This is a genomic window from Pseudomonas sp. Ant30-3 (assembly GCF_000690905.1).
Classification (GTDB): Bacteria; Pseudomonadota; Gammaproteobacteria; order Pseudomonadales; family Pseudomonadaceae; genus Aquipseudomonas.
In genome coordinates this window covers 1-57,671 of record NZ_JMCL01000094.1, presented here as the reverse complement: position 1 = coordinate 57,671, position 57,671 = coordinate 1, and the positions used below count along the sequence as shown (strand labels likewise).

The window sequence follows — 57,671 nt, the reverse complement described above, 5'->3', positions numbered from 1 at the left end:
GACTTTTCCGAAGGCTTGAGGATGAACGAGTTGCCGGCCGCGAGGGCCGGAGCAAACTTCCAGCTGGCCATGATCAACGGGAAATTCCACGGCACGATCGCGGCGACGACACCGGCCGGTTCGCGGGTGATCAGGCCCAGTTGATCGTGCGGCGTGGCGGCGACTTCGTCGTAGATTTTGTCGATGGCTTCGGCGCTCCAGCGGATCGCATTGGCGGTCGCTGGAATGTCGATGTTCATCGAATCGCTGATCGGTTTGCCCATGTCGAGGGTTTCGAGCAGGGCGAGTTCTTCGCGGTTGGCGAGGATCAGGTCAGCGAAGCGGATCAGGATGCGCTTGCGTTCGGCCGGGGCCAGGTGTGCCCAGATTCCGGACTCGAAGGTGCGGCGGGCGACGGTTACGGCTTCGTGGGCATCGGCTTCGTCAGTGCTGGCCACATTGGCCAGGAACCGGCCATCGACCGGGCTGATGCATTCGAAGGAATCGCCGCTGAGTGCCGGCCGGTATTGGCCGTCGATAAACGCGCGGCCTTCGATGGATAAGGACTGGAAGCGTTGCTCCCAGTCGCTGCGAGTGTTTGTCATTGTGGTGACTCGACGCGGAGGAATAAGTGATCGTCAGTTAAAACTTGAAACGCAATCCCTTGTAGGAGCTGGCTTGCCAGCGATGGCGGTGTGTCAGGCGACATCAATGTTGACCGTGCTGCCGCCTTCGCGAGCAGGCTCGCTCCCACAGTTGATCAGCGGTGTTCGCAGAGCTTGTGTACAACGCCAATCCCCTTGTAGGAGCTGGCTTGCCAGCGATGGCGGTGTATCAGGCGACATCAATGTTGACTGTGCTGCCGTCTTCGCGAGCAAGCCCGCTCCCACAGTTGATCAGCTGTGTTCGCAGAGCTTGTGTACACCGCCAATCCCCTTGTAGGAGCTGGCTTGCCAGCGATGGCGGTGTGTGGGGCGACATCAATGTTGACCGTGCTGCCGCCTTCGCGAGCAGGCTCGCTCCCACAGTTGATCAGCGGTGTTCGCAGAGCTTGTGTACAACGCCAATCCCCTTGTAGGAGCTGGCTTGCCAGCGATGGCGGTGTGTCAGGCGACATCTATGTTGACCGTGCTGCCGCCTTCGCGAGCAGGCTCGCTCCCACAGTTGATCAGCGGTGTTCGCAGAGCTTGTGTACACCGCCAATCCCCTTGTAGGAGCTGGCTTGCCAGCGATGGCGGTGTGTCCGGCGACATCAATGTCGACTGTGCTGCCGCCTTCGCGAGCAGGCTCGCTCCCACAGTTGATCAGCGGTGTTGCGTCAGACGGTATGCAAATACCAGTTGTACTCAAGGTCCGAGATGGAGTTCTCGAACTCGGCCAGCTCGCTTTCCTTGCAGGCCACGAACACGTCGATGTACAGCGGGTCGATGTAGCGCGACATGACTTCGCTGTCCGCCAGTTCGCGCAGGGCATCGCGCAGGTTGTTCGGCAGGCTCTGCTCGTTTTGCTCGTAGCTGTTGCCTTCCACCGGTGCGCCCGGCTCGATCTTGTTGATCAAGCCGTGGTGAATACCGGCCAGCACCGACGCCATCAGCAGGTAAGGGTTGGCATCCGCACCGGCAACGCGATGCTCGATGCGTACCGAATCCGCCGAACCGGTCGGCACTCGCACCGCAACGGTACGGTTGTCGATGCCCCAGCTCGGCGAGTTCGGCACGTAGAACTGCGCACCGAAGCGGCGGTACGAGTTGACGTTCGGGCAGAGGAAAGCCATCTGTGCCGGCAGGGTCTCGAGCACACCGCCGATCGCGTGACGCAGCGCGGCGTTCTGCTCGGGATCCTCGCTGGTGAAGATGTTGTTGCATTCTTTATCGAGAATCGAAATGTGCACGTGCAAACCATTGCCCGCCTGACCCGGATACGGCTTGGCCATAAACGTGGTGTCCATCTCGTGGTCGTAGGCGATGTTTTTCACCAGACGCTTGAGCAACACCGCGTAGTCGCAGGCCTTGATCGGGTCATTGACGTGATGCAGGTTGACTTCGAATTGCGCCGGGGCGCTTTCCTTGACGATGGCGTCGGCAGGGATGCCCTGCTCTTTCGCGCCTTCGAGGATGTCTTGCAGGCAATCGACGTATTCGTCGAGGTCGTCGATCAGGTACACCTGAGTCGACACCGGACGTTTGCCGGACACAGGCGAGCGTGGCGATTGCGGACGTCCGTTAATGTTGTCCTGATCAATCAGATAAAACTCGAGTTCGAACGCGGCGCAAATGGTCAGACCCATATCGTCGAACTTGCTCACGACCTGACGCAGCACTTCACGCGGATCGGCAAAGAACGGCTGGCCTTCGAGTTCGTGCATGGTCATTAACAGTTGCGCGGTCGGGCGCTTCTGCCATGGCTCGATGCTAAGGGTGTCGGGGATAGGGAAACAGATGCGGTCAGAGTCGCCGATGTCCAGACCCAGGCCGGTGCTTTCCACCGTAGAACCGTTGATGTCCAGGGCAAACAATGACGCGGGAAGGTTGATGCCTTTTTCGTAAACCTTATGAAGACTGGTGCGTTCGATGCGCTTGCCGCGCACCACACCGTTCATATCCGCAATCAGAAGGTCGACGTACAAAACCTCAGGATATTTCTTAAGGAATGCGTTTGCTTCGTTGAGTTGAACGGTACGCAGAGGGACCGACATGATGCACCTATAGGCTGTTAATTATTATGTTCACTGCTGTTTCGCGAGCTCAGTCAACCCGAACGGCAAAGTGAAGTCAATAGCGAACACCCAGCGCCTCACTCTTTATTTTAAGGCCTTTTTAGGGCACGACAGGGCCAGATATAGTGCCAGCACTGCAGAAATCATAAAGATCAGACGTATGGCGTTTAGAATTTTTTACATGAGAGTTGTTAATTAAAATTAACAAGGCTAAGCTCCGGAAAAGCTCGTTCAAGTGTGAACTTCGAGGTGATAAAAATGGCATTCAAGCCATTGATCGGCGTTACTGCATGCGTCAAACAGATTGGCCTGCACCCCTACCACGTCAGCGGCGACAAGTACCTGCGTGCTGTCAGCGTCGCGGCTCTGGGGCTGCCCGTGGTCATTCCTTCCCTGGGCGATCTGACTGAAATCGACGACCTGCTCGCGCAGCTCGACGGTTTACTGCTGACCGGTTCGCCGTCGAATGTGGAGCCTTTCCACTATCAAGGCCCGGCCAGCGCTCCCGGCACGGATCACGATCCGGCGCGGGACGCCACTACCCTCCCCTTATTGCGTGCAGCCATCGCTGCGGGCGTTCCGGTGCTCGGCATTTGCCGGGGCTTCCAGGAGATGAACGTGGCGTTCGGCGGCAGCCTGCATCAGAAGGTGCACGAGCTGCCGGGCATGCTTGATCACCGCGAAGCGGACAGCCCGCAACTGGCGGTGCAATACGCTCCCGCGCATGCTGTCATCGTGCAAACGGGCGGCATGTTTCAGGCGCTGGATTTGCCGGAGCAGTTTCAGGTGAATTCGATTCACAGCCAGGGGATTGATCGACTCGCAACAGGGCTGCGCTGCGAAGCGATTGCGCCAGACGGCTTGATCGAGGCGATCTCCGTAAAGGACAGCGAAGCCTTCGCCGTCGGCGTGCAATGGCACCCGGAATGGCAGGTTCTTTCCAATCCTTCTTATCTGAGAGTTTTCCAGGCGTTTGGCGATGCCTGCAGGCAAAGGGCTGCGCTGCGTAAAGCCCGCTGATTCAAAACATTTATTGACTGCCCCCGCAAGACTGGCGGACGTGCTTTGGCGCGTCCGAATTTGCGAAACGACACACTGCAATAACAACAAGTACGACCCAGGCAGCCAGGACGGCGGCGCCGAATAAGCCCGGACGGCTCGGCAGCGTAATTCCCTGTAGCAGCTGGCGAAGCCTGCGATCTTTTGATCTTGCTTTTGAACATTTAAAAGATCGCAGGCTTCGCCAGCTCCTACAAGGGACCCGCCCCGGGCTTGCAATCCACTCTTAAGTCAGGCCGCGTTGGCCCGACGACTGAAACCTGTTGGGAGTTTCACATGGCAAACGCCTCCAGCATTCACAGGAAGGCTCTTGAAGGTCAGCAAGCCGCGAAAAAGGTCTTGTTGAAAGTCGATCGCGTCACCAAGAAGTTTGACGAAACCTGCGCAGTCGACGACGTCTCGCTTGAGATCCATCAAGGGGAAATCTTCGCCCTGCTCGGCGGTTCCGGTTCGGGCAAATCAACCTTGCTGCGCATGCTCGCAGGCTTCGAACGCCCCACCGACGGGCGAATTTTCCTCGACGGTGTCGACATCACCGACATGCCGCCGTACGAACGCCCGATCAACATGATGTTTCAGTCCTACGCCCTGTTCCCGCACATGACGGTCGCCCAAAACATCGCTTTCGGCCTCAAGCAGGACCGTCTGCCGGCCAGCGAAATCGACGCCCGCGTCGAAGAGATGCTGCGCCTTGTGCACATGACCCAATACGCCAAACGCAAACCGCATCAACTCTCCGGTGGTCAGCGTCAGCGCGTCGCCCTCGCCCGTTCGCTGGCCAAACGTCCGAAGCTGTTGTTGCTGGACGAACCGATGGGCGCGCTGGATAAAAAGCTGCGCTCGCAGATGCAACTGGAGCTGGTGGAGATCATCGAGCGCGTCGGCGTGACCTGCGTGATGGTGACGCACGACCAGGAAGAAGCCATGACCATGGCTCAGCGCATCGCGATCATGCACCTGGGCTGGATCGCGCAGATCGGCAGCCCGGTCGATATTTACGAAGCGCCGGTCAGCCGCATGGTCTGCGAATTCATCGGCAACGTGAACGCGTTCGATGGCACCGTGGTGGAAGACCTCGAAGGCCACGCGATCATTCACAGCCCCGATCTGGAACAGAAGATTTACGTCGGTCATGGCGTCAGCACCTCGGTACAGGACAAGTCGATCACCTACGCCATCCGCCCGGAAAAAATGCTCGTCAGCACCACTCAGCCCGAGTTCCGCTACAACTGGTCGCAAGGCAAGGTGCACGACATCGCCTACCTTGGCGGCCACTCGGTGTTCTACGTGAAGCTGCCGAGCGGCAAAATCGTCCAGTCGTTCATGGCCAACGCCGAACGCCGTGGCGCACGTCCGACCTGGGACGACAACGTCTACGTGTGGTGGGAAGACGACAGCGGCGTGGTACTGCGCTCATGAAAACACTCAATCAGCAGTTCCTGCGGCTGATGCCGAGTGGTCGCAAGCTCGTCATCGGAATCCCTTTCCTGTGGCTGTTCCTGTTTTTCATGTTGCCGTTTTTTCTGGTGATGAAAATCAGCTTCTCGGAAGCGGCGCTGGCGATCCCGCCGTACTCCGAGATCTACACCTTCGCCGAGCAGAAATTTCAGCTTCTGTTGAACGTCGGCAACTACTTGTTGCTGACTGAAGACGAGCTGTACATCTCGGCGTATTTCGGTTCGCTGAAAGTGGCTTTCTTCAGCACGCTGATGTGCCTGGGGATCGGCTTTCCGATGGCCTACGCCATCACCAAAGCAAAGAAGGAAACGCAAAACGTTTTGCTGCTGCTGATTATGATGCCGACCTGGACCGCCATCCTGATCCGCGTGTATGCGTGGATGGGCATCCTCAGCAACAACGGTTTGCTCAACGGCTTTTTGATGTGGACCGGGTTGACCGACCACCCCATTGAAATCCTCAACACCAATATTGCGGTGTATATCGGCGTGGTGTACGCGTACCTGCCATTCATGGTGTTGCCGCTGTACGCCAACCTCGTCAAGCACGACGGCAGCCTGCTGGAAGCCGCATCTGACCTGGGTTCGAGCAACTTCAACAACTTCTGGAAAATCACCGTGCCGCTGGCCAAGAACGGCATCATCGCCGGCTGCATGCTGGTGTTCATTCCAGTGGTGGGCGAGTTCGTGATTCCGGAACTGTTGGGCGGCCCCGAGACCTTGATGATCGGTCGCGTGCTGTGGCAGGAATTCTTCAACAACCGCGACTGGCCGGTGGCCTCCGCGCTGGCTGTGGTGATGCTGTTGATCCTGATTGTGCCGATCCTGTTGTTCAACCGTAGCCAGGCCAAAGAGATGGAGGGTCGGGGATGAAACGCTTCGGATTTTCAAAGTTCATGCTGATTTTCGGCCTGTCGTTCATCTACCTGCCGATGTTGATTCTGGTGATCTACTCGTTCAACGCCTCGAAACTGGTCACGGTGTGGGGCGGCTGGTCGCTGAAGTGGTACGTCGGTCTGCTCGACAACACGCAACTGATGGGCTCGGTGCTGCGCTCGCTGGAAATTGCCTGCTACACCGCCATCGCGGCGGTGGCGCTGGGCACGCTGGCCGCGTTCGTGCTAACCCGCGTGACGCGCTTCAAGGGCCGCACGCTGTTTGGCGGTCTGGTCACGGCGCCGCTGGTGATGCCGGAGGTGATTACCGGTCTGTCGCTGTTGCTGTTGTTTGTGGCGATGGCGCAACTGATCGGCTGGCCGATGGAGCGAGGCATTGTGACCATCTGGATTGCGCACACGACGTTTTGCGCGGCCTATGTGGCGGTGGTTGTTTCTGCGCGTCTGCGTGAACTGGACCTGTCCATCGAAGAAGCGGCCATGGACCTCGGAGCGAAGCCGTTCAAGGTGTTTTTCCTGATCACCATTCCGATGATCGCGCCGTCTCTGGCGGCCGGCGGCATGATGTCGTTTGCGCTGTCGCTGGATGACCTGGTGCTGGCGAGTTTCGTCTCGGGACCGGGCTCGACGACCTTGCCGATGGAGGTGTTCTCGGCGGTGCGTCTGGGGGTGAAGCCTGAGATCAATGCTGTGGCGAGTCTGATTCTGTTGGCGGTGTCGCTGGTGACTTTCCTGGTCTGGTATTTCAGCCGCCGCGCCGAAGCCAATCGCAAGCGAGCGATCCAGGAAGCGATGGACCAGACCGCCAGTGAATCGTGGCAGCCGCAACCAGCCGCCACTGCCTGACCCTGTAGGAGCTGCGGCACGCTGCGATCTTTTGACTTTGCTTTTCAAGATCAAAAGATCGCAGCCTCGTTTCACTCGACAGCTCCTACAAAAGTGGGGTGAGTCGATCAGATGTGTTTTGTGATTTGAATAAGAATTGGAGTTGTACCGATGAAAATGTTTGGCAGAACTCTGCTGACACTGTCCTTACTGGGCGCGATAGCCACCGGCGCCCAGGCCAATGACAAGGTTCTGCGCGTCTACAACTGGTCGGATTACATCGCCCCGGACACCGTCAAAAAGTTTGAAGACGAAACCGGCATTCGCGTGACCTACGATGTATTCGACAGTAACGAAACCCTTGAAGCGCGCCTGCTGGCGGGCAAATCCGGCTACGACATCGTGGTTCCATCGAACAGTTTCCTCGCCAAACAGATCAAGGCTGGCGTGTATCAGGAACTGGACAAATCGAAACTGTCGAACTGGAAAAACCTCAACCCGGTGCTGCTTAAAAACGCTGCGGCCAGCGACCCGGATAACGCGCACGCGTTCCCGTACATGTGGGGGTCGATTGGCATCGGTTTTAATCCGCAGAAGGTCAAGGAAGTGCTCGGCGCCAACGCACCGGTCAATTCCTGGGACCTGCTGTTTAAACCGGAAAATGCGGAAAAACTGAAGGCCTGCGGGATCAGTTTTCTCGATTCGCCAACCGAGATGCTGCCGGCCGCCCTGCACTATCTGGGTTACCCGGTTAACTCCAAGGACAAGACGCAGATCGCCGAAGCGGAAGCGTTGTTCATGAAGATTCGGCCGTCGGTGGCTTATTTCCATTCGTCGAAATACATCTCCGATCTGGCCAACGGCAACATCTGTGTGGCGGTCGGTTATTCCGGTGATGTCCTGCAAGCCAAGGCCCGCGCCCAGGAAGCCGGCGGCAAGGTGCAGATCGATTACAGCATTCCGAAAGAAGGCGCCGGCAGTTTCTACGACATGGTGGCGATCCCCAAGGATGCGGCGAATGTCGACAATGCCTACCTGTTCATGAATTTCCTGATGCGTCCGGAGATCATCGCCGAGATCACCAACAACATCGGCTACAGCAACGCCAACGCGGCGGCGACACCGTTGGTGGATGACGCGATTCGCAATGATCCGGGCTCATATCCGACGCAAGCGGTGATAGCGACCTTGTATGCGATTCCCGACATGCCGATCGGTGTGCAGCGGGTGATGACGCGCGGCTGGACTCGGGTGAAGCTCGGGAAGTAGGCGCTTAATCCGACGCTTCGTTGGAACACCGCCCGGGGCAATCCTCGCTCCCATAGTGATTGTGTTGAAACGCAGAACTGTGGGCGACCCCAATACCTGTGGGAGCCGAGCTTGCTCGCGATGGCGGTATTCCAGCGAAGAACCCATCACTGGCCACCCACCATTCAACCGTTTCCGTTCACGCAGCGCCTTACCACCGCTGCACCTCTCTATAGAACGGCCTCACCTGGCTTCCTCGGTTCAGGTGAATTCGGCGCCCTCCTCGGGCGCCTTTTTTTATGGCGCAACCAACGGCCATTCGGCCAACGCCCGGTAGCGGCCCTTGTGCGATTCGAAAAGCGCAAAGCGATCAGCACGCAGGAAAAACTCCGGCGGCGTGGCGGACTCCGGCACCGGTGCGCGGAATTCGCGCATCAGCGTCAGGTGCGGTCGGAATTCCTTCACCGTTTCTTCCAGCCCAAACGGTAACATCGCCTGTTCCAGCGCATACACCAGCCGCAGCAACTCCAGCGGCGCCTGTTCCGGCGCCAGCACCAGCACCCCTGCCCCGCGCCAGACATCCAGACGATCCAGCGCCACCCGCAACGCCACCCCTGGCACACGAACCTTGCCTGCTGCCGTGCAAATCTCAGCAATCTGCGCCGCACCTACGGCGCCGAGAAACAGCAACGTCAGATGAAAATTTTCCGTCGGCACCGGGCGCCCGATCCGCAGCTCCAGCGCGTTACGCCACTGCGCAATGGCCCGGCGTTGCTCGGCCGGGCAGCTCAGGGCAAAAAACAGCCGTTTGACCGGCTCATGGGCTTCGTCGCTCACGCCTGGCAGCTCCTTGTAGGCACGTTATAGTTGACCCAACCGATTCAACGGGAGGACGCCATGCGACAGATCATCAGCAAAGAACCCTGGTGGGCCGCGCCGCCACAGGCTGGTCAGGCTGAGTCCGAGCTGGAATGGGGCTGGCTGGTTCACTATAGCGAAGGTGAGCCGCGTTTCGAGTTTATCCGGGAGCGGCCGTCAGACCGGGAAATCCAGCAGCGCAAAAGTTGCCGGATCACCCCGGTGTCGGAGTGATCCGGTACGAGTCAGGCTTCGACGATCACCTCGAAACCGCCAAAGATCATGCGCTGACCGTCGAACGGCATCGCATTCATGTCGGCCTGCAGCCGCGGATCCTTCATGACTTTATCCATGCCGGCGTCGCGCGTGGCTTTGTCGGGCCAGATGATCCAGGAAAACACCACGGTTTCATCGTCCTTGAGCTTCACCGCCATTGGGAACGACGTCACTTTGCCATCCGGGACGTCATCGCCCCAGCACTCGGCGACGCTGAGCGCACCGCACTCGATGAACACCGGCGCGGCGGTGGCGGCGTGCTGGCGGAATTGCTCGCGGCTGGCGGTGGGCACGGCAAGCACAAAACCGTCGACGTATGACATGGTCATTCTCCTGCGTGAGTTAGGGGCCAATCTGCGGGTTAGTCGATTGCCCAGGGCTCCATTCGACCGTGCCGGCTTCGAGACCGACCGACGGTTGCAGACTGCTGGCCAGATTGCCCTCGATTTGCGCCGCCAGGTACAGCGTCCCCGCCATCACGCCGGTGGTCGGATTCTGCACCAGTTTGATCCACGCCTTGTCGAAGGTGTTGCCCAGGCTGCTGCGAATCAGCGCCTCACTGTCGGGCCGGTCATTGGCCTGAATCACCGCCCTGACGCCCGCCACGCCTACAGAAATCAGCGCCCCAGCCAATTTCCCGGCCACGGCGGCCACGGCACTGGCCGCCCCACGCGGGGCCATCTCGGCTTCGATCCGCTTGCTGGCGCGCTTGGCGACTGGTGCCATGGCGGTGTCGGTCGAATCCACGCCCCTGTCACCGCCGGCCTTGTGAATCTTGTCGATCAACGCCGCGTAAGCCGGCAACGTATTCAGCGGCTGCGTGCGCACCACCTGGTACAGCGAAGCGTTGCGTGCTGCAGGCGGTCCCAGGGCAATGGCCGGAATCTTCTGGATGCGGCCGTTGAGCTGGGCCATCGGCACGCCGTGACGCTGGGAGATGCGCTGCAATTCTTCCTGGAGAATGTCGACGTAAAACGCTGTGGCCAGGCCAAGAATCTGATCGGGATCGATTTCCAGTGCGACCGGTGCCAGCACTCGCCGCTGGTATTGCTCCAGCAGATATGCGGCCAGCCGTTTCTCTGAATGATTCTGCTCGTCCGAGCCGCTGATGGCGTACCAACTAACTTTCATCGACAGCCATTCCTGGGTCCAGTAGCTGCTGAACCAGGGGATGAAATTTTCTTCGGTCAGTTGATAGACCCGCGTGCGCCAGTAGTCCATGGCCCCGCGCGCGTAGATCTTGCTTTGTTCGGTGGCCGAGCGCGACGCGGCAACTATCTCGCGGTCGACTTGCTGCCATGTGCTGCGGGACACCACTACCGGCGGCGCGGATACCGGCGCGCGCTCAGGCGTGGCGCACCCGGCCAATATCAGCAGCACAGCAACGATCAGCGAACGCAGGTTCAAGATCGTGATTTCCTGCAGGTTCCCCGGGGAACGGGATGTTCGGGGGGTTAAGGCTTGATTTGAGTATAGGTGGCGGACTTGGGTTTGATGATGCTCTTGCAAGCCCCCTCGCCATCAAAGCCCGACCATCACTGCCGTCGATATTCACCATCGCGACGAATGCCTTCCGCCCAATAACCGTCAGCGTAGGATCACTCTCAACCCAACGCAAAACCCCGCATCGGAGGGGCGAATCATGATTATCCACCTACTCACTTGCCTGGCCCTGACAGCCTTTACCCTCAGCGTATTTTCCTGGTACGTGCTGACCGAGGAGTGCCCATCATGATTGTCGCCGTGACCCTTGCCGTGAGTTTTCCGGTGTTTGGCCGCAACTACTACGCGCAGACGCACGTCTCGCGCAAGACTTTCGAACTGCTGTTCGACGAGGCGTTCGATGATGTGCTGATGCCCGCCGCCGCCAATCATTTTAGCAATGAAGTGGTAGGGCTAAACGATCAGTTCCGTTTTTTGAACGACGTGCTCGAAGATCACCTCGCCCGTGCCACGTGGTTCTCATAATCCGCGCACACCTCTCGCAAGCAACCGCGTAACCAGCGGTGTACCGGATCGGCGTCCATGCGCGGATGCCACAGCATCGCGACCGTGAACGTCGGCAGCGTCACCGGACATTCAAAGCTGAACAGTCCCTCTCGCAGGTTAGTTGTATGGCGCTCGGGAACAGTGGCGATCAGATCGGTACTGCGCGCGAGGGCCAGCGCAGTGGAGAAACCACCGACAAACGTGGCGATCTGCCGTTGCAACCCAACCGCCGCCAGCGCTGCATCGATCGGCCCGCTGTCGAGCCCGCGCCGCGACACGCTGACATGTTTACCGGACGCATATCGTGCGGCGCAAATGTCGCCTTCGCACAGCGGATGGCCGACGCGCACCACACCCACAAAGCGATCCCCAAACAAGCCTTGCGTGCGTAACTCGGGTCCGGCCGACTTCCCCACTACACCGGTTTCCAGATCGACACTGCCGTCGCGCAACGCCGTGCTGTCCTTGTCTGTTTTGTCGACGAAACGCAGGCGCACGCCCGGTGCCTGCTCGGCGATGCGCGCGAGCAGTGCCGCACCGAAGTTCTCGACGAAGCCTTCGCGAATACGCAGCGTGAACGTACGGCTCAGTTGCGCGAGATCAGGCGCTTGCACCGGTCTCAGCAGCCCTTGCGCATCCTCCACCAATTGACTGACGCGTTCGCGCAGTTCCAGCGCGCGCGGTGTCGCCACCAGGCCACGTCCGGCGCGCACCAGCAGCGGGTCGCCGGTGGTTTCACGCAGACGCGCCAGCGCCCGGCTCATAGCCGAGGGGCTGAGCTGCAATCGCTTGGCCGCGCGCGCGACGCTACCTTCGGCGAGCAGCACATCCAGGGTCACCAGCAAATTCAGATCAGGCATCGACAGGCATCGCTCTGCGGCAAGGTCATAGGGCGTGACGCGCATGTATAAAGTGCAACCCGTGCGCCTTCCGCCATGTTAGGCCTCGGCGTAGATTTCGAACAGCGTCGCTGCAGGCGCTAACGAAATCGAGGGATATAACGTGAAATCGACCATTGCCGTTAGCGGTCAACGGACATCATCCGGGCGCTGGGCACTGCTTTGCCTGTCGCTATCAATGCTGTTGTCGTCACTCGGCACCAGCATCGCGAACGTCGGGCTGCCCACTCTGGCACAGGCGTTCGGCGCCAGTTTTCAGCAGGTGCAGTGGATCGTCATCGCCTACCTGCTGGCCATCACCACACTCATTGTCAGTGCCGGGCGGCTCGGCGACCGGATCGGTCGTCGGCGTCTGCTGCTCATCGGAATCGCGCTGTTTACTCTGGCGTCGGGCCTGTGCGGCATTGCACCGACTCTGGACATACTGATCGCTGCCCGGGCGCTGCAGGGGCTCGGCGCAGCCATCATGATGGCGCTGACCCTGGCAATGGTCAGCGAGACGGTCGCGAAGGATAAAACCGGCAGCGCCATGGGCTTGCTGGGGACGATGTCAGCGATTGGCACGGCCATGGGGCCGTCCCTCGGCGGATTGCTGATTGAGGGTTTTGGCTGGCGCACACTCTTCCTGATCACTGTGCCGCTGGGCCTGATGACGTGGCTGCTCGGTCATTGCTATCTGCCAGCCGACCGCAACAAAACCGACACATCGCCGCCACGCTTCGACGCACCCGGTACGCTGGTGCTGGCCCTGACGCTGGCGGCATACGCATTGTCGGTGACGCTGGGACAGGGTCAGTTCGGAGTGGTGAATGCTGCTTTGCTGGTAGCAAGTGTCGCCGGCGTCGGGCTGTTTGTGCTCATCGAGTCGCGCGCTGCCTCGCCACTGATTCAGTTGAGCCTGTTTCGGGACCCGCTGCTGAGCGGCGGCCTGATCATGAGTGCGTTGGTGATGAGCGTCATGATGACGACGCTGGTGGTCGGGCCGTTTTATCTCGCGCATGCACTGAGGCTTGACGCCGTGACCATCGGGATGGTTCTCGCAGTCGGGCCGGTGGTGGCGGCGCTGACGGGTGTGCCCGCCGGGCGGATGGCCGACCGTTTCGGTGCCCGCCCAATGACCCTCGCCGGGTTGATCGCGATGGCGATCGGCGGCCTCGCGTTGTCAATATTGCCGCAGACGCTGGGCATGGCTGGTTACGTTGCATCGATCATGCTACTGACGCTCGGTTATGGTGCTTTTCAGACCGCCAACAGTACCGCGCTAATGGCTGACGTCGCAGCCGACCAGCGCGGCGTTATTTCGGGTTTGCTGAATCTGTCGCGCAACCTCGGCTTGATCACTGGTGCGGCCGCGCTGGGCGCCGTGTTCGTGTTCGCCACCGGCGTGGCAGATATCAGCACGGCGCCACCCGCAGCCATAGCCCACGGGATGCGCATCACCTTCGCCGTCGCCACAGGATTGATGGCTTTGGCGATCATGATTGCACTGACCATCCACCCACTGGTTGCGCGGCGAAACCGTCCCTGACGCTCGTTTATGGCTTGATCACCACCAGCGGCTCACCCTTTTTGACGATGTAGGTGGCCAGTTCCGATGCGTTGCCCGTGCCGACATTCTTGGCGATGTGCGCGGTGCCCGCCGGTATGTACAGCGAATCCCCCGCTTTCAGCGTCACCGGCGGCTGCCCCTCGAGTTGATATTCGAACGTCCCGTCGATCACGTAAGCGACTTCCACGCCAGGGTGAGAATGATTGGGCGAGGCAACACCTGGCTCGAAGTCGACGCGAACCTGGATCACTTCACGCCCGGAAACATCAAGGTCCTGGCGCAGCAAATCAGTGCGATGCAGCCCGGCCTGCCAGCTTTTTGCCGGCACAGGGTCGGCAGCTTGGGAAACGCCCGAGTAGCTGGCGAGTGCAGCTACGGTGGCCAGGGCGAACGCGTAAAGACGACCTGGGTGACGGGATTTGATCAGTGACATGGTTTTTCTCCGGGTTGATACCGTTTGTGGTGGCCCGATTAAGCAGGTGCCGTGTATCGCGCTCGTGTCGCCAATGTCGTGGTTTTGTAAGCGAACATGGCTCCGTACGCCGGCGATACGTGGCGATACAAATCCCCGTTTTCCCGCAGGCCCCTGTAGCAGCTGCCGAGCCTGCGAGGCTGCGTCCGGCTGCGCAGCAGTCGTAAAACAGACCTATGCGGTGGGTCAGGAAAACCTTGTTTCCGGAACTGACGACTGCTGCGTAGCCGAACGCAGCCTCGCAGGCTCGGCAGCTGCTACACGAACGCGTCTGCGCAGCGACTTTGATTTTTTCTGAAACCGGTCAATCCTTAAATCAAGCACAAGGGCTGAACCGGCCCTCCAGAGAGCAGGACAAGCCGATGAGCGAACACATCGTCCACTTCCATTGCCAGATCGATCAGGGCACGACTGAGCGATTCCGTGATTGCTGCCTTGAAGCCCTGAATCAGGGGGCCACCTCGCTGATGCTCAACTTGTCCACCACGGGTGGCAGCACCAACTTCGGTTTCACCCTGTACACGTTTCTGAAGTCGTTGCCGGTGCCGCTCTGCGCGGTGAATGCCGGCAATATCGAATCGATGGGCATGATCATGTTTCTCGCCGCAGGGCACCGCATCACCTCGCCGCACTCACGTTTTCTGATTCACCCGATGAACTGGTATTTCAATCAGAAATCCGTGGATCACCAACGCCTGCGCGAATACCTGTCCAGCCTGGATAACGACCTGGCGCGCTACGTGCAGATTTTCTCCCTGGAAACCGCCCACGCCGAGACCAAACTGGATATTTTCCACTGCCTGTCTGCCGAGGAAAAAGTCATCGCCGCCGAAGACTCCCTGGCATATGGGATCGCTTACGAGATCAAGCAGATGGTCTTCGACGAGGGCGTAAAACACTGGACGGTCAGCGGCGGATAGATCAACGCAACTCAAGCAAACCCATTGCAAATCAAGAGCTAAAAATCACTGCGCAATTCTTTTGAATTTTTATTGACGGGCCCACTCATTTGCTTAAGAGCATTAAGGGGGGCCTTATGAATCGCACGGGACTGTACATCATCGAATACAACCTTCATGGCAAGGCCAAATCCTTCATCATCCGCGCGCAAATGATGCAAAACGCGGATGCGTGGCATTGGGCGAGTTGTGACGCTGGCATTGCGCCGATTCCCAAACCGGGGCGGCGGCCGCTGAAGACTCTATCGAAGCCGCAGGCCGAGCGTTATGGCATTACGGAGGTGAAATGGCGCGAATCCGAGACCATTGAATGGACCGAGGTTTGATCAGCCGGTCCGCATAGTGCTTGCACGAGCACTGGAATCGGGGTTAAACCGATTCCAGTGCTACGCTTTTAGTTCGTTGGCAGAGGCAACACAATGTTCGAGCGAAGAGTCACCCGCCAGGCATTCGAGAGCGTCGCCGTGAAGCGGATTCTGGCTGCGTCCATCGTTGTGGCATTGATCGCCACGACCACTTATGGGCTCTTTTACTGGGAGGCGGTTGGCACCCGGACGCAGCAATCGCTGTGTGGCGAAGCCAAGCAAACCCTCAAAGGTGTGGAAGTCCAGGCGCGTGCGCTCGCGGCCGGGCTGACGGTTGACGATTATGCCAAGGCGGAAGAGGACGAAGTGGCGGCGCTGATCCGCGCACTCGATGCCGCCACCAATGAAGCAGAAGTTGACCGGGCCATCGAGGCGCACGCGGCGTCAATCGAAGCCAAAAACGCCGTGATCGACGCGGAAGTGGACACCCGCGGCGACCAGATCTTCCTCGAGCAGCGCCTGAAAAAACAGCGCATACCGGTCGATGTAAAGCAGCAATTGCTGCGCGCCGCCAAAGCCGTCAGCGTCAGTTGCACCTGATACGCTGATCGCCGGCTTCAGCCTTTCGCAGCCATTGCCGTCACTTCCACACGCATGCCCTCAACTGCCAACGCCGCTACGCCAACTGCGGCGCGCACCGGCCAGGGTTTCGCGAAAAAGCGCTTGTAGACTTCATTGAACGCGGCGCGATCAGCCATGTCGGTCAGGTAGATGGTCAGATGCAGCACCCGATCCATCGAGCTGCCCGCACGTTCAAGCGCCACTTTCAACGCCTGCAGCGTGCACTCGCTCTGTTCGACAATTCCGCCCAATTCAAGACTGCCGTCAGCACGGGTCGGAATCTGCGTGGAAACCAGCAGCCCGGCAAAACCGGCAACGTCGGAAGAGATGGAATCTGCGTCTGGGTCGGGCAGGAAGGAGATGTCTTGGTTCGCCATGAGGTGCTCTTGTTTGTGGAGATAAGTGGTGCAGTTTACAGGCTCGTTGGCAGGTTGTTCAGGCGGCCGTTTGAAACCTGCAGTTTGCCTTCAAGAGCAACGATCAATCGGCCTGAACGACAAAGCCCGCACGAGGCGGGCGTTGGGAATCAGTAGGTGGCCGGTGCTGGTCTCCGGCTTACAAGGATTATCGGACCCTATAACGTCTGTTGACTGTTGCCGATCTTCCTGGCCTCCCCGACACCCCACTCCATCGCCCCTTCCATGTCGAGGAAATGCAGCTTTGGATGGTCGTTTTCCTCGACCGCCGTGCCATTGGGCAAGTACACCCCGATAAACATCCCCAACGAACCATCCCTCAGAATCTCGGCCTTGACCTTGATCTCGCATCCATTGGAAAGCGTTTCCGTGTGAAGCAAATGCCGTTCAGTCATCACTGCATCCTCATCGTGGTTGAGCCATCTTCACGCACCAAAATCGCTCACTCAAGCCGATAGAAACGCCGGCCTGACAGCGTCGTAATGCCACCTATACTACAAGCCACCGTCCCCTCCGGGGTCTGCATTACCAACAATAAAAGCAGAGGTGGAACATGGTTTGGCAGCAAATCTACGATCCGTTCAATAGCCCGGTGTTTTCAACCATCATGGCCGCCGTGCCGGTTGTGGTGATGCTGGCGGCCCTGGCGTTTTTCCATGTCAAAGCGCACCTTGCAGCCTTGATGGCATTGGGTTCAGCCTTGCTCATTGCTATTTTCGCGTTCGACATGCCTGCCGACATGGCCGGTTCCGCCGCGCTGTACGGCGCCGCCAACGGTCTGCTGCCGATCGGCTGGATCGTCCTCAACATCATTTTCCTGCACCGGCTGACCACCGAGAATGGATCGTTCAAGGTGCTGCAGGATTCCCTCGCGCGCATCACCGACGACCGACGATTGCAGCTGCTGCTGATTGCCTTCTGCTTCGGCGCGTTCTTCGAAGGTGCTGCCGGGTTCGGCACGCCGGTGGCAGTGACCGGGGCCATCCTCATCGGCCTCGGCTTTTCGCCGCTGGCCGCTTCCGGCCTCGCGTTGATCGCCAACACCGCACCCGTCGCGTTCGGTGCCTTGGGCACGCCGATCATCACCCTGGCCAAAGTGACCGGGCTGGATGAAATGGAGCTGTCGATGATGGTCGGTCGGCAACTGCCGTTTTTCTCGGTGATCGTGCCGTTCTGGCTGATCTGGGCATTCGCCGGCTGGCGCAAGATGCTGGAAATCTGGCCGGCGATTCTGGTGGCCGGGGTCAGCTTCGCCGTCCCGCAATTCATCGTGTCCAACTACCACGGGCCGCAACTGGTTGACGTGATCGCGGCACTGATCTCGATGGCCTGCCTGACCGGCTTCATCAAGGTCTGGAAGCCGGCCACCATCCACACCTCGGCCGCGCTGTCGGGGCGAGTCGACAACTCCAAAATCGCTGAAGAGCACGACGTCAAACCGACGGCGACCTCCAGCTTCAACAGCGAGAACCGTTCGGCGGTGATGCGTGCGTGGATGCCGTGGATCATCCTGACCATCTTCGTGTTCGCCTGGGGCACTCAGAGTTTCAAGAACATTTTCGACACCCGCCCGGCCATCGACCCGGTGACCAACTCAGCCAGGCTGGATCCGCAAGGCAAGCCGATGCGCGAAGCCAACCCGGTGTTCGCACCGACCATCACCTTCTCGACTATTCACCAGCAGATCGAAAAAGTACCGCCGGTAGTGCCGACGGCCAAAACCGAAGACGCGGTGTATCGCTTCAACTGGCTCACCGCCACCGGCAGCGGCATTCTCCTGTCGGCCATTCTCGGCGGCCTGCTGATGGGCTACTCCATTCCGCAGCTGATCAAGCAGTACGTGCGAACGATATGGGTGGTGCGGTATTCGCTGATCACCATCGTCGCGATGCTCGCCCTCGGCTTTCTCACGCGCTACTCGGGACTCGACGCGACGATGGGACTGGCGTTCGCCGCCACGGGGATTTTCTACCCGATGTTCGGCACGCTGCTGGGCTGGCTCGGCGTCGCCCTGACCGGCTCGGACACGGCTTCCAACGTGCTGTTCGGCGGCCTGCAACGCGTCACCGCCGAGCAGCTCGGTCTCAGCCCGGTACTGATGGCCGCTGCCAACAGCTCCGGTGGGGTCATGGGCAAAATGGTCGACGCGCAGTCGATCGTGGTGGCCTCGACCGCCACGCGCTGGTATGGCCATGAAGGGGAAATCCTGCGCTACGTGTTCTTCCACTCGATCGTCCTGGCCATTCTGGTCGGCGGGCTGGTGACGTTGCAGGCCTACGTGGAGCCGTTCAGCAGCATGGTCGTCGGCGGGCGCTGACGCGATTTATCCACGGGAGCCAGGTTTGCCCATCGCGAGCGAACCTGGCGCCGCTACCTTCTGGAGGAATTGAACAGATGAATCGACTGACCGCCAAAGACTTCGCCCCGCAACTGCTGGAGCTTTATGACTATTACGCGCATGGCAAAATCAATCGGCGAGAGTTTCTCGATCGCGCCGCGCTATTCACATTCGGTGGATTGACCGCCGGGGCGTTGCTCGCCTCGTTGAGCCCGAATTACGCGCTGGCCGAGCAGGTGGCATTCACCGACCCGGACATCATCGCCGAATACATCACCTATCCCTCGCCGAAGGGAAACGGCCAGGTCCGTGGCTATCTGGTGCGTCCGGCCAAGGCCAGCGGCAAAGTGCCCGCCGTGGTAGTAGTTCACGAAAATCGCGGGCTCAATCCGTACATCGAGGACGTTGCGCGGCGGGTGGCCAAAGCCGGGTTCATCGCGCTCGCGCCAGATGGCCTGACGTCTGTGGGCGGTTATCCGGGCAACGATGACAAGGGTCGCGAGCTGCAGGCGACCGTTAACCCCGAGAAACTGATGAATGATTTTTTCGCCGCCATCGAGTGGCTGATGCAGCACGACGCAACCACAGGCAAGGTCGGCATCACCGGTTTCTGTTACGGCGGCGGTGTAGCCAACGCGGCGGCTGTGGCGTTTCCGGAGCTGGGGGCCGCCGTGTCCTTCTACGGCCGGCAGCCAGAGGCCAAGGATGTTCCGCGAATCAAAGCGCCGGTGATGATTCATTACGGCGAGCTGGACACGCGCATCAACGAAGGCTGGCCAGCCTACGAACAGGCGCTGAAAGCGGGCGGCAAGACGTACGAAACCTGGATCTACCCGGGGGCCAACCACGGCTTTCACAACGATTCCACACCGCGTTACGACGAAGCCGCTGCCCAGCTCGCCTGGGACAGGACGCTGGGTTGGTTTCGCCGCTATCTGGTCTGACGCAAACTGTTTTTAACCCACCAGATCAATCAATTGCTCGCGCTGTGCACCGGTCAACATCGGGCCGAACCCCGCACCGGCATTGTCCGCCATGTAACGCGGATTGCCGGTGCCGGGGATCACGCAGGTGACCGCCGAATGCGCCAGCAGGAACTTCAGCGCCAATTGCGGCCAGCTGTTGACCTGCACCTGTGACGCCCAGCCGGGCAGCGGTTTGTCTTTCAAGCGGGCGAGCAATCCGCCGCCGCCGAACGGCCGATTGCACATCACCGCCACACCGCGCTCCCGGCACAGCGGCAGGATGCGTTTTTCCACGCCTCGGTCATCCAGCGCGTAGTTGATCTGCAGAAAATCCAGCGGCTCGGCCTTCAGCACCGCCTCCACTTCATCGTAGGCCGACGCCGTGTAGTGGGTGATGCCGATGTAGCGAATGCGCCCTTCTTCCTTCCATTTGCGCAGCGTCGGCAGGTGGGTTTTCCAGTCCAGCAGATTATGGATCTGCATCAGGTCGATACGGTCGGTCTGCAGCAACCGGAAGGATTCTTCCATCTGCGCAATGCCTTCCTCGCGCCCGCGAGTCCACACCTTGGTCGCCAGAAACGCCGGCGAACGGGGTTCATGGATCGACAGCAGCTCGCCAGTGGTCTGCTCGGCGCGACCGTACATGGGTGAGCTGTCGATCACCGTTCCACCTTTTGCGAACAGTGCACTGAGCACTGCGGGCAAATTCTTGTAAGCGGCGTCGGAGGGCGCGACGTCAAAGCCGCGATACGTGCCCAGACCGACAAGCGGCAATGGTTCGGAGGTGGAAGGAATGGCGCGGGTCAGCATGGTCTTGCCTCCTGTGTCCTTCGATGGCGCAGTAGTCGCAAAGGCCCGATCAAAGGTGAGGACCGCCGAAGCACCGGCAGCCAGCGTGAGTAATTTGCGACGTGTGAAACCTTCAGTGCGGCTCATGGCCGTGTTCCTCCGCTTCGTTGCGCTGCGCCTTGTGCGCCTGCTGCCTGGCCAGCCAGGCGCATAAAACGCCCCACAATCCGGCAATCGGTACGATCACCAGCGCGACCAGCCCGAACCCCGCCCCCACTGTCGTCAAACCGACGGACAACCAGCCACTGGCCGCGTCGCCGCCGCGATAGACCAGCGTCTCGATGACATTCTTGGCCTTGTACTTTTCCTCGCGGGTGACCACCGTCCAGAGCACCTCGCGGGCCGGTCGCACGATCGCGAATTCGACGGCGCGGCGCAGCCCTTGCGACAAGGCCACCGTGGCCGGCACCGGCGCCATGGCCATCGCCGTAAACGCCACAATGGTCGCCAGCGGCAACATGGCCAGTGCACCGCCGATGCCGATCAGGCGAATCAGGGGTGCGGTCAGCAGCAGCTGGAAGATCAGGGTCAGCGCCGACACGGTCAAATCGACCAGGGCGAAGAATTGCGTCCTGCTGGCCACATCAGAATAGCTGTCGGCGACAATTCGTCCCTGTTCGAAGTACAACAATGTCGCCGCGCTGGTGTGCAACAGCATGAACAGCACCAGCCCCAGCAGGTAGCGCGAGCGCAATATCAGGGTGATTCCGGCCAACATGCCTCCGCCCATGCGCCGGTCATCCAGCGACGAACGGCCGCTTTGCGAGGCCGTGCGCGACAATAAGGCACGAAAGCAGCGCACCGCCATTTCCAGCAGCAGCGCTGCCCCGACCGTAAGCGCCACCGGCCCGAGTCGCGTGGCCATGGTCGCCGCCAATAGCGGCCCGATGAACGTGCCAAGGGTGCCGCCCGCCGCAATGAAACCAAACAGCCGCCGCCCCTGCTCACTGGAGAAACGGTCGACCAGCACGCTCCAGAAAATCGACACGATGAACAGGTTGTAAATGCTGATCCAGACGAAAAAAACCCGCCCGACCGCGACCGGTGCGACGTGGTTGGCAATCAATCCACCGAAGAGCAACATCGACAAGGCAATCGCACGATAAATCAGCGGCACAAAACGCGTGGCCGGCAGGCGCGAAGCGAGGGCACCGAACACCGGCACCATCAGCAGCATCACTACGAATGTCGCAGTGAACAGCCATTGCAGCTGACCGGCGCCGCCTTCCAGGCCCAGAGCATCGCGTAACGGCCGCACCAGGTAATAGCTGGCGAGCACGCAGAAATGAAAGGCGAAGCCGAGGATCAGCGCGGCCCTTTCGCTGGGCAGGACATTCAGCCATTTGGCGGCGATGGGCATCGGTGCCCTCCTCTTCAGCCCACTTGCCTGGGTTCAACTACACTCTGGCAGCGCTCAAGCACCTGCACACTACGGCCAAGAGCAATCAATGCCGACCCCTAACGTTAGCCGAATGCCGCGAACATTGATGACCATCCTCGCCATCGCCGTTCTCTTGTACCTGGCGCTCTGCGCGGCGCTGTTCGTGTTTCAACGCTCGCTGATCTATTTCCCGCAACCGCGTACTGTCGGTGGTGCCGAGACCCTGATGACGCTGGCGGTCGCCGACGCGCAAGTGCTGGTGAGTGTGAGACCCCACGCGGGACCCAAAGCGCTGATTTATTTTGGCGGCAATGCCGAGGATGTCTCGAGTAACCTGCCGGAGTTCAGCCAGGCGTTTCCCGAACATGCGTTGTACCTGATGCACTATCGGGGGTTTGGCGGCAGTACCGGCTCGCCCTCGGAGGAAGCGATCCAGCGCGATGCGATGACCCTGTTCGACAGCGTTTACGGCGAACATCCACAGATTACCGTGATGGGCCGCAGCCTCGGCTCCGGCGTCGCGGTGCGCCTGGCAAGCCACCGTCCGGCGACGCGTCTGGTGCTGATCACGCCTTACAACAGCCTGAAAGACCTCGCGGTGCGCCAGTACCCGATTTTTCCGGTGAAGTGGTTATTGAAGGACACGTTTGAATCGTTCAAATACGCCGCTCATATCAACGTGCCGACGCTGCTGGTGATGGCTGAAAATGACGAGGTCATCCCGCGCGCCAGCACTGAAGCGCTGCTCGAGCATTTCGCCCCCGGGGTGGCAACGTTAAAGGTCATACCGGGTGCGGGGCACAATTCGCTATCGGACAGCCCCGGCTATTTCAAGCTGTTGGCGGAAGGTCTGTAGGCGCGATCACTTGCGCGCCAATTTGTAGCGCAGGCAATCGTCATAAAAACTCTTGCGCAACGCTGCCGGCTTGAGGCGCGACGAGCTGTCGTAAGTTTGCTCGGTAATGCCCATGGCCATCATGCGCATCCACGGCTTGTTGAATTTGTACGTTTGAAGTTTCTGCCGGGCGGCATACAACGACACGCCTGCGAGTTTGAGCTCCTGCGCCCTTGCCGCCGTACCCGCGCCCCAACTGCACATGTAGCGGTCGTTGTCCTTGAGCTCTTTGGCGGACGCGGAGACAGCGATGCCTGTCAGGCCGAGGGAAACCAGTGTGATCCATACAATCCGCATTTAAACCCTGCCCTAACCGGCTGAAAATGAAGCGATTTTGCCGAGGTGCAGGTCACCGAGGGGCCAGCAAAATGCCTTATTCACTGGTTATTTGACGAATGACTCGCGGCGTTCGCAGAGGGACGGAGTGCGGTCAAGTTGTCAAGGAGAGCGAACTTGCGGGCCGCGCTCTGACTCAAGATGATTAATCAAAACGTTTGGCCAGAGATCACCCCCATGTGCGGAAGACTGACCCAATACCGCGGCATCCATGACTTTGTCGCGGTGCTGAGCATTCCCGATGCGTTGATCAATCACGTCGGCGACGAGCCGTTGGCCCGCTACAACGCCGCGCCTACCGATCAGCTGGCATTGCTGCATCAGGCAGACAACGGCCTGACGGCGGACAAAGTGCGCTGGGGATGGCGCCCGCATTGGGCGAAAGACCGTGCGGCACCCATCAATGCGCGGGTCGAAAAAGTCGCCTACGGTCCTTTTTTTCGGGCGATCTGGTCACGCAGGGCAATCGTGCCGGTCGACAGCTGGTTTGAATGGGTTACAGAGCCTGGCGATTCTACCCGTCAGCCGTGGTTGATCCGCCGCCGTGATCGCGCGCCGGTATTTTGCGCCGCCATCGGCCAGTTTCCCCAACGAGATGAGCCGTCGCGGGACGATGACGGTTTTGTGATCATCACGGCAGACAGCGCCGGCGGCATGCTCGACATCCACGATCGTCGGCCGGTGGTGTTTTCCCCGGAACTGGCGCGGGAATGGCTGGACCCTGCCACGCCACGCGAACGTGCCGAGCAAATGGCTCTATTACAGGGGGAAAGCAGCGACGCGTTCGAGTGGTACAGGGTCAGTAAAGCTGTTGGCAATGTCAGAAACAAAGATGCATCGCTGATCGAGGAAGCGATTGGATCCGATCAGTATCGCCAAAAACCTCTCATAGATTGATACCTGTATAGACCGTTCGCTTCGTTATCCGTTACACGGACTGTCTCATGGCAGAGACAGTCTGGCGGTCACTGGCAGATTGATATTCCACCGCTTGTCAGACAACCAGATTGTATTACATACATTACGGGTTACTCCGGATAGCATGCGCGCCGCATAACCATTGAGTTATCTGGCTGACCGATCAGTCAGCAAATGCTGAAATCTCCATACATCCAAGACTTGAAGAGTATTAAATTGCGCGACGATTTTTCATCGAATCCCGTCGTCAGTCTGCCGTATGTTCATCTTTCCAAGACTGAACGCTTACAGCTTGACTGCTTTATCGGGCAATACATCAAGACCCGCAATCTTCGATCAGTTTCGGGAATTGAAAGCCGCCTGCGCCTGGCCCTCAAGGACTATCCGGGCAAGCCACCGGTGCGGGTCAACGAACTGAATGCGTGGATCGACAAAACGCTAGGCTTCCGCGCGGCTCATCCGGATGAATTGCCGGTGGATGATCACTGATCCGGTTTCGCCGGGGCTGATTTTCCATGGTCAGTGATGGGGACAATCGGACCTGTACCTGGCCAGAAGTTCGCGCCAGACTCCGCGCATCAGCAACATAACGTGGAGCCCAGCCATGCTTTATCGAATCGCCGCCGACGGCCTGGTGCTGTTCCATCTGGCGTTCATTCTGTTCGTGCTGTTCGGCGGGCTACTGGTGCTCAGTTGGCGGCCGCTGATCTGGCTGCATCTGCCCGCAGCACTGTGGGGAGTGTGTGTTGAGGTCCTGCACCTGCCCTGCCCGCTGACAACCTGGGAAAACTCCACCCGCCTTGCCGCCGGGCAAACTGGTTATGGCGGCGGTTTCATCGACCATTACGTCTGGCCGATCATTTATCCGGCAGGTCTGACGCCCGGTATTCAATGGGTTTTGGGCGCAGTGGTGTTGGGAATCAATCTGGTGATTTACGCCACGCTGATCAAACGCCGGACGACCCAACGCTCACACTGAAACTCAGCGAGCAATCAGTTGATCAGGACGCCGGTTGCTTCACGGCATCGATCCAGGCCGGGTTCAAACGGGTCTGGTTCGGGTCCAGCCCCAAGGATTCCATCCTGTCCTTATGCAGATCCATCTCCCGTATCAACTGGCCATGATCGCTGGAATTTCCATCCAGTTCGTGCATCTGGCTCAACCCCAAATGATAAAAACGCAGCAGCTTCATGGCGCTCGGATCTTCTCTCTCAACCGCCGCTGTCACTTGATGCATGACGTTGGTAACACTCATCAGGCTGCGCTTGAGCTGCCAGCCGTAGACCGCCGGCGCCATCCATTCCTGTTCCCAGAACACGCTGCGCATCAGCGCGACCATCAGCAACACCGCGACAAACACACCACCGACGTTGAAGCGCAGATTATCGCCGCCCGGCTCGCCAAACAGGCTGACCGCCGCGGTCGACAGCGTCATCGCCAGGGCCAGAAAAATCAGGGCGATGATGACCGTACTGCGGCGCGTCTGGCGGCGGTAGAGTTCGGGATTTTGCGGCTGGATATCGAACATTGCGTCGGGTTTCCTCACGTGATCGGCAAAAAGACTGCGGGGCATTATCGCCTCTGTGGGAGATTTAGCTATGCTGGGGCTCCTTTACATCTTTTCATCGTCAAAGGGGAACGTGGCGATACAGCTCAGTTCGTGCCATCTTCTTTCATGGATACACACTATTCGGATGCCATGCGCCGTCGGCGGGTGACATCGTTTTAAGGATTACTGAATGACCCAACGACATGTAATCAACGCCTCCGTCAGCCCCAAGGGCAGCCTGGAAACCCTTTCTCAACGCGAAGTTCAACAACTGAGCGAAGCCGGATCCGGCAGCACCTATACCCTCTTCCGCCAGTGCGCCCTGGCCATTCTCAACACCGGCGCCCATGTTGATAACGCCAAGACCATTCTGGAAGCTTACAAAGACTTCGAAATCCGCATTCACCAGCAGGACCGTGGTGTGCGCCTCGAACTGCTGAACGCTCCGGCCAACGCATTCGTCGACGGCGAAATGATTGCCAGTACCCGCGAGATGCTCTTCAGCGCCCTGCGCGACATCGTCTATACCGAGAATGAACTCGACAGCCAGCGCATCGACCTGAGCACTTCCCAGGGCATCAGCGACTACGTATTCCACCTGCTGCGCAATGCGCGCACCTTGCGTCCCGGTATCGAGCCGAAAATCGTGGTCTGCTGGGGCGGGCACTCGATCAATACCGAAGAATACAAATACACCAAGGAAGTCGGCCACGAACTGGGCCTGCGCAGTCTGGACATCTGCACCGGTTGCGGCCCCGGCGTGATGAAAGGCCCGATGAAGGGCGCGACCATCGCCCACGCCAAACAGCGCATCCACGGCGGACGTTACCTCGGCCTGACCGAACCCGGCATCATCGCCGCAGAAGCGCCGAACCCGATCGTCAACGAGCTGGTGATTCTGCCGGACATCGAAAAACGTCTGGAAGCCTTCGTGCGCGTCGGTCACGGCATCATCATCTTTCCAGGCGGCGCCGGTACTGCCGAAGAATTCCTGTACTTGCTCGGCATCCTGATGCACCCGGACAACAAAGGCGTGCCGTTCCCCGTGATCCTCACCGGGCCGAAACATGCCGCGCCGTATCTGGAGCAGCTCGACGCGTTTGTCGGCGCGACGCTGGGGGACGCGGCCAAGCAGCATTACGAGATCATCATCAACGACCCGGCGGAAGTGGCCCGGCAGATGACCCAGGGTCTGAAAGCGGTGAAACAGTTCCGCCGCGAACGCAACGACGCGTTCCATTTCAACTGGCTGCTGAAGATCGACGAAGGCTTCCAGCGTCCGTTCGACCCGACGCACGAAAACATGGCCAACCTGAAACTGAGCCGCGACCTGCCGGCCCACGAACTGGCCGCCAACCTGCGGCGCGCGTTCTCCGGCATCGTCGCCGGCAACGTCAAGGACAAGGGCATTCGCCTGATCGAAGAACACGGTCCGTATCAGATCCGTGGCGACGCGGCGATCATGCAACCGCTCGATCAGTTGCTGAAGGCCTTCGTCGCTCAGCACCGGATGAAACTGCCCGGCGGCGCAGACTACGTGCCGTGTTATCGAGTGGTCGCGTAAACCTGCTCAAGACTGTGGCGAGGCAGGCAACCTGCTCGCCACAGGTCATTGCCTTGCAGCCTCACATTGCAATGCTCATCGCTCGCTAGGACAGGGGCTTTCTGGCATCCTGCGCGTCCATTTTCTGACCCGGCCGCCTGCAGGCACGCACATCATCATGACCGCTTCTGAAAAAGCCCCCGCCCCGCGCAACAACGATCTCATTTATGGCCTCGACGACCGCCCTCATCTGACCGCAACGGTGTTCGCCGCGCTGCAACATGTGCTGGCCAGTTTCGTCGGCATCATCACTCCCACACTGATAATGGGCAGCGCCCTCGGCCTGCAAAGTGAGATCCCCTACCTGATCAGCATGGCGCTGTTCGTCTCGGGCCTGGGCACCTTCGTCCAGGCAAAACGCTTCGGCCCGGTCGGCTCCGGTTTGCTCTGTCTGCAAGGCACCAGTTTTTCATTCATCAGCGTGATCCTCAGCGCCGGCTTCATGGTCAAGGCGCGAGGTGGCGGCACCGAGGAGATACTCTCGACGATCTTCGGCGTGTGTTTTTTTGCCGCGTTCATCGAGGTGCTGCTGAGCCAGTTCATCGGCAAACTGCGGATGTTGATCACCCCGGTGGTCACCGGCACGATCATCACACTGATGGGGTTGTCGCTGATCAAAGTCGCGATGACCGATATTGCTGGCGGCTTCGGCGCGCCGGACCTGGGCGCCGGCAGTCACTTGGCGCTGGCTGCGTTGGTGCTCGGGACGATTGTGGTGTTGAATCGGGTCGATGTGCCGTTCCTGCGCCTCGGGGCAATCGTGATCGGCCTGACCCTCGGTTATGCGGTGGCGTGGTTCATGGGGCACGTGGATTTTGCGAGCATGCCTGAGGTGCCGCTGATGAGCGTCCCGGTGCCGTTCAAATACGGGTTCAATTTCGATTGGGTGGCGTTCATACCGATCGCGGTGATTTTTCTGGTATCGCCACTGGAAGCAGCGGGCGATCTCACCGCCAACTCGATGATCTCCCGGCAGCCGGTCAAGGGTCCGCTGTACATTCGCCGGATCAAGTCCGGGCTGCTGGCCGACGGGCTTAACTCGGCGATGGCGGCGGTGTTCAACAGCATGCCGATGGTGACCTTTGCGCAGAACAACGGGGTGATCCAGCTGACGGGCGTTGCCAGCCGCTACGTGGCGTTTTTCATTGCCGGGCTGCTGGTGCTGCTGGGGCTGTTCCCGATGATTGGCGCGGTGCTGCAGCTGATGCCCAAACCGGTGCTGGGCGGTGCCGAGCTGGTGATGTTCGGCACGGTCGCGGTGGCGGGTATCAAGATCCTCGCCGAGGCCGGGCTGCATCGACGCAACATGCTGATCGTGGCCATTTCCCTCGGTTTGGGCCTGGGCGTCGCGGCGGTGCCGGAGGTTTTGCGCGAGCTGCCCACGGCGCTGCACAACATCTTCGAATCGCCGATCACCGTCGGCGCGTTGTGCGCTATCGTGCTGAACATCTTCCTGCCGGAGGAATTCATCGAGCTTGAAGAAGATGATTTCGATCCGGAAACGTCGATTCTTCAGGTGATGGAAAATCCCGAGATGACAAGCAAGGCTGAACCGGCAGTGCCCGGGGTGGTCGGACAGATGAACCGCTAGGCAGTCGTGAGGCCGAGCCCTGGGGGTTCGGTCTTTTTCTTTTTAGTGAGTGTGCCCATGCGCCGCGTCCACGCGTTGATTCTTTCCCTGCTGATGCTCACCCTCAGCGCCTGCGCCCTGCTGCCCCAGCACGATCCGTTGAACATCAATGTGGTCGGACTTGAGCCGATGCCAGGTCAGGGCATGGAAGTGCGTTTTGCGGTGAAAATCCGCGTGCAGAATCCCAATGACACGACCATCGATTACAACGGCGTGGCGCTGGATCTGGAGGTCAATGGGCAACCCCTTGCTTCCGGCGTCAGCGACCAGTCCGGGTCTATTGCGCGGTTTTCTGAAACGGTGCTGATCGTGCCGGTGAGTGTGTCGGCGTTTTCCGTGTTTCGCCAGACCGTTGGGCTGACCAGGTCGCAAACTCTGGATGACCTGCCTTACGTTTTGCGTGGCAAGCTGGCTGGGGGGTTGTTTGGGACGATGCGGTTTGTGGACAGTGGCAAATTGAGTTTGCCGGGGGCTGCGGTTGGGACTTGGTGAACGGTGTTTGATCGCGATCATCGAGGGGAATTATTGATGTCTCCGGTTCACCGTTGCATCTGGCTTGCCAGCGATGGCGGTGGGTCAAGCGATATTGGGTTTATTTGGCGTCCACAGTATCTGAGTCACATCAAAATCCTGTGAGCAAGCTTGCTCGCGACGGCGGCGGGTCAGATGGCATTGATGTTGGCTGACACGGCCTCATCGCTGGCAAGCCAGCTCCTACGGGGTTATTTGCCGTCCACAGTATCCGAGTCACATCAAAATTCTGTAGGAGCAAGCTTGCTCGCGATGTCGGCGGGTCAGATGGCATTGATGTTGGCTGACACGGCCTCATCGCTGGCAAGCCAGCTCCTACGGGGTTATTTGCCGTCCACAGTATCTGAGTTACATCAAAATTCTGTAGGAGCAAGCTTGCTCGCGATGGCGGTGGGTCAGAGGGCATTGATGTTGGCTGACACGGCCTCATCGCTGGCAAGCCAGCTCCTACGGGGTTATTTGCCGTCCACAGTATCTGAGTTACATCAAAATTCTGTAGGAGCAAGCTTGCTCGCGATGTCGGCGGGTCAGATGGCATTGATGTTGGCTGACACGGCCTCATCGCTGGCAAGCCAGCTCCTACGGGGTTATTTGCCGTCCACAGTATCTGAGTCACATCAAAATCCTGTGAGCAAGCTTGCTCGCGACGGCGGCGGGTCAGATGGCATTGATGTTGGCTGACACGGCCTCATCGCTGGCAAGCCAGCTCCTACGGGGTTATTTGCCGTCCACAGTATCTGAGTCACAGCAAAATTCTGTAGGAGCAAGCTTGCTCGCGATGTCGGCGGGTCAGATGGCATTGATGTTGGCTGACACGGCCTCATCGCTGGCAAGCCAGCTCCTACGGGGCTATTTGCCGTCCACAGTATCTGAGTTACATCAAAATCCTGTGGGAGCAAGCTTGCTCGCGATGGCGGTGGGTCAGGCGATATTAGTGTTGGCTGACCGGGCCTCATCGCTGGCAAGCCAGCTCCTACGGGTTTATTTGGCGTCCACAGTATCTGAGTCACATCAAAATTCTGTAGGAGCAAGCTTGCTCGCGATGGCGGTGGGACACGCAACATATATGCTGCCTCTGGAGGCCTCATCGCGAGCAAGCTTTGCTCCCACGAGGCATTCCCACAGGAGATTGAGTTATCGCGGAAGAATGTAGCGTTCGATGGCCTGGGCCGCGCCGTCTTCGGTGTTGGCGGCGGTGACGACGTCTGCCTGGCGCTTTACGGCGTCTTCGGCCTGCCCCATGGCGATCGACAGTCCGGCGCGGTGGAACATGGGCGGGTCGTTGCCGCCGTCGCCCATGGCGGCAGTCTGTTGCAGCGGCACACCGAGGTGTTTGGCGAGTGTCGCCAACGCTTCACCTTTGTTCGCCAGCAGCGCAGTGACATCCAGGTAGATCGGTTGCGAGCGCGATACCTGCGCCTGGCCCTCTACTTTCGGAATTAACTGCGCTTCCAGTTCGATCAAGAGTTGAGCGTTGTTGCTCGCTGCGACAATCTTGTCGATGCGCGACAAGTACGGTTCGAACGACTCGACCACAACCGGCGGATACCCCAGACCACTCTGCTCACGCGGCACCATCGGCCCGGTCGGGTCCTTGAGCAGCCAGTCGCCGCCACTGAACACCCAGACTTCAATGTCCGGCAAATCGCCAAACAGCGTCAGGGCGGTCAGCGCTGCGGTCGCCGGTAGGTAATGCGCGACCAGCAACGTACCGTCCGGATTGACGATCGTGCCGCCGTTGAACGCCGCTGTCGGCAGGTCCACGCCGAGTGCTTCGATCTGTTGCAGCATGGCTTTCGGCGGCCGGCCCGTCGCCAGGCTGAACAGCACGCCCGCCTCGCGCAGGGAGCGCACGGCGTCAATGGTGCGCTGACTGAGGCTGTGATCAGGCAGCAGCAAGGTGCCGTCCATGTCACTCAGCAAAAAACGAATGGGTTGTTGCGTCGGCTCACTCATCCGAGGCCGTGCCAGACGCGACCATCGCGAGTCAGCAAGTCTTCTGCCGTAGCCGGCCCGTCCTCACCCGCCGCGTAATGCTCGACGTTTGCGTCCTGCTGCCAGGCATCGAGGAACGGCTGCACGGCGCGCCAGCCGTTCTCGATGTTATCAGCGCGCTGGAACAGCGTCTGGTCGCCGGTCAGGCAATCGTAGATGAGCGTTTCGTAGCCCGTGGAAGGCTGCATCTCGAAGAAATCCTTGTAGGCAAAACCCAGCTCGATGTTGGCCATTTTCAGCGCCGGGCCGGGCCGTTTGGCCAGCAGGTCGAACCACATGCCCTCGTTGGGCTGGATCTGGATGCGCAGATAGGTCGGTTGCAACTCATCGACCTCGGTGTCACGGAACTGCGCGTACGGCGCCGGTTTGAAGCAGATGACGATCTCGGTGTCGCGCACGCTCATGCGTTTGCCTGTACGCAGGTAGAATGGCACACCGACCCAGCGCCAGTTGTCGATCATGACTTTGAGCGCAACGTAAGTTTCGGTAGTGCTGTCGACCGCTACGTTGTTTTCCTGGCGGTAACCGGGCAACGGTTTGCCATCAACTTCGCCAGCGCGGTACTGGCCGCGGACCGAATTGGCGCGCGCCTCTTCGGTCGTCCACGGGCGAATCGCCCCAACCACCTTGGCTTTCTCGCCGCGCACCGCGTCTGCACCGAATGCGGCCGGCGGTTCCATGGCCACCATCGCCAGCAGCTGGAACAGGTGATTGGGCACCATGTCGCGCAAGGCACCGGTGTGTTCGTAAAAACTGCCACGGGTTTCCACGCCAACGGTTTCGGCGGCAGTGATCTGCACGTGGTCGATGTAATGATTGTTCCAGAAAGCTTCGAACAGGCTGTTGGAGAAGCGGCTGATCAAAATGTTCTGCACCGTCTCCTTGCCCAGGTAATGATCGATCCGGTAGATCTGGTTTTCCGACATGACACTGAGCAGGCAGGCGTTCAACGCCTCTGCAGTCGGCAGATCGGAGCCAAACGGCTTTTCAATCACCACCCTTCTGAAGGCGTCGGGAGTCTCCTTCAGCAGGTCGGCCGCGCCAAGCCGGCGCACCACTTCACTGAAGAAACGCGGCGCGGTGGCCAGGTAGAACACCGCATTGCCGGTGCCGCTGGCGGCAATTTTTTCCGCCAGGGCTTGATAAGTGCTGTTGTCCAGGAAGTCGCCCTGGACGTAGCTGATGCCGCTGGCGAGCTTGGCCCACAAATGCGGATCGAGTATCTCGTCGCCCTTGCCGACCTTCGCTGCCACTTCCGTGCGGATAAAGTCTTCGAGCTTTTCCGCAAAGGCTTCATCGCTAATAGCGTTGTGATCAACGCCGACGATCCGCAAACCATCCCCCAGCAAACCGTCGCGACTCAGGTTGTACAGCGCCGGCATCAGCAGACGCTTGACCAGATCACCATGCGCGCCGAACAGAAACAGCGTGGTCGGTGGTGCGGGTTCAGCCTTGGATTTATTGCGGATCAACCGGGTCATTTTTTCGAAGTCTCCACGTGGCCGCCGAAGCCGAAGCGCTGCGCCGATAGAATCTTGTCGCCGAAGGTGCCCTGCCCGCGTGAACGGTAGCGCGAGAACAGCGAGTTCGACAGTACCGGTACCGGCACCGATTGCTCCATGGCAGCTTCGATGGTCCAGCGACCTTCGCCGCTGTCCGCGACCGAACCCGAGTAACCCTCGAGTTTCGGATCGCTGGCCAGAGCGTCCGCCGTCAGGTCGAGCAGCCAGGACGACACCACGCTGCCGCGGCGCCAGACTTCAGCGATATCAGCGACATTGAGGTCGAAGCGCTGGTCTTCCGGCAGGTTTTCACTGGCCTTGGTCTTGAGAATGTCGAAGCCTTCAGCGAAGGCCTGCATCATTCCGTACTCGATGCCGTTGTGAATCATTTTCACGAAATGTCCCGAACCTGCAGGACCGGCGTGGATGTAACCGCGCTCGGCACGGTCATCTTCGGACTTGCGGTCCTTGGTGCGCGGAATATCGCCCATGCCCGGGGCGAGGCTGGCAAACAATGGATCGAGGCGTTTGACCACTTCGGCTTCGCCGCCGATCATCATGCAATAACCGCGTTCCAGGCCCCAGACGCCGCCGGAAGTGCCGACGTCAACGTAATGCAGGCCTTTTTCCGAGAGGCTTTTCGCCCGGCGGATGTCGTCCTTATAAAAGGTGTTGCCGCCGTCGATGATGGTGTCGCCGGGTTCCAGCAACGTGCTCAGTACTTCGATGGTGTCTTCGGTCGGCGCGCCGGCTGGCAGCATGACCCACACCGCGCGCGGCTTGGCCAGGCCGGCCACCAGGGCTGGCAGGTCGATAACGCCTTTGGAGCCTTCGGCTGCGAGGTTATCGACAAAAGCGGTATTGCGGTCGTACACAACGGTGGTGTGACCGTTGAGCATCAGGCGCCGCGCAATATTGCCGCCCATGCGGCCCAGTCCAATAATCCCGAGTTGCATGTACTGATGCTCCCTACTACAAATAAAGTGTGTCAAAGGTTATAGCGCAACGCGACTAATGGGGGTTAGTCCAGAGCTTTGCGACGAAGTTTCCGTGCATTGTGCCCGAGACTGATAGATAACGCCGGGAATCGTGCCGAAGACACAACGACCATGAAAAATAAAAAAGTTCCCATCCGGGGCGAAAGAAATCAAAATTGCTGCCGATAGTGTTTATGTCCCGTTCGAAGAGCGGCCAGAACACAGTTGATGCAAGCTTGCGAGGTGATCCATGGACAATTTGATGACCGCTCGTCCCCTACAAACCCTGTACGTCACCATTCGTCGCGACGAACTGCGTCAGCTGCGCGATGAGCGCGAATTGCTTATGCGCGAAGTCGCTCACCTGCAAGAGCTTTTGCAGCAGTTCCAACCTGCTGACTATCGGTTGCCAGTCACGACGAAAAAAGCGCTGCACAATTAATCGACAGAAAACCAGGCTCAGACCCTCCCGTTAGAAGGTCAGCCTGGTTTTTTTGTGCCCGTTATTTACCCCTGTTCGCCGGGCGGCAGGCGCTTGAAGAAAAGCCTGGTCGCCACGCTTTTGCTGATATTGGCGCTTTCAATGGCCTGAATCTGACTGGTCTGCGCCTCTCGCAATTGGTCGGCATAGGTCTTGTACCTGAGTGCCGCCAACTTCAAGTGCCCCTTCTTCATCGTTCCAGCGTTCTTCTCATGGCAATGAAAATGCGCATACCACAGTGCCTTGTGATGCTTGCTGGCCAGCGCTTTTTCGTCGAGCACTTCAAACTCAAGCAGAAAATCCGCACCACCTGACGCTGTGGATTTGTCCGACCAGTTCGAGTTGCCGATGCGCACTTCACCTTTTTCCAGCAGGTATTCGAGATTGCCCACGGTCGGCGGCAAACGCCGCGCCCCTTCGATGCGCAGGCGCACACCTTCGTCCCGCAGCGCTTGACTAGCGACCGTCAAGCGCGCGTTCAGGTCGACGGCATTGTCGTGCTGACTCTGAGAAAATTCCTTGAGCCTGAGGTTGATCGCTACCGCTGTTTCATCGAGCTTGTTCGCCTGGCGGACCAACGTGTCTTCCTGGCTCTTGGGCTCCGGTTGCCTGCTCGCGCTCTGGCTGACCCTGGCTTTGAACTCAGCGAGTCCGGCCAGCAGCAGGCGTGCATCCTTGAGCAGTTTGTTCAGACCCGGCAGCGGCCTGACCGGAGGCACCGGTGTCATCGGCGATTCGACGCGCCGCTCGGTGTAGATCGGTTCTGCAGCGTCGTGCCGGTAATACGTGGTGTGCGCCCCAGAATACGGATCGGTCGCCACGACGGTCTCGTCCGGCTCGTCCGTTTCGTCACTTGACTCGCCCATGACCATGCCTTCGGCGGTCTCGATGATGCGTCGAGTCGGGCTGCGTGTGCGTTTGGAGCGTGATTTGCCGCTGGCAGCGACCGGTTCGTCAACGGTCCCCAGCACTTCGGCGCGGGCGACTTTCGCCAGCGCTTCTTCCGCCATGCTGCGAAATTCCGTCACGCGGGCAGTGAACTTGCGCACGAACTCTTCCGGCACGTAAGACATCCCACCTGCGGGCCGCTCCAGGTAATGGGCCAGGCCCAAGGCATTGGTGTAGTGCCGCACGGCGTCCTTGAGCAGCAGAATCCGCTCGTTGGGCGTATAGCCTGTCCCCGCATCCAGTTCCAGCAGATGCCAGGTCACACGGCCGACGGGTATACGACTGATGCCCTCCAGCCCAGCCGCCTCGAGCATGCTCGGCTCTACCAACGGGTCGCCGGTCAGCGCGCCCCGAATGGAGATCACTTCGAAAATCCTCAGTATGTCGGTGTCAAGCTTTCGCGTTTTCACCGCGTCGAGCAAATGGCTGGCTCGCCTTCCTTTAGATACTTGCTCATCCAGCGACGCGAGTTCCGCAGCTGTGGCCTCCAGCATCTCACTGACCGCTATTCGCTGCGGATAGAACTTGAGGATTCGTTTGCGCGCCTCGAACAGCGCGTTGTAAGGAATGCCTAGCGCAGCGTCGGGGCTGTCGTAGGCCAAAGGAAAAACGCTTTCCTTGGAATAGCCCAGTTCCGGCGGGGTGCTGGAGACGCTCTCCAGCGCCGATTCCGTCATGCTGCAGCGCAAAAGCCTTTCTTGCAGAAACTCGTAACGAGCTTCGCGCAGGAAATGTTCATCGGCATCGAGCACTGGCCGGACCTTGTCGAGCAGGGCGATGTATTTGAGTTGCAGCTCAACGAACAACTCACCCGCTTTAAGTCTGGTCTGATTGGATATCCGCAATTTCTGCTGCGCAGCGGCCATGTCACGTTTGAATTGAGCCTGTTGCGCACCTTGCGCTTCAGCGAATCCTTTCGAGGCGTCTGCCAGTTTGAGCGCTTCTTGCTGAAATTCTACATAGGCATCGTTGCCCGCATCCCGCGCATGGTTGATCTCTTTATCCAGCGCCAGTCGCTGCTCCTCGAGCACCTGCAAGCGTTGTGTCCGGGCGGCGCGCTCGGCATTCAGCTGTGGATCGCCAAACACGTACTCACCCAGCCGACTGGCACCGCCACCGCCATGGCGTACACGAAACTCAGGCGCGGTGTCCCACAAACCCTCGCCGTTGTTGCACAGCTCCAGCCATTTGATCGGCGCGGCGCTGCGATCCAGCAGGTGCACATTGCGACCCTGCGCCGGCGTCACCGGCGCCCAGCCCCAGCCGGAGATTCTTCCGGGAACCCGTGCGTACCAGCGGCCATCGACCACGTGAATGCCAGGCAGCGGCGCGGCCTCTATGACGGGTCCAACCGTGTCGGGATGGACCTGTAAATAGCGCTCGAGCGCCGCTCGCGAATCGCGGGACGGGGCCATGGAAAAATCCACGGCCGAATCGGTTATTTGCGTCGTGGCAGCGATGGGCGGCGTATACCGGGCGGATACGCTGCCTCGCGACGCGGGCAATCGAACCGGAAGGTCGGACACATTGCCGGGCTGAAACCGATGAACCAATGCTGCCATCGCCAATTGTCCGAGCAGCGTGAATAACAACTGCCGGGTCGGGCCGGTGTCACCCTGGTCCAGGGTGCGCAAGGCACTCAAGACGGCGGACTCGGTGGTCAGCAGCCAACCGGCAGCGGCAGCCGGACCGCGCAGGTAAGGCAGAACCGCGCCCAGAATCGAGTCGAGTACTTTTTCGCCCAAGCCCTCCAGCGTCGCCCAGCGATACTCCGCGTTCGACACCGTCTGTTCGTCAGCCTGGCGCACCAGCACGTCGGCATTCGCTTGATACAGTGCGCTGAACACATCGCCCACCACCACTTCATCACACAGGACCGGTGGGGCCGCCGCCGTAATCGTCGGAAAGTCCACATCAAAGATCACCCTCGGCAGATGTGGTTCAGTGAAGCCTCCGTGGTTGTAAATCCTGCGGGCGTCGGGCTCAAGCCAATCCAGCACGCTTTTGTTGATCGACGAGTCGTCGCGGATCCGCTCCAACAGCGTTGACCAGGACGCACACTCGACGAACACCGGTGCGTAGAACGGCCGGTACAGAAGAAAAGGTCCGTGGCTGGTGTCTTGCGGGCCGATCACGAACTGATTACTCACCACGTCTGTGCGGTCTGCCTCGTCAAGCACAAAGGCCAGCGCCCTGAGCACGATCGGCTGCAGGTCAAGGGTGCGCGCAGCGGTCTCGGCTTGCACCAGCGCGAGCACTTGCCGATAGCCGGCCTCGGTCACATGGCCATTGCCGGTCACTTTGTATTCAAGCGCCAGTATCGGCAGTTGCAGGCGCAACTGGTTGGCGAAGCGTGTTTCCCGCTCAAGCCGCAGTGCTTTGTCGCCCAGCAGCTCGCGCTTGACCAGCAGTGGGTAAGCCGTGCCGATATCCGCTCGCGACATCAGCTCACGCAGAGTGTCGACGTTTACCCAATCCGGCAGTGGCGCGCCGTTCTTGTCGCGTAGCGTGGTGGCAGCGTGCAGCAGACCACCAAGATTTTTCAACGCGCGCCGGGTCAGGGTATCGGTTTGGCTGACGACCGTGCCCGTCGCAGCGCCGGGTGCATCGGCCTGATAGCGAACCTGCGTGACCAACAAGGCGTCGGGGTCGAACGCCGGACCGAAATCCACCATCGCCTGCTCCAGCGCATGCCTGGCAAACACGGCGGCGCTGTCGATGCCGTCGTCATAAGCCCGGCCATCCGTGGCTTGCTGCAATGCCGCGAGTTCCAGCAGGTATCGGCTGTAGGCCAGCAGGTCCTCGGTGCTGGCAAGCGGCAACCAGTCGGGCTGGTTGTCGAGCACGTTGTCGAGCATTGTCGATGTCGATGCGTGGTCAGCGGAGGCGTGAAAAAAACTTGAGACATCACTGATCTCGGCATACCGCGACTCCAGCGCTGGCAAGTCCTGCCCGGCGATATCACCCATATCGGCGACACGCTCCAGTTGCGAGTCGAGCATCGCCTGGGCCAACGTGACGAACACATCGGTGTTTATAGTCCATGGCTGAACGTCCAGCACCACGTCGCTGGTCGACGAATCGGTTACGCGTTGCGCCTCGGCGAAGGCTTGCAGTGTGTTGAATGATTCAACGGTTCCACCGGGGAAAAACTGCAGGATTATTTCCCGGTCAGCCACCGTACGCGTCACCAGCACTGCGCTGCCGGTGAGGACCCGGAGCGCTTCGTCCTGGCCCGTTTGATAGCGCACCAGAAACGCTTCAGCAGCGTTCTCCCCGTACACCTGCTGGCGCTCGGATCGTTGCGGGCAATGGGCAATTTGCTGCAGCGTTCGGATTTGCTCGGCATCCAGCCGATCGTCACTGTTGCCCGGTGCAAGCTGGATCAGCAATGCGCCTTTGCAAAGGTCGGCCAGCCACTGCCAACGCTTGGTCTCACCGGCCAGCGGCTCGTTCCAGAAGTCCGCGAGTGCGGTTTGCAGGGCGCCGATCATCACGTCCGGCAAACCTCGCAGTAACGCTTCGACTTCCCGCATCTCGACATCCAGGCGCCGCCCGCTCGCGTCGCTGAGAAAGTGCCCGGAGGTAAACCACAGCAAGGCTTTGCCGGTGATCGAGGCGATCATCACCTCAAACAGCGGCACCGTGGAATGCCTGGCGCCGTCCTCCACCGGTGGCATAACGGTGTTGTCGCGCTCGTGCCCGACGTCCCAACCCGGCACGTTGAGCGTGGTGGTCAGCACGTTGATGTGCAAGTCCGGGTAGAGCCTGGCGAGCGCCGCGGTGAATTGTTTCAACGCGGCAGTGATGACGATCGGTCGATGGGCAAAGACCGTTGAAACGGCATAAGCCAGTACTTTTCCAGCATTCAATGGAGGCGCTACAAGCGAATGATCAGGCATGTCCCTTTCCTTGGGAGGCGATTGAGGCGTGGCAGGTTTGCGTCCTGCGTAGCGCTCATCAAAACCCAGGATTGCCCGCGCTGTGCGGTAACCCGATACCGCCACGGCCGTCGGGAAACCGGGTAGCTCACGAACTTTTCACACGACTCTGGTCATAATTTCCTCATTGGGCCGCCCGCTGAATTTTGCGTGTCCGCTATTTGCTGCCGCTGCCTGCGCCAGCCACCTCGAATCATCTGCTGGAGCCCTGAATGGCGATGTTTGAACGCAGCAACACGACTGCGAAAGGTTTCGATTGGCCCGGATTTCTCTGGCTGTTCATGTTCTTCTGGTACTTCTCGGGCATTACCCAACTGCTGATCCAACTGACGGGCACCTCGGGTTTCAGCGGGTTCCGTCAGGCCTTCGTGATGAGTGCCATCTGGCTCGCGCCGATGTTGCTGTTCCCGAAACAGACCCGCGTGATGGCGGCGGTAATCGGCGCGGTGCTGTGGGCTTGTTCGATGGCGAGCCTGGGTTACTTCTTCATCTATCAGCAGGAATTTTCGCAAAGCGTCATCTTCATCATGTTCGAGTCGAACATCTCTGAAGCCGGCGAGTACATGACCCAGTACTTTGCCTGGTGGATGGTCGCGGCATTCCTCGCCCACACCGCATTCGCCTGGTTCCTGTGGACGCGCCTGCGCCCGGTGTACATGCCGCGTGGTCGCGCACTGGTGGCGGCGACGGCCATCGTAATCGCGGTGGTGGGTTATCCGCTGATCAAGCAAACGATGCGCACGGGCAGCTTTGCCGAAGGTTTAGAGAAGTTCGAAACCCGCATCGAGCCGGCCGTGCCGTGGCAGATGGCAGTGGCGTACCACCGCTATCTCGACACCCTCGCCGGCATGCAGGACATGCTGCACAGCGCGAGCAAGATCGCCCCGCTGAAAAACCTCAAGGATGTCAGCGCTGATCAGCCCCAGACGCTGGTGCTGGTGATCGGCGAATCGACCAACCGTCAGCGCATGAGCCTGTACGGCTACCCGCGCGAGACCACGCCTGAACTGGACAAACTCAAGGATCAGCTGGCGGTTTTCGACAACGTCATCACCCCGCGCCCCTACACCATCGAGGCGCTGCAACAGGTCCTGACCTTTGCCGATGAAGACAATCCGGGGTTGTACCTGTCGACGCCGTCGCTGGTCAGCATGATGAAACAGGCGGGTTACAAGACGTTCTGGATCACCAACCAACAGACCATGACCAAGCGCAACACCATGCTCACGACCTTCTCCGAACAGGCTGACGAGCAGGTGTACCTGAACAACAATCGCAACCAGAATGCCGCGCAGTACGATGGCGACGTGATCGCGCCGTTCAACAAGGCGCTGACCGATGCCGCGCCACGCAAGTTGATCGTCGTGCATCTGCTCGGCACACACATGAGTTACCAGTACCGTTATCCGTCGACGTTCGACAAATTCAAGGATCGCAACGGCGTGCCCGACGGCGTACGTGACGATCAATTGCCGACGTACAACAGCTACGACAATGCGGTGCTGTACAACGATTTCGTGGTCTCGAGCCTGATCAAGGACTACGCCAAATCCGACCCGAACGGCTTCCTGCTGTACCTCTCCGACCACGGCGAAGACGTGTTTGACTCGCCCGGCCACAGCACGCTGGGCCGCAACGAGAGCAAGCCGACGGCGCCGATGTACACGATTCCGTTCATGGCCTGGGCATCGCCAAAATGGCGAGAGAAGCACAATTGGGATTTCGCCGCAGACCTTGGCCGGCCTTACAGCAGCTCGCACCTGATCCACACCTGGGCGGATATGGCCGGGTTGAGTTTCGATGAACTTGATCACAGCAAGAGCCTGGTCAGCGACAGTTTCAAGCCGCGACCACTGTTGATTGGCAATCCTTACGAGCGTCAGCAGAAAGCGCTGATCGACTTCAGCCTGATCAAGCCCAAAGTGAAAGCCGATCAGGGAGAGGTTGTCCTCAAGTGATCGCCCGCTCTATGTAGCAGCTGACGCAGCCTGCGTCCGATCGCGACACGGTTTGGACGCAGCCTCGCAGGCTCGGCAGCTGCTACAAGCTTGTGACACATTCACAAATAGTAATTATTCTCGTTTATTGCTAATTATCGCCGCCCTCCTTCGTCCTTGAATCAACGGAATTTTTCCATCGACGACAAGGAGTCGGCAGCGATGTTCGCGCCCATCACCCGTTCCATGACTTTTGCCCTTGGCATGTGCAGTGCAGCGCTATGCCCCGAGCTGTTTGCAGAAACCGAACTTTCAGAACAATCCAAGCGCGATGTTCTGGAGCTGGACGCGACCGATGTGACCGCGCAAAACCTGGGCGCCAGCACTGAAAACACACAGTCCTACACCACCGGCGCCATGAGCAGCGCCACTCGCCTGAACCTGTCGATCAAGGAAACGCCGCAGTCAGTCTCAGTAGTAACGCGTCAGCAAATGGACGATTTCAAACTCGGCACGCTGTCCGAAGCCATGAGCCAGACCACCGGCATTGTTGTGCAACACAACGACTCCGATCGGGTCAGTTATTCCTCTCGCGGTTACTCGATCAATAATTTCCAGATCGACGGGATGCTCAACACGTTCAGCTACATGAAGTCCGATGCCGACACGATCATTTACGACCGCATCGAAGTGGTACGCGGCGCGACCGGCCTGACAACAGGTGCCGGCGATCCCTCGGCCACCATCAACATGGTACGCAAGCGCCCTACCTCGCAATGGCAAGCCATGAGCGGTGTCAGCGGCGGCAGCTACGACAATTACTACAGCTACGTGGATGTCGGCGGTCCGCTGGGGTTCGATGGACGCCTGCGCGGGCGCGGCGTGCTGGCCTACCGCGACAGCCACTCTTATCTCGACAACTATCAACTGCAACGGGAGGTCGGCTACGGCATTCTCGAAGCGGACCTGACTGACGACACGGTGCTCGCCGTGGGTTACGACTATCAGGACAAACAGGTGCAGGGCACGTCGTGGGGCACCGTGCCGTACTGGAACGCCGACGGCAGTAAAGCCAGGCTCGGACGGTCCACCAACATGGCCACGCCCTGGAGCTCCTGGCCGCTCAAGGACAAAACCGCTTTCGCTACGCTGGATCAAAACCTCGGCGAAGGCTGGCACTTGAAAGCCGCCTACACCCATCGCGAGAGCGACACCGACGGCAAGATCTACTACGGCGGCAACGGCTTCCCCGAGGCCGATCGCAGCGGCATGGTGGCCAACGTAAGCCACATGATCGGCGAGCAGAAGATGAAAGCGTATGACTTCAACGTGTCGGGGCCCTACGCGTTGTTCGGCCGTGAGCACGAAATGATGTTCGGCTATGGCGAGGCCGAGCGCAGTGACGACAATCCCTACACAGTGGACGGCGACATCGCTGCGGACTACGCCAATGTCCCCGACTGGAAATACATGGGCGGGATTCCCAAGTTCAACGACACAGTGACCGATCTGCAAGGCTCCAGCAGCAGCACTCGGCAAAAGGCCGGGTATCTGGCAACACGCCTGAGCCTGACCGACGATCTGCACGCCGTGCTAGGCAGTCGTTACGGCAGCTGGAAATCCTCGAGCACGACCAACGCTTACAATGACAATCTGCAGTTGCGCAGCGTCGATGCCACCACCCAGCAGCACAACGATATGTGGACGCCCTACGCCGGCCTGCTCTACGACTTGACGCCGCAATACACCGCGTACGTCAGTTACACCGACATCTTCAAGCCGCAAACCTACCGTGACAGCAATCGCCAATACCTTGAGCCGGTGGTCGGCAGCAATTATGAAGTGGGGCTCAAGGGCAGCTTGCTGGAAGAACGCTTGAACCTCGCCACGGCGGTGTTCTGGAGCAAACAGGACAACGTCGCCGAACTCGATGATTCGGTGCCGCCGGACCCGGTGACCAACGAGGAGTTCTACAAGTCCAACGGCAAAGGCAACAAGGTCCAGGGTTTCGAAGCCGAACTGTCCGGCGAAGTCTTGCCGCAGTGGAACATGACTGCCGGGTACACCTACACCCATTCGGTGACGGGTGAGGACAAACGCGCCAACACCAATCAGCCGTTGAACATGCTGCGCCTGTCCACTTCGTATCGTCTGACCGGGGACTGGCAGGCGCTGACCGTTGGCGGCGCGCTCAACTGGCAGAGCGACATCTACCGCACAGCCAATCGCCCGGTCGGTCGGGCCGAAAATGGACGCATCATCACTCAACGCACGAACATTCGGCAGGAGGCGTACACCGTGGTCAAACTGATGTCGCGGTATGCCTTCGACGAACACCTGTCGGCATCCCTGAACGTCGACAACCTGCTCGACGAGAAGTATTACGACAACGTCGGTTTCTATAACGGCGTGTACTGGGGCGCCCCGCGCACGGTGACCCTGAGCCTGGACTGGAAGCTCTGAGCACAGTTAATTCCCAATTAACGGAATCGTCAGATAATGCCCGCGCAGTATTGCTTCATGGACGAAATCGCATCCGACATGCTTAGTGGGAGGCAGACCATGAAAACGACACCGTTGATTGTTGCCGGGCTGATGACTTTTGTTTCGGTGAGTGCATTTGCCGAAGGTGGCGCAGAACGCATGCGCTATTACTACGAGAGTTTGCGGTTGAGCCAGCAGGAGAACCAGCGTCAGCAAGATGCTGAGTTGCAGGTTCCGGACGATCAAACTGCGCAAATGACGGAGAGTTACAAGCGGTGAGGTAAAGAGGGCGTCTCCTGGGGCGCCCTTTTTTGTTGCCGAAATATGAGGTACTGCTCGCCTGCCGGACGGTGTGTGAATGTTCGCGCTTGCGAAACTAAAGCTGAATATCTATCCACCTTACGTCATCTTCATACGGAGTTGACGCTTGTAGATTGGCTTGGCGTTCATGCGAGCTCAGAAAATGGTAGCCTTCGAACCTCGGATTGCATATATAAGGACATTCCTGTGGTAAGACACATTTTATCACCTATTTTCACTTTACTGCTGCTGACAGGTTGCCAAGCGCAAACCTCTCCTTTACCAAAAAGCCAGAAACTCTCGCCGAATAAAGTCGCTGAAATCAACGCGACCATCGAGCATAAATACCCGAAACTCTCAAGAGAGCTTCGCGGCAAGCTACTGGATACCGTGGTGCAGTCACTGGATAACATGGTGTTTATCGAAGGTGGCGAGTTTCAGATGGGCGATTTTGGTTGGCCGTATGACGATGACCCTGCAAATCTGTGCGATTGGCCATGCGGCGTGGAGCCGGACCGGATGGGGCGTATTAGCATGCACGGTGATGATGACTTTGTTCATCCGGTTAAACTGAGCAGTTACTCACTGTCGAAATTCCAGACAACACTGGAGGATTTCGATCTGTTCTTTATTGCTCACGGCAAACCGTTGTTTGATGCGGAAGATCGCAAACGAGAAGAATTGCATGAAATTTTTTACGCCCCGAAGCTGCCTGCACCAACCCAAAGTTGGCAGGAAGCAAAAGATTACTGCGGTTGGTTGGGGAAACTCAGTGGTTTGCCAGTGGATCTGCCCACAGAGGCCCAGTGGGAATATGCAGCCCGCAATCGCGGCCAATATGTGATGTTCTCCACCGACAATGGAAATTTAAACTATGGGCGTAACTTCCCTGAGTCAGGTAAAGGTAAACGCCTTACTTTCGCGGTTGATAGTTTTGTCCCCAACCCCTTGGGAATTTACAACCTGTCCGGAAATGCCACCGACTGGGTCAATGATTGGTACGGCAAAGACTATTATCGTGTCTCACCTCTGATTAACCCTACCGGCCCCGAGACAGGCACGCTTCGAGTTCTCCGAGGTTCGGGTTATCCGGAAGACCCGTTACTCAGCTCTAGTACCGTACGGCGGTGGGGAGAGAAACCCGTTAGAAAGGAGCACGTCCCTGGCTTTAGCTTCCGCTGTGCAATCCAATCCGATCAGCCCCTTTAGATCAGAAGTAATGCGGGCGCTATAAATGCGCCCCCCTCTACTTGCTCATTGTTTACACCAAACCATCACATGTATAAGGACACTCCTGTGGTAAGACACATTTTATTACCTATTTGTACTGTACTGCTGCTGACAGGTTGCCAAGCGCAAACCTCTCCATTACCAAAAAGCCAGAAACTCTCGCCGGAAAAAGTCGCTGAAATCAATGCAACCATCGAGCATAAATACCCGAAACTCTCCAATGAGGTTCGCAGCAAGCTACTGAATACCGTGGTGCAGTCATTGGATAACATGGTGTTTATCGAAGGTGGCGAGTTCCAGATGGGGGATTTTGGTTGGCCGTATGACGATGACCCTGCAAATTTGTGCGATTGGCCATGCGGCGTGGAGCCGGAGAGGATGGGGCGTATCAGCATGGACGGTGATGACGACTTTGTTCATCCCGTTAAACTGAGTAATTATTCCCTCTCGAAATTCCAAACAACAATGGGTGATTTCGATCTGTTTTTTATTGCTCAAAGCAAACCGCTGTTTGATGCAGAGCTACGTAAGCGAGACGATTTGCAGTTTCGCTACCAATCTGACTTACCAGCTGCTACTCAAAGTTGGCAAGAAGCCAAGTCTTATTGCGGTTGGTTGGGAGAGCTGAGTGGATATCCAGTCGATCTGCCTACAGAAGCCCAGTGGGAATACGCTGCCCGCAGTCGTGGCCAATATGTGGCATTTCCTACGGACAATGGCAGTTTAAATTACGGACGCAATTTTCCACTCCAAGGAAAAGGACGCAGGTTTGCTGTCGACAGCTTCGTCCCTAATCCGCTAGGGCTCTACAATATGTCAGGCAACGCTACCGACTGGGTAAACGACTGGTACGATAAAAACTATTACCGCCACTCGCCATTGGAAAACCCTCAGGGCCCAGCGACAGGAACGGAACGAATCCGACGAGGTACCAATGCAGGCGAAGATCCTCTGCTCACGGCCAGTTCTGTTCGGCGATACCCAAATGAGCCTGTAAGAAGCAGGCATTTGCCCGGTACAAGTTTTCGTTGCGCGATTCAATACAACCAGCCACTTTGAAGCACCCAGCAATCAACAAAGGCGCTTTTAGGCGCCGTTGTTGTCGTCCAGATTTACACCAAACCATCAAACCTACCGCTGTTCTGTGCGGCCACCAGCACTTTCTCTTTACGCCAAACATTACTAGGCTTCCAGGCTGCTCGGGCTGGACTATCGGAATTCTGGTTAACCGCCAAACTGTCAATGAAACGATTGAATTTGTCTTGGTCATGACCGGTAAGCAAGGCGTTGAGCCGCTCCAGACTCGCCATGGCGTTGACCTTTGTCCCGTCGAGAGAACAATGCTCCAGCACTTCAATAAATTGCCGCCATCGACGTACCTCGGAGAGAAGAATGACCAAGGCCTGTTCCTGTTTTTCGTTGAAGCTACCAATGCCCCTGGCGACAACTCCTTCTGTTAGTAGGTAGACCATGGGACCAATGGTTTCTGGTGGCAACACACTCAAAGGAATGTTTTGTTCCTGAACCCTCATAATTTTATCTATTTTATGCGCAAGCAAGTAGTCGGCCAGTGAATCAGCTTCAACCCTCGTGGCCTGTCGATCCTCCCACCAAGCAAGCATTTCCACCCGCCCTAACTCAAAGCCTCCAATGGTCATTCGCATTGGAGATGTCGCCACCTGATACAGCCCAGAAGCGATGTACCTAAACGCATCCTCAGTCACTCCCAAAAGGTGCCTGTAGTCAATATCAGCCAGGGCATTACAAAGCAACAGTGTGAGCTTCCCAACCTGCTCTACATCCACCAACGCACCAAACCCACCGCCCGCGCCAGGGCCAAATATCAGCGAGCCTTTACAGTTAAATGCCAACCGGTTATCAGCGATACTGATACCAATCTCACCATGGGCACCAATACCCAGAGCGACATTCCCTTCAACTTTGAGCTCGGCCAGTTTGGCCCAATTGCTATTGGCATTTGCCTGACCGACGACGGCTTTCCCCGTCCCTTGTTTTTCCGGTTCAACCCACTCAAATGCACCGGTCAGCGCACCACCGGTTTGCGCTCCCGCAAACGCATCGCACTTGACGCCGATATTGCCACCGGGGCCGACTTCCATGGTCGGCGTACCCAGTAACGCGGTAGCTCCGGCGGGTGTTTCCGTCGGCTTGTATTGGGTTTTAACCCCAGCCTCGCCCTGCAACTTCGCTCCGACAAAGCATGACAGCTCCAACTTGCCACTCATGCGAAACACGCCCATCGGATGCAGCACTTCCTGTTTCAGGGCATTACGATAAGCCATGTTCGCGACGTATCCGCCCTGATCAGGAAAATACGAATTCAAGGACGCTGAAGCTTCCGCCAGCGAGAACGCCGCGCTGCCTTTGACACCCACGTCAATACTGCCTTCTTTGGGGTTCCAGTTATTAACCCCTGCGCTGGCGCTGGCCGCGAATCGCAGGGCGTGGGCTTCGGCACTGATCGCGTAGCGCGACGCGTCGCTCTGATTGGACGTCCAGGACACTTCCTGATGCAGCGTATTGAGCAGGTTGTCCTGTTTGCTGGTCCAGGTACTGATCTTGAGCTCCAGATTGCCCAACGGACCGGCTTTACGCCCTTCACCGACGGCGTTTTTGATGTCCTTGATCAGGTCTGCGGCCAGTTGCTTGTTGAAGGGTTTCCCGGCCATGACGCGCGTAGGGACTCGAACGTTCCACGCGGTGGTACTTCGCCACGGGATCGAGACGTAATGACGCCGAGTCGGGTCGCTGAACAGGATGACTTCCACCACGGTAATGCCGGACCTGGTCTGGCTGCCACGCTGAGTTTCACTGCTGCGCCCCTTGCCATGCCTGAGATCCGGGGCGGCATTGCTTGCGCTGGTCGAGCTGTCATCGGAGTCGGCTTTTTTCTGAACCGCCAATTCAGCGCGGAGTTTGCCGATCTCCTGATCCAGCTCCATGATTTTCTTGTGCTTCAATAACTTCCAGTTGTCTTCAAATTGCGTCCAGCCATAAGACCTGGGCTCGTAAGCCTGATACCAATCACGCGCCTGCTGCAAGGCGAATATAGTCCCCTGAAGATCTTTATCGGTTGTCGGCGGTGCCGCTTTGGTTTGCCGGGATTTGAGGTCGCGCTTCAGCAACCCGGCGCCTTCGGCTTTGACTGCCCAAGCCTCTTTGACACAGCCGGAGCACGCACAGCTGGCGCCGGGATTTTGAGTTTTCTTGCACTGCATAGCAGGCAGCGCTTTGGCAAGGTTTTGATGCAGCTCATCCATCACTTTCTGGACAGCGCGGATTTCCTTCTTCAATGCCTTGGACTGTTTATCCGTCAGAATAAAAAAATGCGGCTCACCGGTAATATGGGCTACATCGACCAATTCCTCATCGCACTGGGCCTGGCCCTTGAGTGCGACGGAGCTGGTGTTATCTGCATGCATCGGCGGCGGCAGTCCCGGCTTGGGCGCGGTGTCGGGCAGCTTCAGTTCCCAACCAGGCTTGATGTAGCCGGGATTAGTAATGATCGGATTAAGTGCTTGTATCTCGGCCGTGTTAAAGCCGTGTTGCTGGGCAATCAAACCCAGCGTGTCGCCCTGTTTAACCATATAGGTGTTGTTCATCGGATCATCGTCCTTGTGACTCAGAGAAGCTCAAGCTCGATGAGCTTGTCGCCAAGGCCCAGGTCATCACGGGCCAATAATTCGGAATTTGGAGTGCGTCCCCAGAATCCATCGCCCTGACGTAACGCCAGACGCAGCCAGCGTTCCTGCTCGGCCAGTTGCAGATACCCTGCGGTCTGAGCGCCAAGTAGTTGCCGATAAACGAACTCCACCGGCTCAGGCATCGAAAGTACCGCCTGATAGTCCAAGGCAAATCGTCCCGCCAGAATTTTCAAACGGTATTGATCCATAAGCGCCTGGCGATCGACGTCAATGTGCAACCAACCAGGCTGCTGAATTTCTGCGTGCGGATCCGGTTGAGGATTAGCCAGATATCGCCAACCCAGCTCGTTGCGCCAGGCCAAGCCAGTGAGCGGCCCCATGAACTGCAACAGCTCTGTTTCATCTAGGCTGTTCAACAGCGGTTCCAGCCAGCGCGGATCGAAAAAACGCATCATCTGGGCAGGCGTGTCATCGGTGCTGATGGTCAGCAGGCTGCGCCAATGTTCAACGGCTCGCTCGAAGGACTGCTCATCCTCCAGATAGGCGACACACCCGGCATCTGCCCGTTCCAGCAGCCTGCTGGCATGCTCCATAAACGCATCAGGTGCAGCACACAGCAACGCGAAAGGCCCGGCCACTTGTAAACCCGCATACGGGGTCTCGTCGAAGAGCGGCACATAACGTTGGACGCCATAGCCAACGGCTTGATCGGCATGCGCTGGTAATTGCGGATCGAAACTGGCGTCCAGAATCACACACAGGACTCGCGAAGCTCCAGGCGTCTCAAAGGGTGACGAGAGGGTCTCGATCATGCCGCCTCCCCCGGTTGGTGGATTGGGCACTGACCTGATGCATCGAGATGACAGTCAGGAATAGGCAAGAGAGCACCTGCCACCGCTTGCTCCTGGTAAAACGGCAGGCTGGGAAGCGGCAATGCTGACGGTGTTGCCAACCCTTCAAGCATCCCTGGCAACACCGGAGCAGCCGCGATTCCCGCAGCAGGCGCGCCACCGATTTGAATCTCGGTGCTGCTGAAAATACCGCCAGTACCCAGCACGATGTGCTGCCCGCCACCTTTCAAAGTGATGCTGGCTCCGGCATCCAGTATCAGATGGGCACCGGCCTTGAGGTGGACTTGCTGACCTCCCTCAATCACCACTGTTTGCCCTACACGGGTATGACTGCTGCCGGCGACCTGCAAATAGTCATTGGCTTTGAGATCCACTTTACGGTCAGCGTTGACGGTGCGCTGTTCCTCGGCTTCCAGCACCGTAATGCTATTGCCCTTGAATCGTTTCCCGGCGCTCGTTGCCCACCTCCAGTCGGCTGTCATGTTCGATCTTCTGCTCCATGTCACGCTGAGCACGCAAGTAGATCAGCTCTTGGCCGCTGCGGTCTTCAATCGACAGCTCGTTGTAGCCGCCACTGGCGGGCGAGCTTTGGCTGCGCAGGACAGTCTTGGTTTTATTCGCGGGCAAGGGGTATGGCACAGGCGTAACCTTGTTAGGCACACACCCGGTAATCAAAGGATTGTCGGGATTACCCTCCAGGTAGGTCACTACCACTTCCATGCCTACACGCGGGATTGTCACCGTACCGAAGCCGTCCCCCGCCCAGCTGGACGACACCCGCAGCCAGCAACTGCTCTTGTCGCTGCCAAGTTCGGCGCGGTCCCAATGGAACTCGACCTTGACCCGTCCGTACTTATCGCAATGGATGTCCTCACCTTTGGGCCCGGTGACACGGGCCGTCTGGCTGACCAACATTGTCTTGCGCGTAACCAACGGTGGACGGTAGAACACATCCCAGGGAATCGCGCTGAAGCTATTACGGTAACCCTGGGTAAAGCCGTCTGCGGATTCAACGTCGCTGGTGATTGCTTCTTCCAGTACCTGAGGTTGCTTGCCTGAGTGCGTGACACTGAGCAACAACCACAAATCGTTGCACTGCTGACGCGGGTGTTCAGTCAGATCGAAGAAGTAGCCGCTGCGCAGGGTCGGCTGGTCGCTTTTACCCTCGGCCAGCTGGTAGTCGGCACGGTGCCGCTCCAGGGACTGCCGGGCAAGCTGTCTGCCGAGCTTTTCATTTTCGTGCAGCACCGGGTAGCGGTAGTCTTCCAGTGCAGGACTGAACTCAGCGGTAAATTGGCTTTGCAACAACAGGCTTGGGCGCGCTGGATCATAGCCTCGGCGCGTGGCCGTGCTGGTACGGGTGCTAAAGCGCATGGAGAACTGACTGACGACCGGGTGTTCCGCCACCAGGCCGCAGCCTTGCTGATACGGTGTACCCCCCAGCTTGGGAAAAAAGGTCTGATCATCGGTAAATACGAGATGGTGACCCTCTACGCTGTGTTGGTGGTGCCACGAAATCCCATCTTCACTGCACAACCTTTGGATGAATTCGAAATCGCTTTCCCCATACTGGGTACAGTACTCGCGCTCTGGACTGGTGCTCACATGAAAGGTATAGGCATCAGCCTGGATACCATGCCCCTGGAGCACTTGGGCGACGATTTGCGGCACTGTCAGATGCTGGAAAATCCGCTGGTTGTGGCTGAACTGCAAGTAATGCAGGGCCGGCACCAAGGTCAGATGATAACGGGTCAGGCGTTTGCCTGTTTCACCCACGAAAACATCTTCCAGTCGGCCATGAATACCTTCGCCATTCAGGCCGAACTGAAGGAATGCCGGCTGACTGAGCAGGCTCTCCAGATCGAAATCAGGGAACTCGCTGACCAATTCGATTTGAATCGCATACAAGTGGCTGATGGCTTCAGTGCCATTGAACCCCAGTACCTGAAAGTCGTTGCGAACAGCGGGCATTAATAACGCAAAGTGCGCAGTATTGGCTGGCGCGAACATAGGCTAGCCCCTTAAGCAGTAATACTGGACACGAGTGGCAGAGAAGCCTTGATCCAAGTGCAGATACTACATTGACGTGCCGCCCCGACCGTCGGAATGTCAGGTCTGCTGAGGGGTGTACTGGGGGAGAAAACGAGGCTTTGAACGTCATGCGTGGAAACATCGACTGTCAAAGTGAGGCGCGGTAGCGAGGAAGCGTTGAACATTTGTTGCTCCTTTTTTTGCCCTTGGCAGGGTGAGTCCTGATAACTACTTAGGGTTCGTACAAGGGGTCGGCCATCCATAGCCTGGGCATATAAACTGTCGAGCACGCTAACAAAGCGAAACAAGTATTGATGTAGGACGGTTCCCAAAGATGTATCTAATTTTGTTTTGGTGGGGAATTTATGACCGCGAATGACAGGCCTTCAATTAAGCGTCGAGGTCTCATTAAATTGCACAGACTTATACAACCGCCACCGCCCCGCAGCTTGTTTACTTCAAGTGTTGAAATATCAGATGACGTCCGCAGACCTTGTAGGCAAAATCCGAATCGTGTTTGCTGGGCACTTTGATGCCTTGTTGCGTTTTTCTTCGACGGGATATTCTCCGGACGTCGCTGACCATTCAGCGATCGGGCTTGGAAACCCGTCGAATTAAATGCAACTGCGCGCCTCCTTAGTAATGCACCCGGTTCTACGGATGCGACTCTGCTATGGCGGCTGTGCGTGGGACGCCTTCGGGCGTGCCGGTTCCTTAATTCCCGGTTTTCCAACCTGCGCACAGCTGCCACCCTTTCGCTTGGAAACGAATGTGGCAGCTCCCTCGGATTAAGGAGTTAGACATGAACAAAGCAGAATTGCCCGATCCCTCAGATCTAAAAACCATCGGCCTCACCCCCCTTATTTACTGCTCAAACCAACCCCTCTTCCATGTCACCCGAGACGTTCCCCTCTGCGATGCGCTCGCCATGGCCTCCGACTTCCTGTTCCTTGCCAGGGAGCTGACCCGGGACGCTGCCTTCAATCGCGATACCGACCGACACATCTGGGCCGCGCATTACCTGACGGCGATGAGCAAGGCGGTGGTTGATGATGCGGTGAAGGTATTGGAGCGGCCTGTTGCAATAAAGCCCTGACCTCAAAAACAAGCGCCGGAGCGCAACTGAAAGCGCCCAGACACCCAAAAAGAAAAAGCCCCCGTTACCTGTAAGGCAACGAGGGCTTTTGTTCAGCGCCTGAATTTACAGCGGCTTGGTCCAGAACAGCATCCGCCCGTGCGCCGGGTCGAACATGCCGGCAGCGAATCCGAATTTGGCGTAAGACGATTGGGCCACTGCATTTCCTTCCAGCACTTCCAGAGTGATCTTGCAGCAGCCGCGCTGGCGGGCAATGTCCTCGACCTTTTGCAGCATCTTCTGGCTCAGGCCCAAACCGCGAAACTTCGGCACCACTGACACATCGTGAACATTGACCAGTGGCCGACAGACAAACGTCGAAAAACCTTCAAAGCAGTTCACTAGCCCCGCCGGCTCGCCGTTGACGAATGCGAGCACGCTGAAGGCGTGGGCACGTTTGGCCAGTTCTTGCGGCAGTTGAGCCAGGACTTCAGCGGGCAACGAGTGACCACCGCCCATCGGGTCTTCAGCGTAGGCATTCAGCACCAGGCCAATCGCCTCGGCATGCAGCGGGTTGGTGTAGCTGGCCTGAAGTACACGTATTTCTGCGGATTCCATTTCCATCCTCGATCACTGCGCGGTTGCCTCAGCGCGCCATCCGCGCTGCAGGGTCCGGCGACCCTAGCGCGAGTCACGCACTCACTGCAACGGTTGCACGCCCGTGCCCCAGATCAACGCCTCGGTCCAGCCCAGCTCGGCGAAATCCGCGGCGCGCAGGTGTGCTTCTCCGCCGCTGAAAAACTCGTCGAGTTGCGGCGGTGCAACCGGGGTGCTACTGAGCATGCAGTGTACCTGTCCGCGATGATGGATCTGGTGTTCGAACAGGTGCGACAGCAGGCGCAAGCGACTGTCGTGCTGCGGCGTTTCTCGGGCAATGGTCACGAGCTTGCCGAGGTCGGCGTCACGCAACTGTTCGCAATAGGCGAGCAATCGGCGATCGACGTGGGATTGCTCGCGCTGCAGGTCTGCAGCGCTGGAGCACGGCTCGTCGTCCTGGAAAAACACCAGGCAGTCAGGGTGCGGAGCATCGCCGCGCAGCTCGCGCTCCAACGCATCCACGTAAAACCAGTCGCAGGTCAGGATGTGGTTGAGGGTGGCACGCAGGCTGGGGAAAAAACCGCTTCGCGGCGCGCGCAGCTCGGCGTCACTGAGCTGACGCCAGGCCTTGGCAAGTCGATGATTGGCCCATGCATTCTGATAGGCCATGGTCAGCAGATGGTGGGACAAAGGCTGATGCACTGGGGCACTCCTTCGGGTCAAACCTCGGCGAAACGCTGCAGCTGCATTTCCTGCAGACGGCTGAGGGTGCGGCGGAACGGGAATGCCAGATACCCTTCGGTGTAGAGCGATTCCATCGGTACCTGCGCTTCGAGGTACAGCGGCACTTTACGGTCGTAGCATTCGTCGACCAGCGCAATGAACCGCCGCACGCCGTCGTCGTGCACCGACAGCTGGGGCAGATGACGATCACCGGCGACCACGCGCTCGACGCCGTCTTCGGTGCCGCGAGCGATCCGCCCCTCGCGCTGTTGTGCGCTGAGGTTTGGCACATCACTTAAAAGAATAGCCTTGAACCGGTCGCACAGGGTCATGAAATCCATGGCCGCAAACGGTTGTTCACAGAGATCGGCGTATCGGCACCACAGCACTGTCGGACTGACCTGCACCACCGCCAGTGAACGGTGCCCGACCGAGATCGGCGAACGGCTGACCTGCTCGCCCACGGTCAGCGTGTTGAAGACCTCACTCAGCGCGCTCGGCTCACCGCAAACGGCGACCCAGTACCGTTGCAGACCGGTGCCTGGCTGCAAGCGATGATCGGCGCCGCCATCCACCGCAATTACCTGCATATGCTGTTGGATCGCCTTGATGGCCGGCACGAAACGGTCCCGGTTGAAGCCATCCGCGTACAGCTGCTCCGGCGGCTGATTGGAAGTGCAGACCACCACCACGCCCTCCTCGAACATCACTTCAAAGAGACGCCCGAGAATGATTGCGTCACCGATGTCATTGACGAACAGTTCGTCAAAACACAGCACGCGCACCTCCGCACTCAACTCGCGAGCCAACGCTTTCAGCGGGTCGGCCGTACCGGTCAGTTGAAACGAGCGCTGATGCACCCAACCCATGAAATGATGGAAATGCTGGCGCCGGGCCGGAACACGCAAGGTTTGGTAGAACTGGTCCATCAACCAGGTTTTACCCCGCCCGACCGGCCCCCACAGATAAACACCGGTGATCGGAGCCCGGCCTTCATGCAGCGCCTCGTGGCATTTCTGCAACGCCCAGACAGCCTGTTCCTGGGCTTCGTCCTGAACAAAGCCTTTGTGTTCGATCGCGTGTTGCCAGGCGCTTAGGGGGGAGTCGGGATTCATGCGCGGCAGTATACGTTCGCTCCGGTTGAACTGGAAAAAGCTTTGTGAAGTAGTCATTAACTGCAAAACCCGGTCCTCAAGGACATAGCTTTCGCTGGCAAGCCAGCTTCTACAATTGATCGAGTGCATTCACTAGTACGGGGCAACATCCAAATCCGTATTCGCGAGCAAGCTTTGCTCCAGGGATCGGGTACATTACGGGCAATTCGCAGCAAGCGTTGGAGCAAGATCTGCTGACAGCGTTTGCCTTGAAGTCAGCGAAGCAACGGATGAAAACAAGGGGACAGAGCGATGGAGCATGTAAACCACATCCTGATCGTGGATGACGATCGCGAGATCCGCGAACTGGTCGGCAATTACCTGAAAAAAAATGGCCTGCGCACTACTGTGGTTGCCGATGGCCGGCACATGCGCAGCTTTCTTGAGGCCAATACCGTCGACCTCATCGTCCTCGACCTGATGATGCCTGGCGATGATGGCCTGGTCCTGTGCCGCGAATTGCGTGCAGGTAAGCATAAAGCCACGCCGATCCTGATGCTCACCGCTCGCAACGATGAGACCGACCGTATCCTGGGCCTGGAAATGGGCGCCGACGACTACCTGACCAAGCCCTTCGCCGCCCGCGAATTGCTGGCGCGGATCAACGCCGTACTGCGCCGCACCCGCATGCTGCCGCCGAACCTGTTGATCACGGAAAGCGGGCGTCTGCTCGGTTTCGGTCGCTGGCGCCTGGACACCACTGCTCGGCATTTGCTCGACGAAGACGACACCATGGTCGCCCTCAGCGGCGCCGAATACCGCCTGCTACGCGTGTTCCTCGATCACCCGCAACGGGTGCTCAGCCGCGACCAACTGCTCAACCTCACCCAGGGCCGCGACGCCGACCTCTTCGACCGGTCCATCGATTTGCTAGTGAGCCGTCTGCGCCAACGGCTGATGGACGACTCTCGGGAGTCGACCTACATCAAGACCGTGCGCAGCGAAGGCTATGTATTTTCCTATCCGGTGGAGATGCTCGGGGCGCAGTCGTAAATCCAACCGGCATCACGCGCGCGGCCCGTTGCAAGCGGAAAGCCACAAACCTCCGTAGCAGACAGCGCTACATGTTGACCAGCCGGATGGCGAGGGCTTTGGCCTGGCTGGCGACGTCGGTGACGGCTGTGCTTTCCCACCACATGCCGCGCAAGGGCGGGCCCATGGCGAACAGGCGATTGGCGACCTTACCGTCAGCGTTCAACACCGCGCCATCGACCGCCGCAGCGATACCCAACGCCAACGGCCCCGACTGAACCAGTCCTCGCGCCAGCAGCTGCTGCGGCAACGGTCGCGCAACTCGCCGCCAGTCGTATTCGATGCCGCTGGAATTGATCAACGCCGCGCCACTGACCACAACCGTATCCGCCTCGCCACGACGCCGAATGCGAATGCTCACCCCATCCTCCGAGGACGGCTCCAGCCCTTTGAACGACGCGGCCTGAATTCGCAGCCGTCCTTCCCCATGCAACCGCTCCACCAGCTGCGCACTCATCGGCGGCGAGCGGTGATGATGACTTTCCCACCACGGCCGCACATGCCGCACAAACTGCCGGCGCTGCACGTCGGTCGCCTGACTCCACAAGCGGCCGATGTGCGCCCGCACGGTGTCGAGCGGTGCCTGCCAGTCAATGCCTTGCGCCATCGCATCCCGGCAATGCCGACGCAACTCGCGGACCAATTGGCGCGGCGTGCAAATGCGCTGGTCGGCAGCGAGGAAATCCACCCAGGCCGGAGGCTGTCGACGCACGTGCGGCAGCAAGCCATGCCGGGAAAACACCTCGATCGGTCCACGGTGCCCGGCCTGTTCCAGCGACACCACGGCATCGACCATGGTCAGGCCGGACCCGATGATCAGCACGGTCGATAGCGGATCGAGCTGACGCATGGCGGCGACGTCCCACGGATCGAGCGCTGCGGCGTTGACCCCGCTGGATTCCGTCTGCGGCGTGCGCGCAGCGGCAAACATCCCCGTCGCCAGCACCGCGCAAGCGCCCTGCAATTGTTGGCCATCAGTGAGCGTCAGCAAAACACGCTGATCATCGGTGTGCAGATCAACCGCCTCTGCCTGCACGTGTTCAATCGTCGAACCCTCGACAGCGCCCTGCGCCCGCGCGTCAGCCAGACGCTGCTGCACGTACAGGCCGAAAATCCCTCGTGGCGGAAACAGTTCACTGACCGGCACGTGTTGCTCATCGGATTGCGGCCAGCCGCCGGCGGCAATGTAGGCGGTGAGCCATTGCGTGAGGTCATCGGGGTTGTCGGG

Annotated in this window: 52 protein-coding genes and 1 pseudogene (1 of these 53 running past the window's edge); 29 read left to right on the top strand and 24 right to left on the bottom strand. The window is 58.8% G+C overall.

The features are described from left to right. Positions 1-584 carry the 5' end (the start) of an aldehyde dehydrogenase gene (locus tag DU29_RS0121800; protein ID WP_028623606.1) on the bottom strand. It extends 907 nt beyond the left edge of the window, so only the first 584 of its 1,491 coding nucleotides appear in the window; the start codon lies at positions 582-584; its stop codon lies beyond the left edge, outside the window. A 713-nt stretch (positions 585-1,297) separates the two neighbouring features. After that, positions 1,298-2,674: a glutamine synthetase family protein gene (locus tag DU29_RS0121795; protein WP_028623605.1), complete on the bottom strand. Its 1,377-nt coding sequence runs from the start codon at positions 2,672-2,674 to the stop codon at positions 1,298-1,300. Positions 2,675-2,953: 279 nt separating this feature from the next. Between DU29_RS0121795 and DU29_RS0121790 the strand changes: the two genes are divergently transcribed. From DU29_RS0121790 to DU29_RS0121770, 5 genes are all read left to right on the top strand, one after another. Next, positions 2,954-3,715, top strand: a complete 762-nt coding sequence (locus DU29_RS0121790) for a gamma-glutamyl-gamma-aminobutyrate hydrolase family protein (RefSeq protein ID WP_028623604.1) — start codon at positions 2,954-2,956, stop codon at positions 3,713-3,715. A gap of 315 nt (positions 3,716-4,030) precedes the next feature. After that, positions 4,031-5,173, top strand: coding sequence for a polyamine ABC transporter ATP-binding protein (gene potA, locus DU29_RS0121785; protein WP_028623603.1), 1,143 nt, complete (start codon positions 4,031-4,033; stop codon positions 5,171-5,173). A gap of 29 nt (positions 5,174-5,202) precedes the next feature. Further along, positions 5,203-6,084, top strand: a complete 882-nt coding sequence (locus DU29_RS0121780) for an ABC transporter permease subunit (RefSeq protein ID WP_161781302.1) — start codon at positions 5,203-5,205, stop codon at positions 6,082-6,084. Next, positions 6,081-6,953 (top strand): ABC transporter permease subunit, encoded by an 873-nt coding sequence (locus DU29_RS0121775; RefSeq protein WP_028623601.1) that lies wholly within the window; start codon positions 6,081-6,083, stop codon positions 6,951-6,953. Before DU29_RS0121780 ends, DU29_RS0121775 begins: the two co-directional genes overlap by 4 nt. 150 nt (positions 6,954-7,103) lie before the next feature. Next, the gene (locus DU29_RS0121770; protein ID WP_028623600.1) at positions 7,104-8,201 is read left to right on the top strand and encodes a polyamine ABC transporter substrate-binding protein; all 1,098 of its coding nucleotides are present in this window, start codon (positions 7,104-7,106) and stop codon (positions 8,199-8,201) included. Between the two features lie 276 nt (positions 8,202-8,477). Here DU29_RS0121770 and thpR read toward each other — a convergent pair whose 3' ends face one another. Further along, positions 8,478-9,017: an RNA 2',3'-cyclic phosphodiesterase gene (gene thpR / locus DU29_RS0121765; protein ID WP_028623599.1), complete on the bottom strand. Its 540-nt coding sequence runs from the start codon at positions 9,015-9,017 to the stop codon at positions 8,478-8,480. 60 nt (positions 9,018-9,077) lie between these two features. Between thpR and DU29_RS0121760 the strand changes: the two genes are divergently transcribed. After that, positions 9,078-9,272, top strand: a complete 195-nt coding sequence (locus tag DU29_RS0121760) for a hypothetical protein (RefSeq protein ID WP_028623598.1) — start codon at positions 9,078-9,080, stop codon at positions 9,270-9,272. Positions 9,273-9,283: 11 nt separating this feature from the next. On the opposite strand, the gene DU29_RS0121755 is transcribed toward DU29_RS0121760, so the two are convergent. Together DU29_RS0121755 and DU29_RS0121750 are read right to left on the bottom strand one after the other, a co-directional pair. Beyond that, entirely contained in the window at positions 9,284-9,637 is a 354-nt protein-coding gene (locus DU29_RS0121755) for a DUF1428 domain-containing protein (RefSeq protein WP_028623597.1), read from the bottom strand. 19 nt (positions 9,638-9,656) lie between these two features. Next, complete coding sequence (locus tag DU29_RS0121750) at positions 9,657-10,721, bottom strand: hypothetical protein (protein WP_028623596.1); 1,065 nt, start codon at positions 10,719-10,721, stop codon at positions 9,657-9,659. Between the two features lie 324 nt (positions 10,722-11,045). On the opposite strand from DU29_RS0121750, the gene DU29_RS0121745 reads away from it, so the two are divergent. After that, the gene (locus tag DU29_RS0121745) at positions 11,046-11,282 is read left to right on the top strand and encodes a hypothetical protein (RefSeq protein ID WP_028623595.1); all 237 of its coding nucleotides are present in this window, start codon (positions 11,046-11,048) and stop codon (positions 11,280-11,282) included. Here DU29_RS0121745 and DU29_RS0121740 read toward each other — a convergent pair. Further along, a complete protein-coding gene (locus tag DU29_RS0121740; RefSeq protein WP_028623594.1) occupies positions 11,252-12,169 on the bottom strand; it encodes a LysR family transcriptional regulator in 918 nt (305 codons plus the stop codon). The genes DU29_RS0121745 and DU29_RS0121740 overlap by 31 nt on opposite strands. A gap of 136 nt (positions 12,170-12,305) precedes the next feature. Between DU29_RS0121740 and DU29_RS0121735 the strand changes: the two genes are divergently transcribed. After that, entirely contained in the window at positions 12,306-13,730 is a 1,425-nt protein-coding gene (locus tag DU29_RS0121735; protein WP_028623593.1) for an MFS transporter, read from the top strand. 7 nt (positions 13,731-13,737) lie between these two features. Here DU29_RS0121735 and DU29_RS0121730 read toward each other — a convergent pair whose 3' ends face one another. Next, the gene (locus tag DU29_RS0121730; protein ID WP_028623592.1) at positions 13,738-14,184 is read right to left on the bottom strand and encodes a cupin domain-containing protein; all 447 of its coding nucleotides are present in this window, start codon (positions 14,182-14,184) and stop codon (positions 13,738-13,740) included. A gap of 401 nt (positions 14,185-14,585) precedes the next feature. On the opposite strand from DU29_RS0121730, the gene DU29_RS0121725 reads away from it, so the two are divergent. The 3 genes from DU29_RS0121725 to DU29_RS0121715 all read left to right on the top strand — a co-directional run bounded on the left by DU29_RS0121725 (position 14,586) and on the right by DU29_RS0121715 (position 16,087). Then, positions 14,586-15,143: an ATP-dependent Clp protease proteolytic subunit gene (locus DU29_RS0121725; RefSeq protein ID WP_028623591.1), complete on the top strand. Its 558-nt coding sequence runs from the start codon at positions 14,586-14,588 to the stop codon at positions 15,141-15,143. Positions 15,144-15,259: 116 nt separating this feature from the next. Then, complete coding sequence (locus DU29_RS0121720) at positions 15,260-15,508, top strand: DUF6555 family protein (RefSeq protein ID WP_028623590.1); 249 nt, start codon at positions 15,260-15,262, stop codon at positions 15,506-15,508. 93 nt (positions 15,509-15,601) lie between these two features. Further along, the gene (locus DU29_RS0121715; RefSeq protein ID WP_236645640.1) at positions 15,602-16,087 is read left to right on the top strand and encodes a hypothetical protein; all 486 of its coding nucleotides are present in this window, start codon (positions 15,602-15,604) and stop codon (positions 16,085-16,087) included. A 17-nt stretch (positions 16,088-16,104) separates the two neighbouring features. On the opposite strand, the gene DU29_RS0121710 is transcribed toward DU29_RS0121715, so the two are convergent. Both DU29_RS0121710 and DU29_RS0121705 read right to left on the bottom strand, forming a co-directional pair. Then, positions 16,105-16,485, bottom strand: a complete 381-nt coding sequence (locus DU29_RS0121710; protein ID WP_028623588.1) for a RidA family protein — start codon at positions 16,483-16,485, stop codon at positions 16,105-16,107. Between the two features lie 197 nt (positions 16,486-16,682). Then, a complete protein-coding gene (locus tag DU29_RS0121705; protein WP_028623587.1) occupies positions 16,683-16,919 on the bottom strand; it encodes a hypothetical protein in 237 nt (78 codons plus the stop codon). Positions 16,920-17,077: 158 nt separating this feature from the next. Here DU29_RS0121705 and DU29_RS0121700 point away from each other — a divergent pair, with 158 nt between their 5' ends. Further along, complete coding sequence (locus tag DU29_RS0121700; protein ID WP_028623586.1) at positions 17,078-18,841, top strand: L-lactate permease; 1,764 nt, start codon at positions 17,078-17,080, stop codon at positions 18,839-18,841. 77 nt (positions 18,842-18,918) lie between these two features. After that, complete coding sequence (gene yghX, locus DU29_RS0121695; protein ID WP_028623585.1) at positions 18,919-19,806, top strand: YghX family hydrolase; 888 nt, start codon at positions 18,919-18,921, stop codon at positions 19,804-19,806. 12 nt (positions 19,807-19,818) lie between these two features. On the opposite strand, the gene DU29_RS0121690 is transcribed toward yghX, so the two are convergent. Next, a complete protein-coding gene (locus DU29_RS0121690; RefSeq protein WP_028623584.1) occupies positions 19,819-20,763 on the bottom strand; it encodes an aldo/keto reductase in 945 nt (314 codons plus the stop codon). Further along, positions 20,750-22,036: an NTP/NDP exchange transporter gene (locus DU29_RS0121685; RefSeq protein WP_028623583.1), complete on the bottom strand. Its 1,287-nt coding sequence runs from the start codon at positions 22,034-22,036 to the stop codon at positions 20,750-20,752. Before DU29_RS0121685 ends, DU29_RS0121690 begins: the two co-directional genes overlap by 14 nt. A gap of 88 nt (positions 22,037-22,124) precedes the next feature. Between DU29_RS0121685 and DU29_RS0121680 the strand changes: the two genes are divergently transcribed. Continuing rightward, positions 22,125-22,913 (top strand): alpha/beta hydrolase, encoded by a 789-nt coding sequence (locus DU29_RS0121680; RefSeq protein ID WP_028623582.1) that lies wholly within the window; start codon positions 22,125-22,127, stop codon positions 22,911-22,913. A gap of 6 nt (positions 22,914-22,919) precedes the next feature. Here the strand turns inward: DU29_RS0121680 and DU29_RS0121675 are convergent, their stop codons facing one another. Beyond that, positions 22,920-23,249: a hypothetical protein gene (locus tag DU29_RS0121675; RefSeq protein ID WP_028623581.1), complete on the bottom strand. Its 330-nt coding sequence runs from the start codon at positions 23,247-23,249 to the stop codon at positions 22,920-22,922. A 216-nt stretch (positions 23,250-23,465) separates the two neighbouring features. Here DU29_RS0121675 and DU29_RS01000000130325 point away from each other — a divergent pair, with 216 nt between their 5' ends. The 3 genes from DU29_RS01000000130325 to DU29_RS0121660 all read left to right on the top strand — a co-directional run bounded on the left by DU29_RS01000000130325 (position 23,466) and on the right by DU29_RS0121660 (position 25,185). Then, positions 23,466-24,185, top strand: coding sequence for an SOS response-associated peptidase (locus DU29_RS01000000130325; protein WP_050483159.1), 720 nt, complete (start codon positions 23,466-23,468; stop codon positions 24,183-24,185). A 237-nt stretch (positions 24,186-24,422) separates the two neighbouring features. Next, entirely contained in the window at positions 24,423-24,695 is a 273-nt protein-coding gene (locus DU29_RS0121665; RefSeq protein WP_028623580.1) for a hypothetical protein, read from the top strand. 115 nt (positions 24,696-24,810) lie between these two features. Continuing rightward, the gene (locus DU29_RS0121660) at positions 24,811-25,185 is read left to right on the top strand and encodes a DUF2784 domain-containing protein (RefSeq protein WP_028623579.1); all 375 of its coding nucleotides are present in this window, start codon (positions 24,811-24,813) and stop codon (positions 25,183-25,185) included. Between the two features lie 22 nt (positions 25,186-25,207). Here DU29_RS0121660 and DU29_RS0121655 read toward each other — a convergent pair whose 3' ends face one another. Beyond that, a complete protein-coding gene (locus DU29_RS0121655; RefSeq protein ID WP_028623578.1) occupies positions 25,208-25,735 on the bottom strand; it encodes a DUF3087 family protein in 528 nt (175 codons plus the stop codon). A gap of 211 nt (positions 25,736-25,946) precedes the next feature. Here DU29_RS0121655 and ppnN point away from each other — a divergent pair, with 211 nt between their 5' ends. The 4 genes from ppnN to DU29_RS0121635 all read left to right on the top strand — a co-directional run bounded on the left by ppnN (position 25,947) and on the right by DU29_RS0121635 (position 30,201). Further along, positions 25,947-27,320, top strand: coding sequence for a nucleotide 5'-monophosphate nucleosidase PpnN (gene ppnN, locus DU29_RS0121650; RefSeq protein WP_028623577.1), 1,374 nt, complete (start codon positions 25,947-25,949; stop codon positions 27,318-27,320). Positions 27,321-27,477: 157 nt separating this feature from the next. Next, complete coding sequence (locus DU29_RS0121645) at positions 27,478-28,950, top strand: nucleobase:cation symporter-2 family protein (RefSeq protein ID WP_028623576.1); 1,473 nt, start codon at positions 27,478-27,480, stop codon at positions 28,948-28,950. Between the two features lie 57 nt (positions 28,951-29,007). Next, the gene (locus DU29_RS0121640; protein WP_028623575.1) at positions 29,008-29,481 is read left to right on the top strand and encodes an LEA type 2 family protein; all 474 of its coding nucleotides are present in this window, start codon (positions 29,008-29,010) and stop codon (positions 29,479-29,481) included. Between the two features lie 174 nt (positions 29,482-29,655). Continuing rightward, on the top strand, positions 29,656-30,201 hold the full coding sequence (locus DU29_RS0121635) for a hypothetical protein (RefSeq protein WP_152635577.1): 546 nt from the start codon (positions 29,656-29,658) through the stop codon (positions 30,199-30,201). Between the two features lie 453 nt (positions 30,202-30,654). On the opposite strand, the gene DU29_RS0121630 is transcribed toward DU29_RS0121635, so the two are convergent. Genes DU29_RS0121630 through gnd form a run of 3 tightly spaced genes read right to left on the bottom strand, consistent with a single transcriptional unit; the run spans position 30,655 to position 33,973 of the window. Next, positions 30,655-31,476: a Cof-type HAD-IIB family hydrolase gene (locus DU29_RS0121630; protein ID WP_028623573.1), complete on the bottom strand. Its 822-nt coding sequence runs from the start codon at positions 31,474-31,476 to the stop codon at positions 30,655-30,657. Continuing rightward, positions 31,473-32,996, bottom strand: a complete 1,524-nt coding sequence (zwf, locus tag DU29_RS0121625) for a glucose-6-phosphate dehydrogenase (protein WP_028623572.1) — start codon at positions 32,994-32,996, stop codon at positions 31,473-31,475. Before zwf ends, DU29_RS0121630 begins: the two co-directional genes overlap by 4 nt. Then, on the bottom strand, positions 32,993-33,973 hold the full coding sequence (gnd, locus tag DU29_RS0121620) for a phosphogluconate dehydrogenase (NAD(+)-dependent, decarboxylating) (RefSeq protein WP_028623571.1): 981 nt from the start codon (positions 33,971-33,973) through the stop codon (positions 32,993-32,995). Before gnd ends, zwf begins: the two co-directional genes overlap by 4 nt. A gap of 271 nt (positions 33,974-34,244) precedes the next feature. Here gnd and DU29_RS0121615 point away from each other — a divergent pair, with 271 nt between their 5' ends. Then, entirely contained in the window at positions 34,245-34,436 is a 192-nt protein-coding gene (locus DU29_RS0121615) for a DUF6026 family protein (protein WP_028623570.1), read from the top strand. 65 nt (positions 34,437-34,501) lie between these two features. Here the strand turns inward: DU29_RS0121615 and DU29_RS0121610 are convergent, their stop codons facing one another. Then, positions 34,502-39,325, bottom strand: coding sequence for a dermonecrotic toxin domain-containing protein (locus tag DU29_RS0121610; RefSeq protein WP_028623569.1), 4,824 nt, complete (start codon positions 39,323-39,325; stop codon positions 34,502-34,504). A gap of 251 nt (positions 39,326-39,576) precedes the next feature. Here DU29_RS0121610 and DU29_RS0121605 point away from each other — a divergent pair, with 251 nt between their 5' ends. The 5 genes from DU29_RS0121605 to DU29_RS1000000131735 all read left to right on the top strand — a co-directional run bounded on the left by DU29_RS0121605 (position 39,577) and on the right by DU29_RS1000000131735 (position 46,374). After that, positions 39,577-41,322 carry a phosphoethanolamine transferase CptA gene (locus DU29_RS0121605; protein WP_028623568.1) on the top strand — a complete coding sequence of 582 codons (1,746 nt, stop codon included), beginning with the start codon at positions 39,577-39,579 and terminating at the stop codon, positions 41,320-41,322. 201 nt (positions 41,323-41,523) lie between these two features. Then, positions 41,524-43,764, top strand: a complete 2,241-nt coding sequence (locus DU29_RS0121600; protein ID WP_028623567.1) for a TonB-dependent siderophore receptor — start codon at positions 41,524-41,526, stop codon at positions 43,762-43,764. Between the two features lie 99 nt (positions 43,765-43,863). Then, positions 43,864-44,064 (top strand): hypothetical protein, encoded by a 201-nt coding sequence (locus DU29_RS0121595; RefSeq protein WP_028623566.1) that lies wholly within the window; start codon positions 43,864-43,866, stop codon positions 44,062-44,064. A 228-nt stretch (positions 44,065-44,292) separates the two neighbouring features. Further along, entirely contained in the window at positions 44,293-45,294 is a 1,002-nt protein-coding gene (locus DU29_RS0121590; protein WP_028623565.1) for a formylglycine-generating enzyme family protein, read from the top strand. Positions 45,295-45,381: 87 nt separating this feature from the next. Further along, on the top strand, positions 45,382-46,374 hold the full coding sequence (locus tag DU29_RS1000000131735) for a formylglycine-generating enzyme family protein (protein ID WP_236645639.1): 993 nt from the start codon (positions 45,382-45,384) through the stop codon (positions 46,372-46,374). Positions 46,375-46,427: 53 nt separating this feature from the next. On the opposite strand, the gene DU29_RS01000000130320 is transcribed toward DU29_RS1000000131735, so the two are convergent. The 3 genes and pseudogenes from DU29_RS01000000130320 to DU29_RS01000000130315 form a co-directional block, all read right to left on the bottom strand. Beyond that, positions 46,428-48,938 (bottom strand): LysM peptidoglycan-binding domain-containing protein, encoded by a 2,511-nt coding sequence (locus DU29_RS01000000130320; protein ID WP_081832525.1) that lies wholly within the window; start codon positions 48,936-48,938, stop codon positions 46,428-46,430. 20 nt (positions 48,939-48,958) lie between these two features. Then, entirely contained in the window at positions 48,959-49,792 is an 834-nt protein-coding gene (locus DU29_RS0121580; protein ID WP_033050774.1) for a DUF4123 domain-containing protein, read from the bottom strand. Further along, positions 49,789-51,841: pseudogene (locus tag DU29_RS01000000130315) on the bottom strand (type VI secretion system Vgr family protein). Before DU29_RS01000000130315 ends, DU29_RS0121580 begins: the two are co-directional and overlap by 4 nt. A gap of 823 nt (positions 51,842-52,664) precedes the next feature. Between DU29_RS01000000130315 and DU29_RS0121570 the strand changes: the two are divergent. Next, positions 52,665-52,958 (top strand): DUF3077 domain-containing protein, encoded by a 294-nt coding sequence (locus DU29_RS0121570; protein ID WP_028623563.1) that lies wholly within the window; start codon positions 52,665-52,667, stop codon positions 52,956-52,958. 105 nt (positions 52,959-53,063) lie between these two features. Here the strand turns inward: DU29_RS0121570 and DU29_RS0121565 are convergent, their stop codons facing one another. The 3 genes from DU29_RS0121565 to zapE form a co-directional block, all read right to left on the bottom strand. Then, positions 53,064-53,555, bottom strand: a complete 492-nt coding sequence (locus tag DU29_RS0121565) for a GNAT family N-acetyltransferase (protein WP_028623562.1) — start codon at positions 53,553-53,555, stop codon at positions 53,064-53,066. Between the two features lie 81 nt (positions 53,556-53,636). Beyond that, entirely contained in the window at positions 53,637-54,236 is a 600-nt protein-coding gene (locus DU29_RS0121560) for a DinB family protein (RefSeq protein ID WP_028623561.1), read from the bottom strand. Positions 54,237-54,253: 17 nt separating this feature from the next. After that, positions 54,254-55,372: a cell division protein ZapE gene (zapE, locus tag DU29_RS0121555; RefSeq protein ID WP_028623560.1), complete on the bottom strand. Its 1,119-nt coding sequence runs from the start codon at positions 55,370-55,372 to the stop codon at positions 54,254-54,256. 291 nt (positions 55,373-55,663) lie between these two features. On the opposite strand from zapE, the gene DU29_RS0121550 reads away from it, so the two are divergent. Next, complete coding sequence (locus DU29_RS0121550; RefSeq protein WP_028623559.1) at positions 55,664-56,404, top strand: response regulator; 741 nt, start codon at positions 55,664-55,666, stop codon at positions 56,402-56,404. Between the two features lie 67 nt (positions 56,405-56,471). On the opposite strand, the gene DU29_RS0121545 is transcribed toward DU29_RS0121550, so the two are convergent. Further along, positions 56,472-57,671: FAD/NAD(P)-binding protein (locus DU29_RS0121545; protein ID WP_028623558.1), on the bottom strand; the 1,200-nt coding region annotated here is incomplete at its 5' end.

Bases quoted from the DNA above. Each gene is read 5' to 3' on its own strand.
- DU29_RS0121795 (WP_028623605.1), bottom strand. From the start codon at position 2,674: ATGTCGGTCCCTCTGCGTACCGTTCAACTCAACGAAGCAAACGCATTC.
- DU29_RS0121790 (WP_028623604.1), top strand. From the start codon at position 2,954: ATGGCATTCAAGCCATTGATCGGCGTTACTGCATGCGTCAAACAGATT.
- potA (WP_028623603.1), top strand. From the start codon at position 4,031: ATGGCAAACGCCTCCAGCATTCACAGGAAGGCTCTTGAAGGTCAGCAA.
- DU29_RS0121780 (WP_161781302.1), top strand. From the start codon at position 5,203: ATGCCGAGTGGTCGCAAGCTCGTCATCGGAATCCCTTTCCTGTGGCTG.
- DU29_RS0121775 (WP_028623601.1), top strand. From the start codon at position 6,081: ATGAAACGCTTCGGATTTTCAAAGTTCATGCTGATTTTCGGCCTGTCG.
- DU29_RS0121770 (WP_028623600.1), top strand. From the start codon at position 7,104: ATGAAAATGTTTGGCAGAACTCTGCTGACACTGTCCTTACTGGGCGCG.
- DU29_RS0121760 (WP_028623598.1), top strand. From the start codon at position 9,078: ATGCGACAGATCATCAGCAAAGAACCCTGGTGGGCCGCGCCGCCACAG.
- DU29_RS0121755 (WP_028623597.1), bottom strand. From the start codon at position 9,637: ATGTCATACGTCGACGGTTTTGTGCTTGCCGTGCCCACCGCCAGCCGC.
- DU29_RS0121745 (WP_028623595.1), top strand. From the start codon at position 11,046: ATGATTGTCGCCGTGACCCTTGCCGTGAGTTTTCCGGTGTTTGGCCGC.
- DU29_RS0121730 (WP_028623592.1), bottom strand. From the start codon at position 14,184: ATGTCACTGATCAAATCCCGTCACCCAGGTCGTCTTTACGCGTTCGCC.
- DU29_RS0121725 (WP_028623591.1), top strand. From the start codon at position 14,586: ATGAGCGAACACATCGTCCACTTCCATTGCCAGATCGATCAGGGCACG.
- DU29_RS0121720 (WP_028623590.1), top strand. From the start codon at position 15,260: ATGAATCGCACGGGACTGTACATCATCGAATACAACCTTCATGGCAAG.
- DU29_RS0121715 (WP_236645640.1), top strand. From the start codon at position 15,602: ATGTTCGAGCGAAGAGTCACCCGCCAGGCATTCGAGAGCGTCGCCGTG.
- DU29_RS0121710 (WP_028623588.1), bottom strand. From the start codon at position 16,485: ATGGCGAACCAAGACATCTCCTTCCTGCCCGACCCAGACGCAGATTCC.
- DU29_RS0121705 (WP_028623587.1), bottom strand. From the start codon at position 16,919: ATGACTGAACGGCATTTGCTTCACACGGAAACGCTTTCCAATGGATGC.
- DU29_RS0121700 (WP_028623586.1), top strand. From the start codon at position 17,078: ATGGTTTGGCAGCAAATCTACGATCCGTTCAATAGCCCGGTGTTTTCA.
- yghX (WP_028623585.1), top strand. From the start codon at position 18,919: ATGAATCGACTGACCGCCAAAGACTTCGCCCCGCAACTGCTGGAGCTT.
- DU29_RS0121690 (WP_028623584.1), bottom strand. From the start codon at position 20,763: ATGAGCCGCACTGAAGGTTTCACACGTCGCAAATTACTCACGCTGGCT.
- DU29_RS0121685 (WP_028623583.1), bottom strand. From the start codon at position 22,036: ATGCCCATCGCCGCCAAATGGCTGAATGTCCTGCCCAGCGAAAGGGCC.
- DU29_RS0121680 (WP_028623582.1), top strand. From the start codon at position 22,125: ATGCCGACCCCTAACGTTAGCCGAATGCCGCGAACATTGATGACCATC.
- DU29_RS0121675 (WP_028623581.1), bottom strand. From the start codon at position 23,249: ATGCGGATTGTATGGATCACACTGGTTTCCCTCGGCCTGACAGGCATC.
- DU29_RS01000000130325 (WP_050483159.1), top strand. From the start codon at position 23,466: ATGTGCGGAAGACTGACCCAATACCGCGGCATCCATGACTTTGTCGCG.
- DU29_RS0121660 (WP_028623579.1), top strand. From the start codon at position 24,811: ATGCTTTATCGAATCGCCGCCGACGGCCTGGTGCTGTTCCATCTGGCG.
- DU29_RS0121655 (WP_028623578.1), bottom strand. From the start codon at position 25,735: ATGTTCGATATCCAGCCGCAAAATCCCGAACTCTACCGCCGCCAGACG.
- ppnN (WP_028623577.1), top strand. From the start codon at position 25,947: ATGACCCAACGACATGTAATCAACGCCTCCGTCAGCCCCAAGGGCAGC.
- DU29_RS0121645 (WP_028623576.1), top strand. From the start codon at position 27,478: ATGACCGCTTCTGAAAAAGCCCCCGCCCCGCGCAACAACGATCTCATT.
- DU29_RS0121640 (WP_028623575.1), top strand. From the start codon at position 29,008: ATGCGCCGCGTCCACGCGTTGATTCTTTCCCTGCTGATGCTCACCCTC.
- DU29_RS0121635 (WP_152635577.1), top strand. From the start codon at position 29,656: ATGGCATTGATGTTGGCTGACACGGCCTCATCGCTGGCAAGCCAGCTC.
- DU29_RS0121630 (WP_028623573.1), bottom strand. From the start codon at position 31,476: ATGAGTGAGCCGACGCAACAACCCATTCGTTTTTTGCTGAGTGACATG.
- zwf (WP_028623572.1), bottom strand. From the start codon at position 32,996: ATGACCCGGTTGATCCGCAATAAATCCAAGGCTGAACCCGCACCACCG.
- gnd (WP_028623571.1), bottom strand. From the start codon at position 33,973: ATGCAACTCGGGATTATTGGACTGGGCCGCATGGGCGGCAATATTGCG.
- DU29_RS0121615 (WP_028623570.1), top strand. From the start codon at position 34,245: ATGGACAATTTGATGACCGCTCGTCCCCTACAAACCCTGTACGTCACC.
- DU29_RS0121610 (WP_028623569.1), bottom strand. From the start codon at position 39,325: ATGCCTGATCATTCGCTTGTAGCGCCTCCATTGAATGCTGGAAAAGTA.
- DU29_RS0121605 (WP_028623568.1), top strand. From the start codon at position 39,577: ATGGCGATGTTTGAACGCAGCAACACGACTGCGAAAGGTTTCGATTGG.
- DU29_RS0121600 (WP_028623567.1), top strand. From the start codon at position 41,524: ATGTTCGCGCCCATCACCCGTTCCATGACTTTTGCCCTTGGCATGTGC.
- DU29_RS0121595 (WP_028623566.1), top strand. From the start codon at position 43,864: ATGAAAACGACACCGTTGATTGTTGCCGGGCTGATGACTTTTGTTTCG.
- DU29_RS01000000130320 (WP_081832525.1), bottom strand. From the start codon at position 48,938: ATGAACAACACCTATATGGTTAAACAGGGCGACACGCTGGGTTTGATT.
- DU29_RS0121580 (WP_033050774.1), bottom strand. From the start codon at position 49,792: ATGATCGAGACCCTCTCGTCACCCTTTGAGACGCCTGGAGCTTCGCGA.
- DU29_RS0121570 (WP_028623563.1), top strand. From the start codon at position 52,665: ATGAACAAAGCAGAATTGCCCGATCCCTCAGATCTAAAAACCATCGGC.
- DU29_RS0121565 (WP_028623562.1), bottom strand. From the start codon at position 53,555: ATGGAATCCGCAGAAATACGTGTACTTCAGGCCAGCTACACCAACCCG.
- zapE (WP_028623560.1), bottom strand. From the start codon at position 55,372: ATGAATCCCGACTCCCCCCTAAGCGCCTGGCAACACGCGATCGAACAC.
- DU29_RS0121550 (WP_028623559.1), top strand. From the start codon at position 55,664: ATGGAGCATGTAAACCACATCCTGATCGTGGATGACGATCGCGAGATC.